Source organism: Janthinobacterium sp. BJB401 (assembly GCF_013372745.1).
GTDB lineage: Bacteria > Pseudomonadota > Gammaproteobacteria > Burkholderiales > Burkholderiaceae_D > Janthinobacterium > Janthinobacterium rivuli.
In genome coordinates, this window is record NZ_JABXFH010000036.1 from 1 (window position 1) to 57671 (window position 57671).

A 57671-nucleotide genomic window follows, 5' to 3' on the forward strand; every position below is an offset into this window, starting at 1 on the left:
AACCTATGTCGCCCACCTTCCTCTTCTTGGCGAAGGCTTTGACCAGGCAAACCGTTTAGTCTGCCTTGGCATCCTGTTTGGCTGGGGGCATTTGTTGCCTCGTCTGCCAGCCCTTCTCGACTATCACAACCCGCGACGCGACGGTATGCTGGAACGCTTGCTCGCTTTCTACCTATCTGAGCGCGGCACGCCGCCGGACGAATGCACCCGCCACCGGCCTTACTTCAAGACGCTGAAGATTTTCGCGGCACCCAAGGAAAAGCGCAGCGAATTGATGGCCGGATATCTGGACGACTGGTACCACGCCAGCCGTCGCGAACCCTATTACGACAGCCATACCCGAGGCACAAGCTTCATGGGATACTGGTCCTGGGAGGCAGCCGCCATCACTTACCTGCTCGATATCGACGACCGCAGCTACCGCGACGCGCAATTCTATCCAGGGGATCTGGTGGATTTCGCCAGAACTCAGCGGAGCAATCCAAACGGCTCAAGCGCACCGGCGCAGGCAGACGGGTAACTGCGCAGCGGCATCGAGCAAGTCAACCAGGCCATCGTCCAGATGGACCAGGTGACCCAGCAGAACGCGGCCCTGGTGGAAGAAGCGGCCGCGGCCGACGACGCCCTGCAGGAGCAGGCGCAGGAGCTGAACCAGGTGGTGGGCGTGTTCAAGCTGTAAGTGCAGTCCGGGTGCTAAGATGGGGCAGAATCCACCGCCCAGGAGAAACCATGCACGACGACTATGTTTTGATTGCCCGGCTGATGATCCCCACAGATGCGCACGTCATCCGCGGCTGCCTGGCAGCGGCCGGCATCGACGTGCTGCTGACGGACGACCAGCACATGCAGGCCGACATGCTGCTGGCAGCCGCCATCGGCGGCGCTCGCGTGATGGTGCGCGAACACGACGTGGCGCGCGCGAATGAAATCCTCGCCGCCTTCGAGCGGGGCGACCTGGCGCTGGCGGACGATGCCGACGTGGGCGCGCCCGTCGCCGATTAATTTACGAGTAGATTTACGAGTAAAAACAGCGCCCGCACGCCTGGCGGTAACTCTCATTGCCGCCAATACTGATCTGCTCGCCTTCCTTGATGCGACGGCCCTGCTCGTCCACGCGGATGTTCATCGTGGCTTTCTTGCCGCAAGTGCAAATATTCTTCAATTCTTCGATATCGTCGGCCAGCGCCAGCAGATAGGCCGAGCCGGGGAACGGTTCGCCCTTGAAATCCGTGCGCAAGCCGTAGCAGATGACGGGCACGCCCTTCACTTGCGCCAGCTGGTGCAGCTGCTGCACCTGGGCCGTGCTTAGAAATTGCGCTTCGTCCACCAGCAAACAGGCCACTTGCGGAATGTCATTGAGGAAATTCGTGTCGGCATGGAAGATATCGACCTGGCGCTGCGGCCCCAGGCGCGACGTTACTCTGCCCACGCCGTAGCGGCTGTCGATGGCGGCCGTGTACAGGCGTACCTGCTGGCCCTGCTCTTCATAGTTGTGCGCGACCTGCAACAAGGCCGTCGACTTGCCCGCGTTCATCGCGGAATACCGGAAATAAAGTTTTGCCACTGCCGCCTGCCCTGTTCGTCTGGTTTTTCAGGATACTGTTCAGTACCTTTTCGAGGCGTGATTATAAATCGCAATGGCGGGCTTGCGGCAGCTTAATAGTCGTGCCATTGGCGCGGCAAGCGGGCTAAAAACGGCGCATACTCGCATCGCGAACCTTGCAGCCGATATGCGAACGGCGCATATGCAAGCATATAAACATTCGTTCGCCGCACTCGTCCACCCGCCTACACTGCGCGGCACGGAAGGCGGCTCGGGACACAATCCGGAGCCGTTGTTTCTCTGACAGGAGCCACCATGAATGATCGAATGCCATCCCCACCCCAGCCGCCAGCGCTATACAAGCTGATCGGCAATACCCCGCTGGTCGAAGTGACCAGGCTCGACACGGGCCTATGCCAGCTGTTCCTGAAACTGGAATCACAAAATCCCGGCGGTTCCATCAAGGACCGCATCGGCCTGTCCATCATCGAAGCGGCCGAAGCCGACGGCAGCTTGCAGCCGGGCGGCACCATCGTCGAGGCGACGGCCGGCAATACCGGCATCGGCCTGGCCCTGGTCGGCCGCATCAAGGGCTACCGCGTCATTTTAGTGGTGCCCGACAAGATGTCGACGGAAAAAGTGCTGCACCTGAAAGCCCTGGGCGCCGAAGTGCACACCACGCGCTCGGACGTGGGCAAGGGCCATCCCGAGTACTACCAGGATTACGCGGCGCGCCTGGCGCGCGAACTGCCGGGTGCCTTCTTTGCCGACCAGTTCAACAATCCCGCCAACCCGCTGGCCCACGAAACGACGACGGCGCCCGAAATCTGGGAGCAGAGCGGCCATGACGTGGACGCCATCGTCGTCGGCGTCGGCTCGTCCGGCACCCTGACGGGCCTGACGCGCTACTTCCGCAAGGCGCAGCCGAAGCTGGAATTCGTGCTGGCCGACCCGCAAGGCTCCATCCTCACCGAATATATCGAGTCCGGCAAAGTGTCGGACACGAGCGGCTCGTGGGCCGTCGAAGGCATCGGCGAAGATTTTATCCCGTCGATCGCCGACATGGAAAGCGTCACGAAAGCCTACACCATCACGGACCAGGAAAGTTTTGATTCCGCGCGCGCCCTCTTGCTTGCCGAAGGCATTTTAGGTGGCTCGTCCACCGGCACCCTGCTGGCGGCCGCCCTCAAATACTGCCGCGCACAGACGACGCCAAAGCGCGTCGTCACGTTTGTCTGCGACACGGGCACGCGCTATCTATCCAAAGTCTACAACGACGGCTGGATGCGCGACCAGGGCCTGTTGCAACGGGCCGTGTCGGGCGACTTGCGCGACCTGATCGGACGCCGCTATGACGAGGGCGACGTCGTCAGCGTGGCGCCTGGCGACACCCTGCTCACGGCCTTCAACCGCATGCGCTCGAGCGACCTGGCCCAGTTGCCCGTCATCGACGGCGGCCAGCTGGTCGGCATTCTTGACGAATCGGACTTGCTGCTGCATGTCTCGGGCGACGCCGCGCATTTCGCCGGTCTGGTGGGCGCCACCATGACGACGCAGATCGAAACCCTGGCGCCGTCCAGCGGCTTGTCCGCCCTGCGCGCCACCCTGGACCGGGGCTTGACGGCCGTCGTCGCCGACGATGCCGCCTTCTACGGCCTGATCACCCGCTTCGACCTTCTCAACCACTTACGCAGGACACTATCTTGAGCCAGGAAACCACCCGCAAGAGCCATCTCGCCACGCGTGTCATCCACGCCGGCCAGTCGCCCGACCCGTCGACGGGCGCCATCATGCCGCCCATTTACGCCACCTCCACCTTCGTGCAGGACAGCCCCGGCGTGCACAAGGGCCTCGACTATGGCCGCTCGCACAATCCCACGCGCTGGGCGCTCGAACGCTGCGTGGCCGACCTGGAAGGCGGTAGCGCGGCGTTCGCGTTTGCCTCGGGCCTGGCCGCCATCTCGTCCGTGCTGGAATTGCTCGATGCGGGCAGCCACATCGTCGCCGGCGACGACATGTACGGCGGCACCTACCGCTTATTCGAGCGCGTGCGCCGCCGCTCGTCCGGCCACGCATTCACGTATGTGGATTTGACCAATCCCGAGAATCTGCTGGCCGCGCTGCGCCCCGAAACGAAAATGGTGTGGGTGGAAACGCCCACCAACCCCATGCTGAAACTGGCGGACTTGCGCGCGATCGCCGACATCTGCCGCGCACGGGGCATCATCGCCGTGGCCGACAATACCTTCGCCAGCCCGCTGGTGCAGCGCCCACTCGAACATGGTTTCGACATCGTCGTGCACTCGACCACCAAGTATCTGAACGGCCACTCGGACATCATCGGCGGCATCGCCATCGTGGGTGCGGAAGAACGCCAGGCCGAATGGCGCGAGCAGCTGGGCTTTTTGCAAAACTCGGTGGGCGCGATTGCCGGGCCGTTCGACAGCTTTTTAGCCTTGCGCGGCGTGAAAACCCTGGCCATCCGCATGCAGCGCCATTGCGAAAGCGCCCTGGCGCTGGCGCAGTGGCTGGAGCAGCAAAAGGAAGTAAAAAAAGTCTTCTATCCTGGCCTGGCCTCGCACCCGCAGCACGCACTGGCACGGCGCCAGATGGATGGTTTCGGCGGCATCATCTCGATCGACCTCGATACGGATCTGGCAGGTGCGCGCCGCTTCCTGGAACGCTGCGAAGTATTCGCCCTGGCCGAAAGCCTGGGCGGCGTGGAAAGCCTGATCGAGCATCCGGCCCTGATGACGCATGCCAGTATTCCCGCCGAGCAGCGGGCAAAGCTGGGGATCGGCGATGGCTTGATCCGGCTGTCCGTGGGGATCGAGGATGTCGAAGACCTGCGGCATGACTTGCGCACGGCGCTTGATGCGATTTGAGGAGGTGATTTGTCGGATTACGCTGCGCTAATCCGACCTACGGTATGCCGAGGGCGGTAGGTCGGATTAGCCCGCAAGGGCGTAATCCGACACACCACAAACCTCACTCCCCCGGCCGGTACCTGCGCTCCAGGTGCTTTGCCACATCCTCGGGATAAAACAGCACGTCCTTGAATTCACCGCGCGCATACATGGCCGCCTGGTCCTTGAAGTGGGGCGACTTCGGGTCGCCGCTTTGGCCGCCGGCGAGGATGCTTTTGGCTTTGATGCGCGGACCGAATTCCACGGCTGCGACAAAGCTGTTGCCACGCTCACCGTAAATCCTGCGCGTCGTGCTCTTGCTGCTCTGTCCATACGCGGCCAGCGCGCCCCAGTTGCCCGACGCGTAAGGCACGGGCAAGCTGGCTTGCGCATCGTCAAACGGCTGCACCACGTCGCCCGTCAGGCGCTGGAAGCGGTTGATCTCGCCCCACGGCGTTTGCCAGTTGCCGAAATCGCGCTGCAATTTGTCCGCCGCCGTCGCCAGGGCAGCCAGCCGTTGGTCCGCCGTGACCTTGTCTGTTGCCATGAAGTCCACCACGGGTACGCCCTGTTCGCGCGCCTGTTTCCCTGTCAGTTCGGCCAGCTCCTGGCCCCAGAACACGGCCAGCGAGGTGGCGGTGGACGTCAGCGCATAGCGCCAGTCCCAGGTTCGCAGCAAGGCCACCTTGTCGGCCAGCGCCAGCTTTTGCGCAGCGTTCTCCGGCAGTGCATCGTATGCGGAAAACAGCGGCGGCAACAGCGCTTCGAACGCCGTCAATTCGCTGTCATACGAGGCGGCGATCAGGCTGTCGAGAGTAAAGCCTGTTTTATTTTGAAAGACCTTGACGGCATGCAGGCCGCGCGCGTTTTCGCCGTACACGGACATGTAGGCGGGGTAATCGCCCTGGCGCGGGCTGTCGGCGCCGGCCGCCGAATACGGCCAGTTGTTGGTGTTCTGTATCCAGCCATTCTTCGGATTGAACAGGGTGATGGTCTGCGCCACCGTGTGCAGCCCTTTCCATTCCGTGGCCGGGTCGCTGCCGTCGACGGGCTGCTTCCAGTTGAAACGCGGGTCGCGCACGGGGATGAAATTGCCGTGAAAGTAGGCGATATTGCCGTCCGCATCCGCGTACACGGTATTGTTCGACGAATTCGTGCGCAGTTCCATGGTCTTGTAAAACGCCGCGTAATCGCGCGCCTTGGTGCGCGTGTACGATTGCGTCAACGCCTTCAACGGTTCGTTCATCAGGCGCACAGCCACCCATTTACCATCCAGCGCGCGCACGACGGGGCCGTGATGGCTGTAATAGACGGTGATGGTTTTCGAGCCCATGCCGCCATCGGCCAGTTTGTAGGGCAAGATCATCGGCACGGCTTTCAAGGGGCGCAGGCCGCCGTCATAGCGGTAGAACCAGGCGCCGTCCTTGTCGACGATGCTTTCCAGGTATTCGTCGATGACGTCGCCGCCGCCAGAAGTATGCATCCAGCCCAGGCGCTCGTTGAAACCTTGGTAGACGAAAAACTGGCCCCAGGTGACGGCGCCATACGCGTTCAAGCCTTCGCCGCTGGTCATCTGTACTTCGGGACGGAAGTAAAAGGACGTGTGCGGATTGATCATCAAGAGCGCATGGCCGTTTTTCGTGATGGCGGGCGCGATGGCAAAGCCGTTCGAGCCACTCGGTTCAGGTTCCAATCCAGTCTCCACGCTGGCCAGCGCCACGGCGGCCGGCCTGGCCTGCTGGCCATAAAACGCTTCGAGCTGCGCCAGGTTGATCGATTCGATATCGCCACCGATGCTGCCCTCGCTGAAGCTCAGGGCCATCCACGGCTCGAAATGCGCGATCAGTTTTGGTTTGACGTGCGGATGCGTGGCCAGGTAAAAATTGAGGCCATCGGCAAACGCATCCATCAACTTGCGCAGCCACGGCGAGCTGGCGCGGTACTGCGCCTGCAGCGCAAGCGGGTCGATGAAGAGCTTCATGCGCAGGTCGCGGTACAGCTCCCGTTCGCCCTCCACCTCCGCCAGCCGCCCCATGGCGTTGATGTAATTGAGTTCCACGCGCGGGAAATCGTCTTCGGCCTGCGCATACATCAGGCCAAAGACGGCATCGGCATCCGTCTTGCCCGTCACGTGGGGCACGCCCCAGGTATCGCGCGCGATGCTGACATTAGTCGCCTGCGCCTGCCAGCGGGCCATGTCCGTGACAGAAACGGCGGGCGCGGCCAGCACCGGGGGAACGGCAACGGCGCCGCAGGCGATGGCGGCGAACAGGGCACGGCGAGCTGGCATGCACTACTCCACTAATCAGGATGCGTCGATGAGGGTTGCAATCCGCTGGTTGAGTTCCACGTTTTCCGCCTGCAACTGCGCCACCCGCTGTTTCAGGCTGGCGATCTCGCCGCGCAGGCGCTCCGCTTCGGATGGCGCCTGGGCCGCGTTGTCCGCCCACGGCTCGTTGCCCGTTTCCGGCGTGTCCTGCGACACGTGGGGTGCCTTCGGCTCGCGCGGCGTGCGCGTGGCGGCGCGCTGTTCGCGGATTTCCTTGGCCGCCTGGCGCAGCAATTTTTTGCCACCGGCGACGGCCGCCACCTGCTCTTCCGGCGGCAAGGACGCCACGGTGGCCGCCGCGCTGATGGAGATCGTGCCCGAACGGACGGCTTGCACCAGTTCCGGCGACGCCGCTTTCTGGATTTTCTCGATCTGGCTGATCTGGTTGCTGCTCAAGCGCGCCGCCTTGGCCACTTCTTCGCGCGTGCTCATGGCCGGCTTGGGCGCGTTTTCGCCTTCCGGCGCATCCTGGGCACTGACGGGTGCCGGGCTGCGCGCGGCGACGATTTCCTTCTTGCGCAGTGCCAGCACGCCGCGCTGGAAGTCCGACACGCTGCGGCGCGCCAGGTGATTGTCGATCATCCACAGCATGACGTCGTCGAGCGAGGTAAAGCTGGTGTTCTGGATGGTCTTGAATTCGATGCCGTGCTGGCGGCAGATGGCGTAACGGTTATGCCCGTCGATCAGCACGTCGTTCCACAGCACCAGCGCGTCGCGGCAGCCTTCGGCCAGCAGGCTGCGCTCGAGCGCCGCGTACTCGCTGGCGGTGAGCGGGTCGATATACGACTGCAGCACCTGATTGATAGTGATATTCATGGTTGTCCTCAATATTGCGGCGCGATGGTCCGCGCCGGCACGAATGCTACACCATCCGGCACCGCTGGCCGGGTAAAATCACGGCGGCACAGCTCATACAAAAACACGGACCATGAAAAGAAAGTACGCCACCGCGATCATTTTTGGCGTTGCCGCCATCGGCTTCACCTGGGTCAGCCCCTACATCGCCATGTACCGCATCAGCATCGCGGCGAAATCCGTGCGCCTGGAAACCCTGGGGCAGCAGGCCGACCTGCCGGCCGTGCGTGCCAGCGTGGCGCGCCAGTTGCGGGCGGCCGGCGAAACGGCCAGCGAAGACGATTTCAAGGAAATGCTCGATACCATCGTCTCGCCGCCCGGCATCACGGTATTGATATTGCACGGAAAGCAGGGGACGGACGGCAAGCGCCACGACTTTGGCATGGCGTACCGCTCCTGGAATGAAGTGGTGCTGCGGCGCAGCGGCGCCGGCCCCGCCGCCAGCCAGTTTTTGCTGCGCCGCCATGGCATCTGGGACTGGAAACTGACGGACATTACCTTGCCGCCAGAATTACTCTGACGAAACTTGATCTAAAACAACACTTACCTAAACCACTATGTTGACTTTTGGAAATATTATGTAGAATGCCAACACTTCAGGCGCACGGATCGCCAGGCATCCGAGAGATTGCACGATGAAAAGAATGATGCTTCTCGCTGTAGTGGCACTGGTCGCGCTGGCCGGCGCCTTCTATGGCAGCCCGTATTTCACCATGAACGAGATCCGCGCGGCGACCATGGACGAGGATAGCCAGGCCCTGGCTGCGCATATCGACCTGCCCCAGCTGCGCGGCAGCCTGGGGCAACAACTGCACACCCTGTTCTCGGCGCCCGAAGTGGCCGACGACATCAGCCCCGACGTCATCGACCCCTTGCTCGATACCATGCTGATGCCCGAAGGCATCGTCGCCTTGATGAAGCTCAATGACCGCTACGAAAAGCCGATCGCCAAGGTCAGCGACATCAGCGGCCGCAAGCGCAACACCAAACCCGACTACAAACTGCGCTACACCTCCTGGGACAGCGTCGTGGTGCAACGCGCCCACAGCAAAAGCCATATCGGCGAACTGACCCTGACGCGCGACGGCCTGTGGCGCTGGAAACTGGTATCGGTGGCCCTGCCGAAGAACTTGCTGGCCGACGCGTAAGGCGCCGGCGCAGCCTTCTTCCGCGGCGATCAGCGACGGTCCGTCACCCTGCCCGTCGTATCGGCAAACCAGCGACTATGCGACACCACTTGCAGCGCCCCGGCAGCCACTTGCCCCGCCAGCCATGCCAGCAATTCATCGATGACAGCATACGAAGTCTGGTAGTCGGACGCTGGCGTCCTGACGATATCGTGGCCGTTGACAAACACAAAGCTGCCGTCGTCCACCGCCGCCTGGATCGCCGCCTGGACTTGCGCAAAGCTGGCGTCGTTTGTCAGGTTGACCATGGACGTATTGAGGATGTACGCATCCTTGTCATTGCCGGAGAAAAACACCTGGTCAAAGCCGCGCTCTGCCGTATAGCCGGCGCCGCGCGCCGACAGGAAACCGGCGGCGCGCATGGCGTCGATGGCCGTATTGGTCCACAACGATTCGACCCACGCATGGTGCGATGGCCCATCGCCGCCGATACCGGCCGCGCGCATCTGGTCGCGCCCCACCTGCAGCGCCGTGACGTACTGGGCCGAACCCTGTACCGCCACATTGTCGTGCACGCTCTGGTGCAGGGTAAAGTCGAACAGGCGCGACGGATCGTCGAAACGCGCCTTCATGCGCTCGACCGACATGTAATCAGATTTCCCCAGCAGCGACGTGACGATGGCAAACGAAGCGGGCAAGTCATAATATTTCAGCCGCTCCATCAGATACGTATCCCAGGAGGCATAACCATCATCAAAGGACAAGATGACGGTGGGCAATTTACGCTTCGGCAATGCCGCAAGCATGCCCAGCCAGATCGTTTCCGGCTGCGTGGTGGCGGCGGTCAGCTGCACGGTAAATTTCCCGCGCGACAGGTTTTGTGCCGTGGGCGTGCCCTCGCAATCGAGCGGCGTGGCCAGCTTGGGCACCCACCACGCATTGTCGACGAACATCACTGTGTCAGCGGCGGCGGAACCGCCGTAATGCAAGGCATTCAGGAAGCCGGACCAGAAACTGCTGTAATCGCTGTTCCCGAGGTAAATCATGCCACCCGTCTGCATGATGGCGGCATTCGTCGAGCGCAGGGCGAAGGAAAAGCGTTGCAAATCCCAGTTGAACGGGATGCGCGGCTGGCCCTTGCCGGCAGCGCCTGTCGTTCCCACTTTCACGACGGTACCGGCAGGCAATCCGGCAGGCAGGTCGATGCGCAAGGAGGGGTAGCCATCCTTGAACGACATGGCGGCATCGAGCGACACCGTGCAGCCCGGCGTCACATCGCTGTCCCAGAACGACAGATCGTGCGTGGGCATGAATTCCAGCGGCGTATTGGTAACCGGCGGCGGGGGCAGGGAAAAGCGGGGCGGTGCGTCATGGTGCTGGCTGGACATGGTGCGGCTTTCAGGGAGACTGTGCCTGGCGGCCGATGAAATGCACCCCCTGCAACAGAAAAGATATAAGAAATATATTATTTCTCGCAGGATTTCTTTCCTCGAGTAATTATCAACTATACCAAATCATTGCAATTATGGACATAATAATTGCAAATATTTTATGACGCCCACAGCTGCCTCGGTTGTACCCGCGCTACAGGGCCGTGCACACAAGGATAGGCTGCTTCAGCCCTGCTATCATCAAGCTTTGATTTCCATCGGAGGCAGCATGTCGGACCTGGTACAATACGCATTGACCCACGCGGGCAAACCGGCCACCACGCCCTGGGTCGTGACCCTGGTCAGCGGTGAAAAACTCACCGGCCCCATTTCTCCGCTCAGCGACGGCTGCTACGCCATCGGCCTGGGACAAATCAAGTATTTCTCCAGCGACAAGGTCGCCTGCCTGAATGTGTCGGGCGCGGGTGCATTTCCCATCTGAAAGCCCTGGCGGCGCAGTTGCAGGTTCCGGACGCTCTCCCGCGCCCGGTCCGGCGGCACTGGGACAAACCTTGCCCGTCAAAAAGTTGTTTTTTAGCACGCAAAATCTGATTGATCTGCTGAATTTTTTGTGAAACAATGAATTTAATAAATAAAACAAATAAATTATTGAAATCGGTTTTTAAGTAACGCCATCCTCACACCACGAATCCGTGTTCTGGATAGAGAAGCACTGCGTAGGGCACCACCCGCTGCCAGGCAAGCGCCTGCACCCGTCCCACGCACGCCCCCTTTCTAATCTTCAACACGTATTTTTGGGAGAGACATCATGGATAAATTCACCGTACGCACCCAGCTCACTCTGGCTTTCGGCCTGCTGGTCTTTTTCCTCATCGGCATCTCGATCCTGTCCGTACGGAGTTTTTCCACCTTCAACGCCGGCTTTGACCAGTATGTCAACGGCATCATGGCGCGCGCCAATACGGCGCACCGCGTGCGTGACGCGATCGACATGCGCGCCGTGGCGGCCAGGAACCTGGTGCTCGTCACCAAGCCGGAAGACCTGGAAATCGAACGCAAACAAGTCTTGCAGGCACACGCCGATGTCGTCAAGAACATGCAGCATTTGCTGCAGCTGGCACAGCAGCCGGAGGTATCGGACGAGGTGCGCGCCATCATCAGCAAGATCGACAGCATCGAAAAGCGCTATGCTCCCGTGGCGCTGGGCATCGTCGACCTGGCCCTGCAAAAGAAAACCGAACAAGCCATCGTCAAGATGAACGAGGAGTGCCGCCCGCTGCTGGCCGCCCTGGTCGCCGCCAGCGATGAGTATTTCGCCCTGACGGACAAGCACTCCGCCGTCATCTTGCAGGAAGACAAAGAGCACTACATTCTCAACAGGAATATCCTCATCGGCGCCAGCCTGCTGTCCATCGTGCTGGCGGCCCTGGCGGGCTGGCTCATCACGCGCAGCCTGCTCAAGGCGCTGGGCGCGGAACCGAAGCAGTTGTGCGACGCCGTCAGCCTGCTTGCCGCCGGCGACCTGACCGGCCAACTCAGCGTCGCACCGCACGATAGCGTCAGCGTGCTGTCGGCGCTGCAGCGCATGCAGGCGTCGCTGACCACGGTAGTGTCCTCCGTGCGCCAGGATTCCAACACGGTGGCCCTTGCCGCCGAGGAAATTTCCACCGGCAATAGCGATCTGTCGCTGCGCACGGAACAGCAAGCCAGTTCGCTGGAAGAAACCGCTTCTTCGATGGAAGAACTCACCAGCACCGTGCGCAAGAATGCGGAAAATGCCCGTGAAGCCAATGTGCTGGCCACCACCGCATCGGACGTCGCCAGCAAGGGCGGCGCCGTGGTGGGACAAGTGATGGGCACCATGGACCTGATCAGCGAATCGTCGCGCAAGATTGTCGACATCATCAGCGTCATCGACGGCATCGCCTTCCAGACCAATATCCTGGCCCTGAATGCCGCAGTGGAAGCGGCGCGTGCCGGCGAACAGGGACGCGGCTTTGCCGTCGTCGCCACCGAAGTGCGCGGCCTGGCCCAGCGCAGCGCCAGCGCGGCCAAGGAAATCAAGACGCTGATCGACGATTCCGTGAGCCGCGTCGATGCCGGATCCAGGCTGGCGGCGCAAGCGGGCACGACGATGTCCGAGGTGGTCGCCAGCGTCGCCCGCGTCAGCAACATCATCGCTGAAATCACGGTGGCCAGCCAGGAACAGTCCACCGGGATCGAACAGATCAATCAGGCGGTGACGCAGATGGATAGCGTCACGCAACAAAACGCGTCGCTGGTGGAAGAAGCGGCGGCGGCGGCCGAATCCCTGCGCGACCAGGCCAGCCACCTGGTGCAAACCGTGAGCATCTTCAAGACACACGACGCCCATTTGGCGGCACCAGCGCCAGCGCGTGCCATTCGCAAGCCGCTGCGCCTGGTACCGGCGGCGGCCAGCAGCACCGTCAAGCGCCAGGCCACGCCCGCAAAACACCGCACGGCGCAAGCGGAAGCCGTGACGGCCGGCGATTGGGAAGAGTTTTAAGCTGATCGGGCATGCGGCCCCGCACGCCCCGCTTTACGCGCACAGGGGGTCGCCGCAAACGGCGCCGTCCCCTGTAGCGCTGCAACAACACGCCCGTTTCGAAAAAAAACGCGGCAGCTGTTGTATTTTCAATGTCCAGCCACGCGCAGCACGGCAAAAACCATCCCGCTTTTTGCGTTCCCGCAGGACAAACTGCCGCAATGCCTGGCCGCTGTTGCGCTCGCACGAGCCTGCCGGCACTCCACTATGCACCCACCAGATATTGACGACAAATACGATTTTATTCGTGTATTCAGTCGAAACGGATATGAATAGTCGTCAATGGGAAATGGCATGAATAGCAAAACTTTCCGTGCTAGCATAATTTCTCATCCAGCTGGCCAGCGCCAGCTGGCAGTGCCCCAACAACCTCGACCGACAGGAGCCGTTTCATGATGACACCGCATTCCAGCACCCTACGCCACACCTTGCTTGCCCTGGCAATCACGGCCGCCTTTCCCCTGCAGGCGATGGCGCAGGACGGCGGCCCGGCGCCTGCCGCCCCGGCGGTGCAGGCCGGCCCTGGCCAGCTGGAAACGGTGATCGTGACGGCGCAGCGGCGCGCGGAAAACATCAAGGACGTGCCGATGTCCATCGCCACCCTGAAAGGCGACAAGCTCGACACCCTGACGGCCGGCGGCGCCGACGTCCGCTTCCTCAACAGCCGCTCGCCCAGCGTCTCCGTCGAATCGGATTACGGCCGCACCTTCCCCCGCTTCTACATTCGCGGCCTGGGCAATACCGACTTCGACTTGAACGCCTCGCAGCCGGTGGGCCTGGTGATGGATGACGTGGTGCAGGAAAATGCCATGCTGAAAGGTTTTCCCGTGTTTGACGTGGATCAGGTCGAGGTGCTGCGCGGCCCGCAAGGCACCTTGTTCGGCCGCAATTCGCCAGCCGGCGTGATCAAGTTCGATTCCGCCAAGCCCGTCTTCAAGACGGAAGGCTACCTGAGCGGCGGCTTTGGCAAGGATGGCATGAAGAACCTGGAAGGCGCTTTCAACGTGCCCGTCAGCGACACGGTCGCCCTGCGCTTTTCCGGCCAGACGCAGCGCCGCGACGACCGCGTGCACAACCCGCGCCCCACCGGCACGCGCGACTTCGAAGGCTATGAAGACAGCGCCGCCCGCCTGCAGGTGCTGGTCAAGCCCACGCGTGATTTCACGGCCCTGTTCAATGTGCATGCGCGCAACCTCGACGGCACGGCCACCTTGTTCCGCGCGAATATCCTGAAACAAGGCACGAACGACCTGGTCGACGGCTTTGATTACGATAACTATCCGACCGACGGCATCAACCGCCAGCACCTGAAAACCAAGGGTGGCAGCATGCGCCTGAAATGGGACTTGCCCGGCGTCACTTTGCATTCGATCACCGGCTACGAAAAACTCGATTTCTTCAGCCGCGCCGACGTCGACGGCGGCTATGGCGCCGTGTATGCGCCACCGATGGGGCCCGGCTTCATCCCCTTCGTCGTGGAAACGGCCGACGTGATTCCCAACCACAAGCAGATTTCACAGGAATTCCGCGCCGAATCGTCTGCCCGCGGCCCGCTGCAATGGATAGCCGGCCTGTTCTACTTCAAGGAAGATATCCAGATCGACAGCATCGGCTTCAACAGCCTGGCGCCCGGCAACCCGCAAAGCCCGTTCTATGCCACACAAAACCAGAGCTCGAAGTCGTACGCGGCCTTCGGCTCGCTCAACTACACGGTCTCGGACGCCCTGAAACTGCGCGCCGGCCTGCGCTACACGACCGACAAGAAGGATTTCTCCGCCAAGCGGGTAGAGGCGACCACGGCCGGCCCCTTCAAGCTGAACGACACGTCGCACAACATCAGCTGGGACTTGAGCGGCACCTATGTGCTGACGCCGGAAACGAATGCCTACGCGCGCATCGCCACCGGCTACCGCGCACCCTCGATGCAGGGACGCCTGAACGGCCTGGCCGACCGTCCTTCGTTCGCGGGCGCAGAGAAAGCCCTGTCCGTCGAGGCGGGCATCAAGCAAGACCTGTTCGACAAGCGCGCGCGCCTGAGCCTGGCCGTGTTCCAGTACCGGGTCAAGGACAAGCAACTGACGGCCGGCAGCGGCGCCGTCAACATGAACCAGCTGATCAACGCCGACAAGGCCACGGGCCGTGGCGTGGAACTCGATTTTCAGGCGAACCTCAGCGATTCGCTCAGCATGACCCTGGGCGGCAGCTATAACCACACGGAAATCCAGGACAAGAAGCTGTTCGTGCAAAGCTGCGGCAATGCGCTGAACAATCCGGCCAGCGGCTGCACCGTCACCGACCCTGTCGGCCCTTTCCGCGGCACCGCCTACATCGACGGCAACCCGCTGCCGCGCGCGCCGGAATGGCAAACCAACTTCACCCTGAAATACAGCATTCCCCTCGCCAATGGCGAGTTCTACGCCTACACGGACTGGGCCTACCGCACCAGCTACAACTTCTTCCTGTATGAAGCGAAGGAATACAAGGCCAAGGAACTGCTCGAAGGCGGCTTGCGCGTCGGCTACAAATGGGACCGCTATGAACTCTCCGCGTACGGGCGCAACATCACCAACCAGATCCAGTCGCTGGGCGCGATCGATTTCGACAACCTGACGGGCATCATCAACGAACCGCGCACGTATGGGGTGCAGTTCAAGGCGACGTTCTGATGGCTTTGAGCGTGTAGCGCCGTCCGTCCTGGCATGACACAGCCGCCCGGCATTCACCGGACGGCTTTCTTGCGCGGCGACGCCATTACCTGGAACCTGTCGCGACGGATGAATGCCTCCGCCGCCACAGGCTCTTAGCCAGGAATCATCTCGACATTCGGATTCTTGGGCACGGTGACGGTACCGCCGGGATTGGGGCCGCCGCCGCCGCTGCCACCTCCGCTACCACCACCGCCGCCACCGCCACCGGTGCCACCGGTACCACCTTCGCCATATGCACCGGGAATCTGATAAGGCGGCGGAGCGCCCAGCTGAGTTTTCGCAAGCGCTTTGCAGTATTCGCTGTACTTCGGATCTTTGGCAAACTCGCGTCCCGCCGCCGCAATCATCGCGGCGAGATACTGGTTGGACTTGGGATCAAAAATACTCAGGCTGTAATGTATCGCCAGCATGATGGCATACAGGTCAGGATTGGAATTCGTGCCTGCCACGCTGAGTGAAATACCTTGCTGATGCGCTTCCATGGCAACCTGAAAACCAAATACCGCCGCTTCCCCTTCGCGCTGATAGCACCAGTTTTCCTTCGCCTCGGGAGCGACGGGTACGGCGTCATCGCGGCGATACACGTAATGCCCCAATTCATGGATATACACTTCCGTCAGGATCTGATCGACCGGCACGCCGCGCTTGGCGGCAGCGGCGGCAATGCCGCTTTCATCGATGTAGATCGTACCCGACTGTATCAAGCCATTCACCGTGCTGCCGCGCTGGTACATATTGTAGCCAGTGCCATATACGAAATTGCCACCACCGTCGAGGTAGGACTGCAAAGTCTTGTTCGCCTGTGCCGAACGCGTATTTTCAATCAATTCTTTTACTGAACGTGCCATGGTGTTCCTCTTTTAAGTTAACGACAGATTGCCAAGCAAAAAACGACTTCGAATGAACAACAACCGCGCGCGCCTGACTACGCACGCATCGACGCACCTCCTTTCAGTGGACAACGCCAAATAGCCCCAGGCGCTGCAAGCAGCGGGAGCCAAAGGCGAAATGGAAAACAATGAATCAGGCCAGACAGGCTTGCGGCCCATGTCCATCAAGGCGGCGGTGGCATACGGCAATGACCAGGCACGGCCTGGATCGCCGGTTCGGGCAGCGGGAGTTCAAGATGGTGCAATGGGCATCACTTGTGCTAGAATCTCGCCGCGCTGCCCGGATGGTGAAACTGGTAGACACTGGAGACTTAAAATCTCCCGCCTGTAAGGGCGTGCCGGTTCGATTCCGGCTCCGGGCACCAGCGCACAGAATTCAGAAACATCAAAAAAGCCATTAAACTCAACGAGTTAGTGGCTTTTTTTACGTCCCGAGATTCCTATTAATCCATATTAAGTCTGACAAAAACCAGTAGGGATTACGCCAAATTTACGCCATGATTACGCCGCAATGAGAGGGATGCATGGCTTCATTCAGGAAACGGGTTGGCGGTTGGCGGACAGAGATCGCCATCCTCGGCACACGGGAATCTAAAACATTCAGCACCAAGGCCGAGGCTACGGCCTGGGCGTCAGAACGCGAAACCGAAATCCGGCGCGGCGCCAACAGTGGCATCGTCGTCGGGAAAAGGTGCGGCGACGCATTCGACAGGTATCTGGAAGAAGTCTCCGTCCACAAGCGCGACGAGCGCTGGGAAAGGCTGCGCCTCAATGCTATAGGCGAAGTGCTCATTGGCGGCGTGAAAATTAAAGACATCAAACTGGCCAACGTAACCCCGGAACTGATCGGTGCCTGGCGCGATCAGCGCATGACCGGGGAAAGCAAAGTCAGTGGAGCACATCCAGGGTCACACATCCAGGGTCAGGTCTGACATTTGGACACAGCCTCAGCTTTTATAGAACTGGCGTCGCAGAATTCACCCTGCTTTGAAGCGCAAAGCTGTTAGGTTTTTGTCCGATTGTCGGACCTGATCCTCGCCCTCTGCTCGATGGCCTTGGCGATGCCAACCGTGGCGGCACTGTCCGGCAGCATACCGATTGCCGTTTTTGCCAGTATTACTTGAACATACAGGCGCCTTGTTGCACAATCAGCCATTTTCCTGGTGGGAGTTGCACGATGAGTGAGCTGAAAGCGGTCGGCGCCCTGGCGATGGCAGGTGTGGCGGCCAGCGAGGTTGAGGACGATAAAGCGCCGCAGCCGGCCGGTGCCGCGCACGTTGCGAACTGCGCCAACTGCCAGGCGCCGCTGGGCGGCGCGTTTTGCCAGGCCTGCGGCCAGTCGGCCCACGTCCACCATTCGTTGCTGCACCTGGCCGAAGAAGTCGTGCACGGCATCCTGCACTTCGACGCCAAGGGCTGGAAGACGATCCCGCTGCTGGTGGCCTTTCCTGGCCGTCTGACGCGCCGCTACATCGACGGTCAGCGCAAGAACTATGTTTCGCCGCTCGCGCTGTTCCTGTTCATGGTGTTCCTGACCTTCTTCGCCACCTCGTTCGGCGGCGGCAAGCTGCTGACCCGCGACGCCAATATCGCCTCGCTGACCAAACACGTCGCGTCTGCCAAGCTCAAGGTCGAGCGCAATGAGCTGGCGCTGGAGGAGGCCCGCAAGGCCGATATCGGCGTCGCTGGTGTCGAGAAGGCGCTGGCCGTTTCGCGCAAGCTGCACCACGAAGCCGAGCAACGCCTGCTGCACGTCGTGTCGCCCGAAAAAGCGACCGGTGAAGAAGCACTTGAGCTGACAGAGCCCGGTTGGTTCGACAAGACTGCCGCCAGGATCGCGTCCAGCCCGCCCAATCCCAACGCCATGTTTCCGGAGCTGGAAAAAAGCTTTCATCACGCCGCAGAGAATCCCGAGCTGGCGTTTTACAAGTTCAAGAACACGGCCTACAAGTTCTCGTTCCTGCTGATCCCGATCTCGCTGCCCTTCGTGTGGCTGATGTTTTTCTGGAAGCCAGGCGTGGCCATGTACGACCATGCGGTCTTCGTGCTGTACTCGCTGTGCTTCATGTCCTTGCTGTTTACCGTGCTGATACCGCTAGCGATGCTCAACCAGGGCTGGCTGATCGCATTGCTGGTGTGCCTGGCGCCGCCCCTGCACATGTTTCTGCAGCTACGCGGCACCTACAGCCTGGGCAAATGGGGCGCGCTGTGGCGCACTTGCATGCTGCTGCTGGCGGCCAACCTCGTGCTTGGCGTGTTCCTCGTGCTGGTGTTGATGAAGAGCATGCACTAACGTCACAAGGTCGGGCCATGTTCTGAGGTCGCAAATCCGATGATCGTCACCGACTACGCGGACGGTGCCGACGCCATCATGGTGGACCTGCCCGAAAGGGACAGTGAACGCGAGCGAGGACGTGCTGGCTGGCACAATCAGCCTGGCCAAGCACCCGCACGGCGGCGTCCAGTCGGGCGGGCTGCAATTAGGCGCGGAGCATGACCAGGGCATCACGCTGGCCATGTTTCCCCGCTATCGCTACAGTTGTTACAGTCATCGTGCTCCATTCCCGCCCCGCACTCGCCTGCTTCCACTGGCATTTTTACAACAAACCCCATCACCCTTCCCCCTCCCCCACGGCCCCCTGCTGATATAATACTTACAACCAAGTAAGATTCCGAAATGTGCGCCTCCAGGGCTCCCGCAACCGTCTGTGTACCGCCAAGCCCAGCCCATGCGCTCCGTTTTCGACCACGAAATCATCAAGCAGCTGCACAGCGGCGTCCGTTCGCGCGTTTACCGCGCCAGGGCGGCCGATGGCACGGCGCTGATCGTCAAGATGCCGAATCAGCAGTTCCCCTCCTTCCAGCAACTGGCGCAGTTCAAGCGCGAGTACGCGATCGCGCGCCGCTGCCGCCACCCTGGCGTGGCGCGTCCGCTGGCGCTGCAGCTGCATGGCGGGCACTGGACCATGCTGCAGGAAGATACCGGCGGCCTGGCGCTCGACCAGCTATTGCGCGCACAGGTGGCGGCGCGCAGCACGCCGTCGCAACCCGCGTTGGCGCTGGACGATTTTTTCGACATCGCGCTGCAACTGTGCGCCGCGCTGGACGAGGTCCATCGCCAGGGCGTGATCCACAAGGACATCAATCCCTCCAATCTGGTGTGGAATGGCGAGCGGCGCCTGCTGCAGCTGATCGATTTCGGCATCGCCTGTGAACTGCCCTACGAAAGCCATGGCATCGTCAGCCTCCAGACCCTCGAAGGCACGCTGCGCTACATGGCGCCGGAACAGACCGGGCGCATGAACCGCAGGGTCGACTGGCGCGCCGATTTCTATGCGCTGGGCGCCACCTTGTACGAATTGCTGACCGGCCAGGCGCCGTTCGAGGCGGACGACGAGATGGAACTCGTGCATTGCCACATTGCGCGCAATCCCGACTGGTCGCACCCTGCGCTGGCAAGCTTGCCCGGCCAGCTGCTGCCGATCCTCCAGCGCCTGCTGGAAAAAAATGCCGATCAGCGTTACCAGAGCCTGCAAGGCCTGCGCAGCGACCTCGCAGCGTGCCGCGCGAAAAAGCCCACGCAGGCGCTCAAGCTGTCCGACCACAACGGCCGCTTCCTGGTGCCGCAAACGCTGCATGGGCGCGAAGATGCCATCGCCGCGCTGCTGGCGGCGTTTGAGCGCAGTAGCGCGGGCAGGTGCGAGATGCTGCTGGTGGCCGGCCATTCGGGCATCGGCAAGTCGGCGGTCATCAACGAAGTGCAAAAGCCCATCATCGCCCGGCGCGGCTGCTTCCTGTCCGGGAAATTCGACCAGCTCCAGCGCGACGTGCCGTATGCCTCGCTGATCCAGGCCTTCCAGGGACTGGTGCGCCAGTTGCTCGGCCAGCCCGAGGAAACGCTGCGGCAGTGGTCCGCAAAACTGCACCAGGCCCTGGGCAGCGGCGTGGGCGTGATCGTCGAGCTGATTCCCCAACTGGCCCTGATCGTCGGCGCCACCGACGCGATGCCCGCATCGGCGCCGGCACAGGTCCAGTGGCGCCTGGACCGCCTCTTCCCCCGCTTCGTCGAAGTCTTCGCCTGCGCCGGGCATCCGCTGGTGCTGTTCCTCGACGACCTGCAATGGGCCGATGCGGCCACCTTGCGGATGATCGAGCTGCTGATGGTCTCCTGCGACAAGAGCTGCCTGCTGTTCATCGGCGCGTACCGCGACAACGAGGTGGGCGCCGCGCATCCGCTCATCGCGCTGCGCGACAAGCTGCTCGCCCGTGAGGTACGTCTGTCGACGCTGTTACTGAGCGCGCTGACCGAACCGCAGGTGGCGCAAATGGTCTCGGCCAGCGTGCGCGTGGCAGCCCACGCCTGCGCGCCGCTGACCAGCATTTGCTACCGCAAGACGGCCGGCAATCCGTTTTTCCTCAACCAGTTCCTCGCCGCGCTCAACGAATCGGGCCACCTGCGCTACCGGCCCGCCGACGATTGCTGGGACTGGGACTTGCCCGCGATCGAACAGGCCAGGTACACCGACAACGTGGTCGAGGTGCTGCTGGAAAAAATCCGCCGCCTGCCCGCAATCACGCAGCACCTGCTGCAACTGGCCGCCTCCAGCGGCAACCGCTTCACGCTCGACACGCTCACCCTGGCGGTGGACCGCACAGCGCGGCAAACGCAGCAAGACCTGTGGCCGGCGCTCAGGGCAGGATTGATCCAGCCGCTCGACGAACGCTATAAATACGTCAATGGCGACACCGCTGCTGGCAACAGCGGCGTCAGCTACCGCTTCCTGCACGACCGGGTGCAGCAGGCAGCCTATGTGGTCGCCGATGCCGGTACGCGCGTGGCCAACCATCTTCTGATCGGCCGCTTGCTGCTGCGGCATACGCCGCCGGAGCGCCAGGACGAGACGCTGTTTGACATCGTCGAGCAGCTCAACGCCGGTCGCGCGCTGATTGACGATGCGGACGAGCGCGCGCAGCTGGCGATGCTCAATCTCCAGGCAGGCGTCAAGGCAAGGCGCTCCGCCGCGTTCCAGTCCACCCTCGAGCACATGCGAATCGGTCTCGACCTGCTGCCGGCGGACGCATGGAGCATCCACGCCGGGCTCTGGCTCGATCTGCAGCTGGGCGCGGCCGAAGCGGCCTACCTGTGTGGCCAGTTCGACACCGCCGAGGCGATCTATCCAGTGGTGCGCGCCCGCGCCCTGAACCCCTTGCTGCAAGCGCGCTGCATTGCCATCCAGGCGCACCAGTATCAATTACAGGGCCGCCTGCTCGACGCCATCGCCGTGCAGCGCGACGGCCTGGCGCAGCTGGACATCGACATTCCGCACGATGTGGCGCACATGAAGGCGCGCTTCGCCGATATCCTCGCCGACATCGGGCGCCAGCCTGGCGCGCAGGCGCCCGAGACCTTGCTGGCCGCGGCCGACATGTGCGAACCGGAGGCGGTGGCCGCGATGCAGATGATGCAGGGCCTATGGATGGCCAGCTACTACGCCGGCCAGCAGGATCTCAGCGCGCTGATGGTGGTGTCGATGACGCGCCTGTCCATGCAGCGGGGGAACAGCGATTTCAGCGCCGTCGCCTATGTTGGCTACGCGATGATGCTGGCGCTGTACAGCGGCGACATCGCACGCGGCTACGACTTTGGCGCGATGGCAATGGCGCTGGCCAGGCGCCGTGCCAATCTGCAGACGCGCACGCTCACTGGCCTGATGTTCGGCGCGCTCAGCAACCACTGGACGCAGCCGCTGCGCAGCTCCGACGCCCTGTACGAAGAGGCGTTTGGCTGGGCGCTGGAAATCGCCGATTTCGTGCAGGTCGGCGTGGTGACGGCCGTGCGCGCCACCGACCGCATCATCCTTGGCGACTACCTGCCGCACCTGATGCACGACATCGGGCACGACCTGGCGCTGATGCGCGCCAACGGCCAGCAGTCGATGGCCGATTGCTGCGTCGCCGCCGCGGTCCAGCCGATCAAATGCCTGATGGGACTCCTGCCCCGCCACGACAGCTACGACGACGCCACCTTCAGCGAGGCGCGCTTCCTCGCACAATATGGCGACTCGCAGCTGTACCGCGCCTACTTCCTGCAAGGGAAGATCCGCAACGCCTACCTGTTCGACGGCGCCGACGCCGAACTGCTGGCCGGCCAGCTCGGCATGGTCACGCAGATCATGCGCGGCCAGGCCAAGGTTGCCGAATGCAGCTTCTACGCCGCGCTGATCCTGATCCGCGCGTTGCGGCGCGCTCCCGCACGCACCGATGCGGACGCCATGCTGGCCATGATCGGCACGCTGCAGGAGAACCTTGCCGCGTGGGCCAGGCAAGGCTCGGACAATAGCGCCGCCAAACACCTGCTGGTGATGGCAGAAATGGCGCGCTACCGGGACGACCTGCAACTGGCCACGCGCCTTTACCAGCAGGCGATCGACGCCGCGGCGCTCGCGGGCTACGTCAACATGCAAGCGCTGGGCAACGAACTATGCGGCGTATGCTGGTGCGAGCAGGGACAGCCGCGCGTGGCCGCCGTCTTCATCCGCGATGCCATCGCGCATTATGGCCAGTGGGGCGCGGAGGGCAAGGTGGCGCAGCTGCGCGAGGCCCATACCGCGCTGCTGTCAAGGATGGAGGGCCGCGGCACGCAGCGGTATTCCGTCTCCCACACGCACGGCAGTTCCGCGCTCGACCTGGTGTCGCTGCTGAAGGCGGCCCAAATCCTGTCGAACGAAGTCGGCCTGCGCAACGTGCTGACACGCCTCATTGCCATCGTGTGCGAAAACGCCGGCGGGCAGGTGGCGCGCCTGCTGCTGCTGTCCGAAGGCAGCTATCGGCTGGAAGCCAATATCGATGGCGATGGCGTCACCGTCCTGCAAGCGCGCCAGCTCGACCTGAACGCCGCCAGCGACCCGCAATTCCCGCTGTCGCTGCTGCGCTACGTCATCCGCACTGGCGCGGAGGTGATCGAAGACTGCATCACGGGCGCCTCGCGCTTTGCCGCCGACCCGTACGTGCAGTCGCACCTGCCGCGCGCCGTCATGTGCCTGCCGATCCGGCATGGCGGGCAGATCGACGGCATCCTGTACTTCGAAAACCGGCTGGCCGACGCCTCGTTTACGGAAGAACGCGTCGCGTTCCTGCGCATGCTCGGCGCGCAGGCGATGATCTCGATCTCTAGCGCCAGGCTGCATGACAGCCTCGAACGGCGCGTTGCCGAGCGCACGGAACAGCTGGAAGACGCCAACCGCAAGCTGGCGACCCTGTCCATCACCGACGGCTTGACGGGACTGTCGAACCGGCGCCATTTCGACGACGTGCTGCGCGCCGAATGCGCGCGCACCACGCGCCTTGGCCAGCCGCTTGCCGTCGTCATGCTCGACGTCGACTACTTCAAGCTGTTCAACGACCGGCATGGCCACCAGGCCGGCGACGCCTGCCTGATCCGGGTCGCGCAGGCGCTGGCGGCCGGCATGCGGCGCGCGGGCGACCTGACGGCGCGCTACGGCGGAGAGGAATTTTCGATCGTGCTGCCAAACACGGGCGCGGGCGAAGCGCGCCAGATCGGCGAAGCGCTGCGGCGCGCCATCGAAGATCTGGACATCGTCCACGCGAGCACGGACGCGCAACAGGTGACGATCAGCGTCGGCATCGCGGTGCAGTCGGCGCCGGGCGCCGCCGATCCGGACGCGCTGCTGCGCCTGGCCGATGCCGCCCTGTACCAGGCCAAGGATGCGGGACGCAATTGCGTGGTACTGAGGATTCTGCCGCCCGGCTAACCCGCATTCATGGCAACGGGCGGCGCCTTACTCGCTGCCATGGCTGTTCTCGCGCGCCTGCTCCCGCGCCCTTTCCTGCGACGCCAGGCCATTGAAGAACAGGTTAAGCAGCACGGCGACGATGGCGGCCAGCAGGATGCCGCTGTGCAGCAATGGCGACAGGGCCTTGGGCATGTGTTGCGCGTACTGCTCCGCCACCAGCGGCAGCATGCCGAAGCCGATCGACAGGGCCACGATAAACAGGTTGTTGCGGTTGCTCTTGTAGTCGACGCCGGCCAGGATGCGGATCCCGGTGGCGGCGACCATGCCGAACATCACCAGCCCTGCCCCGCCCAGCACGAACGCCGGCACGGCTTCAGCCGTCTGCGCGATCTTCGGGATCACGCCCATGACGAGCAATATAAGGCCGGCCGCCACGCAGACCCAGCGGCTGCGCACGCCCGTCACGCCCACCAGGCCCACGTTTTGCGAAAACGAGGTGTACGGAAAAGTGTTGAAGATGCCGCCAATCAGGGTGCCCAGGCCATCGACGCGCAGACCGCGGCTGATGTCGGCCTGTGTGATGCGCTTGTCCGTCATCTCGCCCAGCGCCAAAAACATGCCCAGCGATTCGATCATGACGACGATCATCACCAGGCTCATGGTGATGATGGCAACCATGTCGAAGGTCGGCATGCCGAACTGAAAGGGCGTGACGATGGCAAAGGCCTTGGCGCTGGCCACCTTGGCGAAATCGGCCTTGCCCAGCGCAAACGACAGTGCCGTGCCGGCGATGATGCCGATCAATACCGCGATATTCGACAGAAAACCACGGCCATACTTCGCCACCAGCAAGATAACGGCCAGCACGAAGAAGGCGATGCCCATGTTGTCCAGCGCGCCATAGCCGGGATTGGCAATCAGCGGCACGGGGCCAAGCGGCCCAGGCAAGCCGGCCGCCGTGGCGGCAGCGGCCATCTTGAGGAAGGCCGGATCGGCAATCTGCGCCATGGCAGGCGGCCCGCCCATGGCCCAGTTCACGCCCACGCGCATCAGCGATACGCCGATCACGGCGATGATGCTGCCCGTAACCACGGGCGGAAACAGGGCCAGCAGGCGGCTGATGAAGGGAGCGATCAGCATGGAAACGACGCCGGCGCCGATCACGGCGCCAAAGATGCCCGTGATGCCCAGGGCCGGATTGTTCGCCATGGCCAACATGGGACTGACGGCGGCAAAGGTGACGCCCATCATGACGGGCAGGCGGATGCCGAAGTACTTGCCTATCCCAAGGGACTGGATCAGGGTCACGAGGCCGCAGCAGAACAGGTCGGCACTGATCAATGCCGCCACCTGCTCGGGCGGCAACTTGAGGGCGCGGCCGACGATCAGCGGCACGGCGATGGCGCCCGCATACATGACGAGCACGTGCTGCAAGCCCAAGGTAAACAGTTTTCCGGCAGGCAGGATTTCATCGACAGGCGATGGCGCGGCAGGCGTGGCGCCCGGCACGCTGCGGTGGATCGATTTCAATCGGGGAGTGGCCATTTACGCTCCATTTCCTGGGTTGCCGCGGCCCAGATGGGCGCAGGTGAAAGGGAAAAGCAAGAGAGAAACGGGACGACAGGAACACAGTGGCGGCGGATGAGGCATGCGAAGCTCCTTGGATGGGACGACCAAGGTATGCCATGCACGCATCGTGCCAGGTGGATTGTATACAGAAATTGTGCCGAAATTCACCAGAGATCAAGCAATTGGGCGGTGAATGCACCGTTTTCTCGCATGCCGCCCCGCGCCTGCACCAGAAGGCGGCAAATGGCGGCAGCGCTGACAGGCCATTGGTGACTGGTGACTGGTGATTGAATCCAGGAACGCCTGTCAAAACCTGCCGCGCGTCGTCATGCGCGGCCCGCGACGCTCACCGCTTCAACGCCACATACTTCGTGCAATGGCCCTTCCTGAGCAAACGGGGGCCGTGCCCTCCCTCTACCCGACACGTTGTTATCAGGCGTAGTCAAGCGTTGTCAGTAGTTATTAGCCCCGGAGCAGGCATCGATCAGCGCTTCCAGTTGCCGCACATGGGCGGCACGCAATTGCTCGCGCGCCAGCAAGGCTTGCACTTGCTCGAAGATGCCGTGGGATGGCACCGCCGGCAAGGCGGGCGCGACTGGGCGCGTGACCAGGCAAGGCGCGCTCACCGGCCAAACTTCCACCTGTGATGCCGGCGCCCACGCCGCACAGCCGGTCAATAAACTCACCAGCAATAGCTCGGCGGCACACTTGATACTGCGCCTCCTTGCCCGCCACCGCACACTCCTCCCACTTTCACTCTCACTTTCACTCAGCGGCCTCATGGCATTTCACTGGCGATCAGCGCCTCGGCGGCACGGCAGGCGTCGCCTTCGGGCTGCAGCGCCAGGATGCGCGCCGCTGCCGCTTGCGCCTCTGCCTGCCCGGCCTGCGCACTGGCCAATGCCTGCCCTACCCGCGCCGACCGGCGCGCGCCCTCCTCTCGCATCACATTAAGCGCCTGCTTCTGGCGCCGCAACAGCCCCTGCACCTCCTGTACTTGCGCCGCGCACGCGGCAAGGCCCGCCTCATGTCCCCAGCGTTGCGCGCAAAACACGGCTGCGCCCAGCAGCACCAGCATGGCCAGCACCAACAACGACGGCTTCATGCCAGCACCTTGCGCGCTGCCGCATACAAGGCCAGGCGCTCGGCCAGGCCGTTCACGCCACCGTTGATGTGGCGCGTCACCCGTTCCTGATCACCCGCGTCGGCCAGACCGTTCAAGCCGCGCGTTTGCCAGAACCAGCCCGCCGAGCGGCACGCGAAAGTCGTCGCCTCCAGCAACTGCGGCGCCGCCAGCAAGTCCTGGCCCAGCGCCACACCGCACGCCGCATAGTTGGCGCGCCCCGTCACCTGCAGCAAGCCGCGTCCCTTGAAGCGCACGCCATCGCCAGCGATCACATTACCCAGATCCGCCCTCCCCTCATAAGCCGCGCCGCTGGCCAATTCGCGCACATAGCGCAACTGTCCCGATTCGTGGCCCACCTGCGCCAGGAACGACGCCCGGCGCAGCGGCGTATCAATATCGAACTCGGACATCGCCGCATTCAAGGGCGCCAGGAACAGCGTAGCGCGGCGGCCGGCCAACGGCATGATCTGCATCAATTGGGCGCCTGTCACAGCATGCCCCGCACATCCTTGACGGCAGCGGCCGCATCGGCCGCCAGTTCGCCGATATCCTTGCCGCGCCGTTTGTCGAACCAGCGCACGCAAGCGCCCAGCACCCACCAGGCAGGCAAGCCGGCCGCCACCATCACGGGCGCGGCGATGAACAAGAAACCCGTGGCCGGGTCGCCGCCATACAGGCCCGCCACGGTCTTCGCACTGTCGAACAGGCTGGGCCACCACGACAGCACGGCAGCCACCAGCACGGGGCCGAGAAAGGTGGAAATGATGATGCTGGAACAAAAACGAATAAATGCCTCCTTGGTGGATCGGGGCCACATGAACATGAAGCCCAGCGACGTGGCGGCGGCGCCAGCCAGCACGGGCACGCCAAACAGTTTGATCAATGCGCCGCCGGCGGCGGTGGTTTCGAGGGCCATGGTTGCCTTTCAGGTGGTGGAAATGAAAAAACCCGCCGAGGCGGGTTCAAAGTGGAAGACTGATTTGCTACACGGCCTTGACCATCACATAAGCCCTGCCATCCGGCTCGATCGAAATCACGCGGCCGACCGCGCGCAGGTATTGCTTCATGCTGAGGTCGTCCTCGTGCACGGGAATACCCTTGATGCGGGCGCCGTCCTGCACCGGCACGATGTAGTCGCCCGGCTGGGCGCCCAGCACGTTCACCGGTACGCGGCCGGCAATGGCGATACGGTCGACTTTTTGGCGCGCAACTTCCAGTGCGGCGTCGAAGGCGGCCATGGCCTCGGCGTCCTGCTGCACGGCAAGTTCATGCGCTTCCAGCGCGGCAGCGAAGGCCACCTGCTTTTCTGTCCACTCATCGTCGCTGTCGCCGGGTTCGGTAACCACCTCCTCAAATTCCGGCGGGTCGGAGTCGGGAATCGCCTGCTGCGCAACTACGTCTTCGCGCCGAACGGGCTGGACTGGGGCCGCGCCTGCCTGTGGGGATGGGCGTGGCCCCACATCGTCAGCCCAGGAATCACCACCCACAAACGACGGCGCGGTCGATTTGATCGAAAATATGACGGCGTCGGTCCATTGGTCGGTAACCTTATTGTCAGCAGTGATGCCTACAATTTGTCCCGCCAGCACAGACGCACAGGTTGCGGATTTATGGATGTACTCTGCATAATCGTTGCCGCCAGTATTTACTGTGCCCGCCGCAGAAAGGCTGCGTCCAGATACAGAATGCTTGCCGACGTACAACACGTTATTGGCGTTGTTCCACCCGCCAAGCCCGTCTGCCGCGAGAATGGCAACGCTGGGATTGGTCGCACCGTCTCTACCCACATACAGGATCTCATCGCCCTGGGCCGAGCCTCGGCTAATATTATGTCGCGCGTTGATATCCGTACTGCCTGCTTTCAGAAACGGCATATAAACCAAGCCACTCCCGCCAAGCCTCATTAAATCTGCGGAAGTTGTGTTGGAATTTTTGTCGTATGATCTGAGAATCAGGCGAAACCCCTCCTTTCCAGCCAATGCGTTGTTACCGCCCGAGACATACCAGACAAACTGTCCGGCCGAGTAGCTTCCAGCGAGCCCTCCTATGCCGAGCGAAAGTACGTCATTTACGGCGCCCACCGCAGCTCCCACCGCGCTTGGTCGGATATATCCGCCCCCTGTGGTCCAATCCCCGATAAACAACCCATTATTGACCTGCACCGCACCGTGCAGGCCTGCGTACGTGCCGGAATTGGATATACCGCGCATACGTGGCGGATATACAGCAGCATTGCCTGAGTCATAAACCATTGTTCCAGCAGGAGTTACTGTTACTGATACAGGCTGTGCGTATGTTGTCGTGGTAAAGCCCAGCAGGTTAAATGACGCCGAACCATACGTGCCAGGGCGGAAGTGCAGGTACACTTCAAACGTTCCATTCACCTGTTGGTAGACCGCTATTCTAGCGTTGATCGGAACTGATCCATTAAAGGTCGAATCGTAGTAAAAGCCGCCCCGGACGCCCATCATGAGGACGAAAGGGGAACTGGCGTTTGCTGCCCAGCTATCATTCAATACCCCGTCAATACGCAGATGCTGCGCATTGCTGCCGCCGTCAGCTGCAAATGTGGCAATCCGATACCAGAGGCCCGTAGGAGGATTTTGGCCAATGTAGCTGTAGCCAGATTTATTGGTTATGCCCACCCCTACAGGAAATGTCGTTGTAATTGGGATACTCGGGTCCAGCCACGCGGGCGTCATGTAGCCATTCGCCCCGCCAAGTGGCGACATCCCCACGGCTGGCGCGTACGATGCCACCACGGCGCCGCGCCCGGCCAATTCATTCAGGCGCCGGATCGTATCCTTCTGGCCATAGTAAAAAAAGTCGCCCATTACAGTTCCTCGATTTCGATGTTGGTGGCATATGCCTGGTAATACGGTGTGGTGATGGCGGAATTGCTGGAGATACGGCCATATACCTGATGCGCCTGCTCCAGCTCGCCGTCTTCGCTCTCTGGATACAGGCTGACCAGCAGCGGACGCGACAAGCCGTTGCCACGCACGATGCGCCACACCTCGGCCCTGTCCAACGGCGTCATATGGTCGAGCGCAAGCGACAGCTTGCGGTACAGCGCGCCGCGCGTCACGGTCTGGCCGCCAGCACCGTCCCTGTTCTGCGTACTGGTGTCGACAGAAGTGACGCCAGCACCATACGAAGCGTTCTGCTCCGGACTCCAGTAGGGGCCAGCCACCAGGCGCGCAGCCTCGATGTATCCGGCCGGGTTGTCCGGGTCGGCCAGGTCGATCACCAGTTTTTTGACGCTGCGCATCTGGAACCAGCTGCGGCCATACGTGCCGCCGCCATAGCTGAAAGCGTTCACGCCCAGCGGCAGCGCCCCCCAGTTCCACATGCCCAGCCTGGCGTACTCGCATGCAGGCACAATGCCCGTGTCAAAATCGGACACGGCGTCACCAGGCTCGACGTAGCCGCGCACGCGGATCGTCGCCGTCGGCGTCAGGTTGCAAAATGGCAGGGCCGCGCAGCCGATAATCTCGGGAGTGGGCCAGGTGGCCGTAATGGTCAGGGTCAGGCCGAGCGAACGCAGCACGTCATACTTGCCTTCGCGCTGCAAATTGGCCGGGCCCAACACGCCGGCCTGGCTGGATGCGGTCAGCACTGCACGGTCGGCAGCGTTGTCGTAGATGATGCGAAGATTGTTCATACAACTCCTAATCGTAGAGTGAGGCATCAATTACTGGCAGTACCAGGCCGCTGATGTTGCCGTAGGTCTGATCCTCAAAATAGGAGAGCGACTGGTACGACACACGCTGGTCATTGGTAACCTCAACCATCCGCGATGTAATGCCGGCACCGGTCCTGCGGTAGCAACCCAGCCACTCCGTAAAGTCCGAACGCTTAGCGAGACGGCTGTAGCTCTCCATATGTCGATAGATAGACGGGACCAGAAATGCCGGTTTGGCCGGCAGGGATGATAGCGCCAAGGTTGAAGCCGTTTCACCCATGTTGATTCCTGCGACGATCTGCTGCAACGCCAGATGGAGTTTTCCGCTGTCGAATAACAGCTTGCCAGCGGTATTCCACAGGCGGACAGCAATCGGCGCATTAGAAATTTCGATCTCCGCTAGCGAGAACACGTAGGCTTCCGGCAACACCGCAGGCGCAGGCGTGGACGCCGCAAAAAATGCATCGATACCTGTGTAGATCAGGCCCGATCCGGGAAATCCGAACTGATCCTGCGGCCACCACCACATATCCGCCATCGATACCGGCAGTGTCCAGAAAACCATGTACGGTCGGCCATTCGTGGGCGGCAGAACGCCACTATATCGATACGCCAAGTACGAATTTTCGGCACCATCATTCGAAATGATGGGCGTCGGATTAAGTGTCACCTTGCCGATAAACTCGGGCACCAGATTAACGTTGTCGATCAGGCGATGCCCAGCATCCGTGTTGAAAAAGAGGCTCATATGGCAAATACCAGTAAAAGAATCGGGCCGCCGTTAAAAGTTGCGGGCTGAGCAGTAAAAATAAGCTGAGGGTTGCCAGCCCCGTCCTGTCCTACAACCCAGGTAAAGCTGCCGCCGTGTACTTGGTAGACACGCAGCGCCAAGCCCACAGCGCCATGGAAGGTCCGTACCAGCGGATCGCCGACCTTTTGCTGGTGCATGCCCAGGAAGACACCGCCAGCAACGGTAGGTGTGATGACCGGCCTGCCATCGGTTGTGAAAGTCCAAAGGCCAATCATCGCGGCCACTTCCCGCAAGCCATGGCGATGCTGCCATCGGCATTATAAAAATACAGGCCTGCGCCGGTCAGGTCGTATCCCTCATTACCGCCAGCCAGCCGATTCGGGCTTTGCATCAGATCGAAAGATCCCCGCGCTCCAGAAAGAATGCCGGAAAACCTCGCAACCGGGGCAACTCCCGCTACGCCAGGTGTCACAGTAAGTCCTGGCATCTCAAAATAGCCCGTGCTCGACAGCTGAAAAAAGCCACCTGGCACATTGATATTTCCAATAAGCAACCCTTGGGCGCTCAAATGGAAGCCGCTGCCTCCATTACTGGGCCAGCTGTAGTTGTTGGTCGGATACCCCGTGCCCCCATGCAGCGTCGCGCTGTAGATATCGCCCGCCGTGACCTTGCCAAGATCGGCACTGATCGCGCTCAGTTGCCCCACCTTGAGCGCATTCAAATACGGCGCCGACCACTTGGTGGTGCCGCTGGCCGGATTGAAAATTCCGTCCGAACGGTACAGCGATTCGCCGGCGCCAAACAGCGGCGGCGAACCTTCCCACACCGTGCCGGCGCCCCAGGTATCAATCGGCGGATAGGACGTTGCTCCCTGCGTGCTGAGCGTCGCCGGCGCGCTGGCAAGTGACAGCAAACTGGTCTTGCTATAGCAGATCCGTGCCGAGTTTCCCGTCAGGCCGTCGAAAATCTTGCTGACCGTCTGGCTGGCCGTGTAGGTCAGGCCGTCGGCCACGATGCTGGCCGTGATCGTCACGCTGTCGCCCACCATGCCAGCATATGCGAGAGTGGCCACGTTGCCGACGCGCGTCAGCACGCTGGCGTTGCTGGCGGTGAATGTCACCTGGCCCTGCATGTTCACCAGGCCTGCCGTGAAATCGATGCTGGCAGGAGCGGCAATTGTCGTGGCCGCCACCTTGAACGCCTGTGCCGTGGCAGCCAGCAGCAGCACGCGGTCGTTGGCCGGCGCGAAGCGCGGCACGGTATTCATGATTAGCTTGTCGCGTTCCCCCACTATCGCGCTCATGCCAGCACCCCCACCGTCACTCTGCCAGTCAGCCAGAAGCGCGACAGCAGCACCACCACGCCCGGCACGCCGTCCTGCAAGGCAAAACGTTCAGCGCGCAGTTGTACGGGCTGCCCCAGTTCCAGCATCATCATCTCGGGTTCTCCGTCAAATTCGTAAATGGTGCGCGGCACCTTGTTCAAGGCCAGGCGCCGCTGCGCTTCAGCGCGGGCATCGGCCCGCGTCTTCAGGCACGTATCGATCTGCACCGGATCATCAGACAGGCGGTAGCGCGCGCGCACCGCCGTGTCGACCACCGTCTCCGTCAACCATTCGCTGGCGTACAAATCCGCATGCGCGGGCGGAATGCTGGTCGTCAGGCCCGCCTGCAGCGTGTAGTTCCGGTCGAAACCGATCTTCACGGCAGCCGTCACCGGCAGACGCTGCGCGGGACGCAGCGAGCGTTCGCGCATATGCTCCGGACCGATCGCCACAGGCACGCCGGCGGCCGGCAGCGCGATCTGCACCAGGCGCAGCTGGCCCGTACGCGACATGATCGCTTGGGCACCCACGCTGGCCGCCAGTTGCTGGATGGCCTGCGCCTGGTTCGTGCGGTCCGCTACATACAGCCCCACCGGCTGCGGGTGGGCCGCATCGAAGGCGGTCAGGTTGACCATATCCAGGTCGGCCGCGGTAAAACGGTCGGCTGCCTTGCCATAGGCCGTCGCGATGCGCTGCACCAGCGGCGCGATACGCGGCGCATAGCCGCCGCCCTTGTCGCCCTGCACGCTGGCCGTGATCGTGGTGGAAAACGGATCGGAGGTCAGGTTGAAGCGGCCCGCCTGGTCATTCAAGGCCACGGCAATCGGCTTGCCGTTGGTGCGCACTTCGAACGTCGATTCGACCGCGCCCAAAAAACCGTACTCCAGGGTGGCCGGATTGGTCAGCAAGGGCACCACGTTGTGGCATTCGCCGAAGGGAATCGGCAGGATGGCGTCCTTGTTCGGCGTCGTGCCACCCAGCTTCGCTTCGGAAATCGGCGTATTCAGGCGCTGCAGCTTGTCGCGCAGCACCAGGTTGACCGACTCGCGCCCCGCACTGGCCACGTCGGCAATGATGCCGTCGAAGACCAGCTGGAAGTCGCTGCGCGGCCAGGACGGATCGCCGGCCCAGGCCTTGAGCGGCCGGTTCATCCAGACGTCGTCCAGCCAGCCATCGAGCGCGCCATCGGCGTTATCGAGTTCGATATCGCCGCCCGACAACCCCGCCTCGCCGGACAGGCTGACCTGTTCCGTGAAGGCCAGGCCGCCCTTGGCCAGCGGCTGGTACGCGGTATTCGCCGGCACCTCCACCGGCCCGGTGACGTAGGGCCGCGAAGCGATATACCGCATCACCTCGCTGCCAGCCACATTCACCTGCGCCTCGATCAGCACCATGCGGATGGCCGACGGGCTTTGCAGCCATTCCTGAAATTGCGCATCGGTCATGCGTATTCTCCTTTCACTGCATTGGCCCAGGCGGATGCCCGGGACGATTTGTCCACGCCATCGACCACCGTCCTGGCGGCGTTGGCGTTCGATTCAAAGGTGGCCTGGATGGTGGCGCCCGTTTGCGCCCGCTGGTCGGCGCGCAAGCCTTCCAACTCCACGCGCATGGCCTGGTTGTCTTCGCGCAGGCCGCGGATTTCGGCCACCAGAACCTCGGAGCCGACGTTCGCCGCCGACGAGTAGCGCACGGGGTCGAAGACCGCCGCTGTCACGGGGGAAGTGATCGCGGCAAGCGCGGCGACCACGGGAGGATGATTCAGTTTCACGCCCAGGTCCGCCGCACCGCCCATCGCCGCCCGCAGACCGGCGATGGCCTGCGCCACCGTCAGCACGCTGTCGTTAATGGTGATCAAGCCCGATACCTGGGCATTGAGCGCATCCAGGCTGGCCTGCTGCACGTCGACCTGCGCGGCCGCCCACTTCAACGCTTCCTTGTTCGCTTCCACCACGCGGGCATAATCGGCCGCATAGCGGGCGTCGGAAGCGTTGACCACTTGCGACGCCGTCAGAAACGCCTGTTCGGCGGCCGACAGCCCCGATTGCGCCGTCGTGTCGCCCGCATTCGCAGCCGCCAGGGTTTTCTCGAACTGCGCCCGCGCTTCAGCGTACTTCTGCTCCGGCGTCAGCGTCGACTGGGCGCCCAGCGCCATGCTGGCATTGAGCCCGTTCAAGGTCGTCACCCACGATTTCGACTTCTCCAGCGCCGACTTGGCCGCCGCAGATTCGGTTTCATAAGCCTTGGCCAGCGCATCCTTTGCACTGGTCACCGCCTTGACGGCCTGGATCTGGTCGAACAACCCGCGATTGGCATCAGCGACGCTGGCTCGCTGCGCGGCCAGCAACTGCGCTTCAGTTTTCGTCAGTTCGTTCAACTGCTGCTGCAGATCCTTGCGTTCGCTGGCGATGTCGCTGGCCGTCTTGTTCACTTCGGCCAGTTCACCGGTGGCGGCGGTGAGGTCGGCCGCATAATCGGCCGCCTTCTTGAACGGTTCGGCGATGGCAAGCAGCTGCACGTACATGTTCTGGCCGGCAGCCGTGTTCAAGTCCTGCGCCAGCACCAGCGCCTTGAATTGCTCGCTCGTCGTCACGCCGGACTGTCCCATCGCCGCCATGGCACTACGCACCGACTTGGTGACCGGATCCATCTGCTCGGCCTCGGTCAGGAAATTCTGCACGAAAAAGCTGGTACCACTGGTCAGGGTATCGAGGTCGCCCGCCGCTTGAATCAGGCTTTCGCTCAGCGCCACGGCGGAAAGGCCGGAGGTGTTGAAGGACTTGCCCAGCACGGCCAGCACGTCCGACACCTGCATGTAGTTGTTGGCCACACGCGCCAGGGTTTCCAGGTAGCCCTCGCCCACTGCCTGGTATTTTTCCAGACCGCCCACGCCGAACTTCGCCATGTCGTCGCCCAACTTGGAAAAAGCCGCTTCCAGGGCCTTTTGCATTTCCTCGCCCTTCAAGTCCTTCAGGCTGATCTTGCCCAGGCTGACGACGAAGGAATTCAAGCGCGCCGTGAAGGCATCGCCGCCCATACCCAGGGAATCGGCTGCAGCCACGACGCTTGTGCGCAGGCCAAGCACGATTTTCGTAAACTGGTCATTCGTTTCCAGTCCCATGGCCGTAAGATTCGTGGACTTCTTGTCGCTGGAAAACCAGCCACCGGACTTCTTGATATCGACATAGGAATTCACGTCGAAGCGCTTAGTATCAAGGTCGCCCAGGCGCGACGAGTTGGTGACTATCCCGACATCCTGCACCGTGGTCTTGCCGCCAAAGATGCTGCTGACGACATTACCTATGAAGCCGCCGCTGGAACTGCCTTTGGTTCCCAGCGCGGACGTCAGGATGTCCGAACGCACGAGCAAGCTGCCCAGGCCACCGATGCCCGAGACGATCTGCTTGAGCGAGACCACCATCGACGACGAATACGCCAGGCCCAGGCCGGAGTTTTTCTCCATGATTTCCAGGCTCTTGGTGATCGACGCCGACTTCGCGGATGAATCGCCGAGCACCGTGCCAGTGCCATTGGCGGCTTGGCGATCCTTCGCCGTCGTGTCGACGCCGCCACCGCCGCCGCTGAAGGCGCCGCCCAGCACGGCGGCAATCGCCGCTGCCGCTGCCGCATAGCCCCATGGTCCCATGGAGCTCATGAAGGACATGAACACGCCGGGTACCTTGGCCGCATTCTGCGCCGTCTGGCCGGCCATCACTGCCCCCGTCTCTGTGGCCTGCCCGACCACCACGCCCGCGGCCGACGAGCCCGAGACAAACAGGCTGGTGGCCAGTTTTTGCAATTGGCCCGCCATTTCCACAGCGCGGAAAGCTTTTTCGGCCCCTTCCATCAACTTGTAGCCCGTACTGTTTTCCTTGAAGAAGCCCTTGGCGGCGCCAGCCATGTCGCGGTAACCCTTGACCTGTGCCTTCGCGCCATCCTCGCGTGCCTTCGATTCCGCAGCCTCTTTTTTGGGTTTGTCCTCTCCGGCGTCCGCGAGTCCTTCGCTCAGGGTGCGTTGAATGTCACGCTGCGCCTTCTGGTAATCGGCAAAGGCCGTACCCAGCTTGCCGACCGCCGCTCCCGCCTTGCCGAACGCCTTTTCCAGCGCATCGCCCATGGCCTTGGCGCCATCGATCATGTCTTTCCACGTTTTTTCGTCCGCCGCCTTGGCGTCGGCGCGACTCTTGGTCTCCTTTGCCTTGGCCTCCTCGTCGCGTTTCTTCGCCGCCGCCTCCTTCTCCTGGCGTGCCGTTTCCTCCAGTTGCGCCAGGTCGGCGTTGACCTGCTGCTGCACGCGCAGCTGTGCGGCGCCTGCTTCGGCGATCTTGTTGTCCCTTTCCTGCTGGCCCTGCGCCGTCTTCGCCTGAAAACCTGTCAAGACCTCGGCCTGTTGCTGGTAGGCTGCCACCTCTGCATCTCCGCGCGCGCGGATCGCCACGCGGCGGCTCGCAAAAAACTCATCCTCGCTCAAGGCGCCGCCCTTGCGGCGCGCTTCGTCGAGCTTGGCCTGCTGGTCATAACCTTCAGTCTTGATGCGCAATGCGCTTTGAATCGCATGCAACTGACCTGCCAGCACTGCGTCGCGAGGGTCGGAACCTGCCGCTGGAGGTGCGGCAGTCCTGGCAGGTGCGGCAGTCCGGGAAGGTGCCGCAAACGAGGCTCGCATATTCTGCCGCAGCTCTTTCTCCTTGTCGGCAGAGAAGGGAACACCGGCGGCTCTGGCATTGGCCAGGGTTTCCTCAAGCTGCTTGATTTCCGCGACCTCTCGCTCCGCCTTGGTGACATAGCGCTTCTGCAGCTCGCCCAGCTCCTTGACGGCCTGCTTGGAGTCGGCATTGCGTTTCGATTCCGCCTGGTCGGCCTTCGCCTTTGCTTCCAGCTGCGTCTGCTTGTTCATCGCCACTGCCAACGCCTTGGCCTGCTCCTGCTCAAACTGTTCCATCTGGGCGCCGGTCAATCGCGCCGCCGGGTGCGTGCCGGGAACCAGCTGGCCAGTGCGGCGCACGTCGGCCGTGCGTTTCTTGATTTTTTCGATCTCGTCTTCCGGCGTCTCTTCGCGTCCGATAGAACGCATGCCATCCATGAAACTGGACCAGAGATTCTTGCTGCCTTGCAGCAAGGTACCGATCATGCTGAGCTTTTCAGCGCGTTTTTGCAGACCTGCATTGATCAAGTCACTCGCCATGACCATGGCCTCTTGCGTCTTGCCTTCCTTTTCCAGCGCCGCGATATGCGCGTACTGGGCACCCGTGAGGATGTTGTAATTCTTGTCGTGCGTATCGACCCAATTGGTGACGCCATCGGCCATCGTCGCAAAGTCGGCCGCCACAGCGCCAGCCGATTGGCCATTCATTTGCGCCATGGTGACGGCGGCAGCGCCCACGGAATTGAGCGCTTCACTGGTGAACTGGCCCGTTTCCACCAGAGTTTGCAAGACCACGCGGGTATCGCCCAGGCCACCCTGGCTGGCATCAGAAACCGACGCCACCATGGTGTTGAACTGGCCTTCCGTGATGCCGGCGGCATTCCCGGTCAGCTCCAGGGCACGGGAGAACTTGTCCGATTCCAGCTGGCCCTGCACGAAGGCCTCGGCCACGAACGCAGCCACGTCGGCCGCCATCTGCAGCGCCAGCAACGGCCCCGCACCAAGGCGCTTCAAGGCCAATTCCGTCAAGCCGGTGGCGTTGGCCATCTCCCCAAGGCCGTCCTTGATCTGCCCGATGTCGGCGTTCAAGCTGCCTTCGCCAATCTTGGCCGAGGCTTTGGCAAAGCCATCGACCGCGGCCATACCCTTGAACATGGCATCCGCAGCGGCGCTGCTTTCGTCACCGAGCACTTTGGACGCGTCTGCCGCCGCGCGTGCCGCTTCGGCCTGCGCGCGTACCCGTGGTTCGAAGTTGCCAAACTTGGTACTGGCTTCCTCAACTTGATCGCCTGTCTGTTTACTGGCGGTAGCCAGGTCATTCACCGCCTGCGTCCCCGCCTTGATCTCCGCCGCATTCACGGCAATTTTTAACTCTGTTATCTCTGGCATGTTTGGCCCATAAAAAAGGCCGCGCATGGCGGCCGGGTTGGAAAATGCGGGTCAGCCCGCCGCATGCTGGTGCGACAGGAACAGCGCGTCGAGCTGGTCGAGCAACTGGTGCTCGAACGGCTCGATGGCGATGGCGTGGCGCGCCTGCCAGGCGAGGATTTCCGTGCTGGCGATGGGATTGACGGCCATGCCGTTCTGCCGCTTGCGGTTCAATTGCGCGAACCATTCCCACACGTGGGCCAGCTCGAACGGCATGGCCGGCGCCTCCCGCTCGGGCGGCGCGCGGTACAGCGGATGGCGCCGGGCGGCATCGATATGCTCGCCCTTGGCATGGCCATCGGCCGCCCGCGCGCCGCGCTCGAACTGGTGCCCGGCATAGCGCAGCAGGCTGGCCGTCAGAGTTTCAAAAAATTCGACTCGTTTTCCAGCGCCGTCGTGACCTTTTCTTGCCAGGTCGGGTATTTTTCAAAGGCCGCTTCCAGCAGCGCCGGATCGAGCGGCACGGGTGCGCCATTGCTGGTGAAGCCGTACCAGCCCGTCACCACGGCCAGCGCCAGGCGTTTCTGGTTGCCGTCGATGGCTTGCACCAGCAATTCCGCGCCTTCGTCGGTGGAGGCGTCGATGGCCGTCTTGCGGCGCGCCGATTTCTTGTAGCCTTCGGCGCGCACGGCGTTGTTGGCGACGCGGTATTGTTCGCTGTTCTTGCCGACGATGGTCAGGCCGGCCACCGCTTCGCCATCCGCATCGAAGATAACGGGCACGTCGAACGTGACGGGCGTGGCTGCCGCGTGGATGTTACCGATGTCGAAACCTGCCTGGATTTTTTGCGCGTTGTTCATGTGTGATGCTTTCTGGATGAAGTAAAAGTAAAAAGGCCGCCATCGCGGCGGCCCCGGTGCAGGCGCTAGCCGCTTACAGCGCGCTATCCTGAATGGTCAGGGTGGTCGCTTCGTGCTGCGCGTCGGCGCCCTTGTAGCGCAGGACGTCGAAGGCGCAGGTGACGATCTTGTTTTTCTCGCCGTCGTCGATCTTGGCCGAGGTGATCTTGATGCGGCCCATGGCCAGCGCCAGCACGTCGGCTGCCGGCGCCGTGCCCGACGCCATGGCGTAGGCCAGCGGGATTTCCGTCTCGGACTTGAAGTAGTCGAGGTAGGTGGCATCCTGCAGCAGCACCGTGAACTGGCCAGAGCCCATCACCTTGCCGCGCGAGGCAGCCGTGGCGTACTTCGAGCCGATCACCGGGTCGACCTTGACCTGGCCGTCGAGCGAGACGGACATGCCGGTGCAGATCTGCGACGGGATGCCGTTCACCGACAGCATCGCCGTGGCGCCCGAGAATTTGCCGGTGCCCGGTGCAGCCAGGGGAGTGGCGAAATGCGGCACGGCCGTGGTCGGACCTTCCGACTTGCCCATCAGGGTGAAGTCCAGGCTGGTGATGCCGTTCGGCTGCACGGCGATATCCATCTTGCTGACCAATTGATCGACGAAGCTGCGGTGCACGCCGATCTTCGGGTCCTGCACTTCGGCCGTGAACCAGTCGGTGGTATGACCGGTCAACGGGGTGAAACTGCGCTTGCCGACCGCCGCCACACCGACCGAATCGCCGGCCGCCTTGACGATCATGGCCGAACCGTCCATGAACTGGCCATTCAGGTTGGTGGCCGTGACCGACGTGACGAAGAAGTTCTTCGCGTTGTTGGCGGCGGCCGGCGCCGTCATGCCGGTGATGCGCACGACGCTGCCGGCACGGAAACCTTCCGCCAGCCAGGAACCGGCGCTGCGCGTCAGGCCGGAGGCGGCAGCGGCGATGGTGGTTTGCGCGGCAGCCACGCCGCCCGCCGTGAAGTCGCGGCGCAGCAGCGCAGCCATCAGCGGTGCATACGTGCCGCACGCCGCTTCGGCCTTGATGGCGCCCGTGGTGCGGAAGTTGCCCAGGCGGGTATCGCCCTGCTGCTGGCTGGCGTCGATTTCGGCGCTCGCGTATTTGTCCGCTTCCGTATCGAAGGTAGCCGTGACGCGGGGATAAATCTGGCCGCCACCGGCGGCGGCCTTGCTGCCTTCGGCGCTTTGTTTGCTGATGACGATCACGCTGTCGATGCCGTTTGCTGTCGATGCCATAGTTGTAAAACCTTTCGTGGGATAAAAAAAGACCGCCAGCGGCGGTCTTGGGGAAGGAACTGCGAATAATCGGGAAGACAAAAACCCGCACGCGGCGAGGCGGCGGGCTGGCGTCCGGATGGCGCGAGGCCATGCCGGATGGATAGTGGGCGAAGGGGCCATGAAGGCCGTTCGCTGCGCTGATTTCCCCTATCGGTGTCGCGCCGAAAGCGCGTCGATTACGAGTGGAGAAGCATGTGGTGTACTGCGGTATTGGCTGTGTTGCTGTTGCTGCGTGATCGAGACTCTATTGTAGGGGCGTTTTTTTCAGTGCCGGGCATATTGCAAAAAAAATTTCAGTGACCGAGGCGGCGCATGGCGCGGGCGCTGTGCGACTGGAAGATGCCTTCCAGTTCGCTGACCATGTCCTTGATGCGTTCGAGCTCGAAGCCGCCGGAACAGCTGATGGCCGCTTCGCCCCCACCGTGGCACGCCTTGCAAACGACAGGCGCGCCAGCCTGCATGGCGGCGACGACGCCCGTGCCGTGGCAGACCTTGCATTTGCTGTCGAGCCAATGCGCGAGCGACGCTTCGGCCACGCGGCGGTACAAGGTATTGGCCGCCTGCGCATCCCAGGCCGTCTGCGCCTTGACCCAGCGCCGCGCGCGGCCCTTGTGCGTCACGGCCGCCGTCCAGGCGCGCAGCAACTGCGCGAGATTGCCGGCATTGCCTTCAAACAGGCGGCTGACGGTGCCGTCCGCATACTTGACGCGGCACAGCAAGGCGCCCATGTCGCCGGCCAGCGCGGCGGCGGCGATGACATCCAGGTCGTGGTGGACGGCATCGTCGCGCAGGTTCTGCGACGACAGCGATGCGATGAATTTTTCTGCGAATCCCATGATATCTCCTCGTTGATACTAATCGTTATTCTGGGCCGGGCCAAACAGGGCCGCCACCAGCGGATCGCGGCTGGCCGTGCCGCGTGCCCAGCTGGCCGTGCGGCGCACTTGCGGCGGCAGCTCGGCCCAGCCATCGACCTCGTCGTCCTGCTCGCCCAGCGCATACAGGGCGGGCCGCTGGCGTCCCGGCTCCGTGCAATGCCGCTGCGCCAGATGAATCTGCCCCATGCCGCACATGTGGCGCAAATAGCGGCTCATGGTGCCCGCATCGAGTCCCAGCAAGGCGGACAACTGCGCCGCGCTGGCCTGGCCCTGCTCGCGGATGTACTGCGCGATGCGGGCGATGTGCAGCTGTGACTTCTTGCTGCGTCCCTGTAACTGGCGCCCCTGCCGTGGCGCCGCCCTGCTTTCAACCAATTGACTGCTGTTCAACATCTGCCTGACCTCCCGTGGTGCCGCCAACCGGCAGACGCTGTAGTGCGTTTGCGACAGGCAACGAGTGGACTTTATCAATCGCTAATGTTAAAGTCAAGCATTTGGTAATTTATCAAACGGTAAATTTCAGGTTTAATGTGGAGATGAATATGTATCAATACAGACGCGACCGCCTGCTGGCCCTGATCCGCGAACACTACGACAACACGCGCAAGAAAATTTCCGACGTCAGCGGCTGGAGCGAGGCGCGCATCTCGCAAATCCTCTCGCCCAGCTACCGCGAGGGACGCGCCTTCAGCGAAAAAATCGCGCGCAAGCTGGAAGCGGATCTGCAGTTGGACAGCATGTACTTCGACCAGGGCGCGGCGCCCGACCAGGCGGCCATGGCCGCGCGCGCGCTGGCCGGCGCGCAGCCCGTGGTCGTGGAAGATGGCGAGGACGAACGTTTTTACCCGATCCGCAAGGTCAAATTGCGCCTGTCGGCGGGCATCACGGGCTTTGCCATCGAACCGGAAACGCACGACGGCAGCACCATCAGCGTGCCGCGCAGCTGGGTCGAGCGCAATGGCTACCACCCTGAAAAACTGGTGGCGATCAAGGTCAAGGGCGAGAGCATGGAGCCGGCCCTGTACGAGGACGACGTGGTGATCATCAATACGGCCGACAGCCGGCCGGCCGATGGCGTGGTATTCGCGATCAACTATGAAGGCGAACCGGTGGTCAAGCGCATGGCGCGCGATATCGGCGAATGGTGGCTGACGTCGGACAACCCGGACCAGCGCAAATACCACCGCAAGCTGTGCCGCGGCAATGAATGCCTGATCGTGGGCAGGGTCGTGCGCAAGGAAAGCGACCGCATTTGAAAGCGAAATTTATCGATTGATAAACTTCGCTTTCAATTGGGCGTTTACGCCAGCGCTGCCTGGATTTGCTGCAGCGCGGCCGGATCATCCATCGACGTCAGGTCGCCCGGGCTGCGCCCTTCGCAGATGGCCTGGATCGAACGGCGCAGCAGCTTGCCCGAACGCGTTTTCGGCAGCTGCGCCACGAACAGCACGCGCGCTGGCCGCGCCACGGCGCCCAGCTGGCGGTCGACGACGGCCATCACTTCGCGCTCCAGCACCGCTTTCGCGTCAACGCTGTCGAAACCCTGCGGATCCTTCAGGATCACGAACGCCATCGCCACCTGGCCTTTGAGCTTGTCCTCCACGCCCACCACCGCCACTTCCGATACGTTCGGATGGCTGGTGATGCTTTCCTCGATTTCGCGCGTGCCCAGGCGGTGGCCGGCCACGTTGATCACATCGTCCGTGCGGCCCAGAATAAAGTAATAGCCATCCGCATCGCGCACGCCCCAGTCGAAGGTGGAATACACTTGCCGGCCGCTGAAGGTGGACCAATAGGTGTCGACGAAACGCGCATCGTCGCCGTACACCGTCTGCATGCAGCCGGGCGGCAGCGGGCCTTCCAGCACCAGCACACCCTTCTCGTTCGCGCCGCACTCCTCGCCCGTCGCTTCGTTGAGCAGCCTGACCTGGTAGCCGTACATGGCCAGGCCGGGGCTGCCCAGGCGCGTCGGCGTGTCGGCCACGCCTTTCGCCACCGAGAGAATCGGCCAGCCCGTCTCCGTCTGCCAGTAGTTGTCGATGATGTCCACTTTCAGTTCATCGGCGATCCACTGCGAGGTGGTTTCATCGAGCGGCTCGCCCGCCAGGTACAGCGCCTTCAATGACGACAGGTCGTATTTGCGCATCAGTTCCACCGGGTGCTTGCGCAGCACGCGGATGGCAGTCGGCGCCGAGAACATGCGCGTGACCTTGTATTTCTCGACGATGCTCCACCAGATGCCCGCATCGGGGCAGATGGGTAAGCCCTCGTACAGGATGGTGGCCATGCCGGCGATCAGCGGGCCGTACACGATGTAGGAATGGCCCACCACCCAGCCGATATCCGAGGTGGCAAAGAAGGTTTCTCCGGGCTTGCCGCAGAAGTTGTACTGCATCGACGACGCCAGCGCCACCGCGTAGCCGCCCACGTCGCGCTGCACGCCCTTCGGTTTGCCCGTCGTGCCCGAGGTGTACAGCACGTAAGACGGCTCATTCGATTCGAGCCAGGTGACGGGCACCCGCGCATCCAGATGCCGCTCGCGCAGTGTCGCGTAATCGACGTCGCGGCCCGGCATCAGTTCCATCGGCACCAGGTGGCGGTCGACCAGCAGCACCTGCCGCGGCTTGTGCACGGCGATGCGGATGGCTTCGTCGAGCAACGGCTTGTAGGCAATCGCCTTGCCATTGCGCGAACCGGCATCGGCGGAAAACACCAGCTTGGGTTGCGCATCGTCGATGCGGCTGGCCAGGCTGTTGGCGGCAAAGCCGCCGAACACCACGGAATGCACGGCGCCGATGCGGGCGCAAGCGAGCATGGCGAACGCCGCCTCGGCGATCATCGGCATGTAGATCAGGACGCGGTCGCCCTTGACCACGCCCAGCGACAGCAACATGGCGGCACAGCGCTCCACTTCTCGCTGCAGTTCGCGAAAGCTGTAGATGCGCTCCGTGTTCGTTTCGGTGGAAATGGCGATCAGCGCGGCGGCATCGCCCTGGCTGTCCACCCAGCGGTCAACGGCGTTGTGGCACAAATTCGTGGTGCCGCCGACGAACCATTTGGCGAACGGTGGGCGCGAATAATCGAGCACTTGCGAAAACGGGGCGTTCCAGTCGATCTTGTCCGCTTCCTCGCGCCAGAAAGCCTCTGGCGTGTCGATCGAGCGTTGATAAAATGCTGCGAAATTCATGTCTCCTCCGGTATGCGTGCAATCTGGTATCGGGCTTGGGCGAACTGGCCTGGCCTCCTTATGTTTACTTTATGTTTACTATTTGTGTAGCATCTACCTGGGTCTTTCTTCCTTTATCTGCGTATGGATGCCCTCTCCAAAGATTTTTCAAACAGTTTTTTCGAGAGCGCGAACATCGCTGGCTGCGCCGCCTCGCAGGCGCGGCGCTCGGCGGCAATCCTGTCGCGATTCGCCGCCAAGGTGGCGCTGGTCAGCGGCATGCCGAACTGGCCATCGTCCGGCGCACCACCCTTCTGCGTCATGATGCGCTGCATGACGATGTCGCCCAGTGCCTTCTTGAAGTGCCCCGCTTCCCAGTACCAGCGCGTGCTGGCGTGGCGCTGTTGTTGCGTGGGGATCGGCTCGCAGTTGTAAGGCCCAAAGCCGCTGAAATCGGTCACGCTGATGCTGGCGGAAGGGTTCTTTTCCTTTACCGCCGCCACTTCCTGCACCACCTGCTGTTTCCACTCCTCGAACAGGGGCCACAGACCTGCTCCTTCGAACAGGGTGAGCATCTGCGCGTGGTAGGGATAGATCACCAGCTTGATATCGGCCTGCGTGGCCGACATCGCCAGCAAGAAGTCGTGCAGCGATTGAAAATCGCCGTCAGCAAAATCGGTTTTCGACATGGTGACAAATCGGGCGGCGCTTTTCTGCGCCCGATGCCTGAATACCTTGTCATAGCCATCGCGGACCGCATGTGCGCCATAGTCCAGCGCAGGATTGAGGCCGCTTGGCTCGATGGTGAACGCCGCCTTGTCATGCTGGATAAGCGGGGTTTTCACGGCGTCCTTGACCGAAGCCAGAGAAAACAAGGTATCGAAACGCCAAAATCCAGGAAGATGGCTGGACGGCGCCTCTGCGCGCGCCGGCGGCGCGATGGCCGGCGTCAGAAAATCAATGAATTCAAGGCCCACGATCACCGTCCCCGGTTTGATGCCAGCCTGGGTCAGCTGCCCGAACTGGCTGATGGCCGTCGCCATCCCCGTGCCGGGAATCCCCATGTTGTAGCCAGCGCCCTGCATTGCGCCAAATGCAGCGGCACGCGGATCGAAGCCGATCTCGGCGCGCGAGTTGCCCAGGATGATGAAGCGCGGCCGCAAGCGCAGCGCGTGTTCGTGCTTGATCTGGCTCTGGTAGCGTTCCAGCCCAGGTTTGACGGCGTTGAAGTTTTCGCGCCTTGCCACGCCATATAAATTGTAGGGGTCGACGATGTACACGAAGACGCATACCAGGCAGGCGCAGGACAGCAACACCAGCGTGAGGATGGACAGATAACGGGCATAAGAAGGTCTGCTCATTTTCAGCGCTCCCCGTCAAAACTGGAAATACAGAAAATCGGCGGGCTGGTTCAGGGCCAGGATGCTGGCCAGCGCCAGCAGCGCGATGGCCGCCGCCCACGCCGGCGAAGCACGCCACGTCAGCAGGCGCGCCATGTGGGGACCTGCCGCTCCTGTCGTGCTGGCACGCTGAAAATCCAGCGCCGGGGTACAGCGGCGCATGATCTGCTGCGTGTTCGGAAAGGCGAAGGCGAGCAGCGCCGCAATGCCTATCCACACCCAGGTTTTGACGAACTGGAAGCCTTCGCCCAGGTAAAACGTCACGCCCACCGTTTCCAGCAAGCGCTGCAGCGCAGGCACGCGGCTGGCCAGCGCGTCGGGTATGGCAATGCCGTTGCCACCCGCCATGCCCTGCAGGATAGCCCATGACGTCGCCATGTCCGGTGCGCGGAAAAAGACCCAGGCAACGCAGACGGCGGCAAAGGTGATGACGGTGGCGACGATCTTCCACGTCCGGCTATCGAGCGGCAGATGCAGGCGCCGCGCAACCTCGCTCCAGCCCTTGTGAATAGCCAGATAAGCGCCGTGCAGGAATCCCCAGACGATGAAATTCCACCCGGCGCCATGCCACAGGCCGCCCAGCACCATGGTGATCATCAGGTTCAGGTAGCGACGCACGGGCCCGCAGCGCTTGCCGCCCAGCGGGATGTACAGGTAATCGCGCAGGAAGCGCGACAGGGTCATGTGCCAGCGGCGCCAGAATTGCGCGATATTGCGCGCTTTGTAGGGCGAGTCGAAGTTCAAGGGCAGGCGCACGCCAAATAATCTCGACAAGCCGATGGCCATGTCGGAATAGCCGGAGAAATCGAAGTACAGCTGAAACGCGTACGCCAATACCCCGCCCCAGGCGGTCAGCAGCGTAGGCGCTGCGGGATCGCTGAATAGCGGCGCCGCGTACGGCCCGATGTTATCGGCCACCAGTACTTTTTTCGCCAGCCCGATGATGAAAATCGTCGAGCCGATGGCCACATTCCTGCCCGAAAGGCGGAAGATGCGCCGGTCCGCAAACTGCGGCATCATCTCCTTGTGGTGCAGCACCGGGCCGGCAATCAGGTGGGGGAAATACGTGACGAACAGCAGATAGTGGACAAAACGGCTTTCCTGCGCCTTGCCCTGGTAGGTATCGACCAGGAAGGCGATCTGGGTAAACGTAAAAAACGAAATCCCGATCGGCAGCACCACGTGCAGGATGGGCATGGGTTGCGCCAGCAATTGCGCCAGGCTGGCAACGAAGAAACCCGCATATTTGTAATAGGCGAGCAAGCCCAGGTTGGCGGCGATGGCCGCGATCAACAGGCCCTTGCGGTGGCGGATGCGTCCCGGCCCAAGCACGGTGGCGCAGCCGTAATTGAAGACGATGGAGCCGAGCAGCAGCGGCAGGTAGCGGTAATCCCACCAGCCATAGAAAAACAGCGAGGCGCCGGCCAGCCAGGCGGCAGCCCATAAGCGGCTGCGCCGTCCCAGGATGAAAAAACCGGCCAGCGTGACGGGCAGATATGCAAACAGGAAGACGTAGGAGTTAAATAGCATCTGTTCACCAGTCAGGAAGCATGGGAGGCCGCCAGCGCCTGCACTACGCTCACGTACATCGAGGCTGACGCTCCCCCATTTTCCTTGTCGCTCAGTTTCTTTGCTAGCAGAAATATCAACTGATCTGCATGCGCATTCGCCTGTTTGGCTTTAAAAGGCGTCGCCGGGTATGCGCACCACGCCTTCCATCAGCACGCGCGCGCTGCGGCTCATGATGGCCTTGGTGACGCTCCACACACCATCGGCCAGCGCCGCTTCCGCGCCCACCATCAGGGTGCCGGACGGGTGGCCGAAGCGCACGCTGGTTTTTTCGCCGCCGCCCGCCGCCAGGTTGACCAGGGTGCCGGGGATGGCCGCCGCCGTGCCGATGGCAACTGCGGCCGTGCCCATCATGGCGTGATGCAGCTTGCCCATGGACAGCGCGCGCACCAGCAGGTCGATCTCGCCCGCTGCCACCTGCTTGCCGCTCGATGACACATAGCCGGCCGGCTTGGCGACAAAGGCCACTTTCGGCGTGTGCTGGCGCTTCGCCGCTTCATCGAGGTGGGATATCAAACCCATGCGCAGGGCGCCATGCGCGCGGATGGTCTCGAAGCGGGCCAGTGCGGCCAGATCGCCATTGATGGCGTCCTGCAGCTCCGTGCCCGTGTAGCCGATGGCGTCCGCGTCGACAAAAATCGTCGGGATGCCGGCGTTGATCATCGTGACTTTCAACACGCCGATGCCGGGCACGTCGAGGTCGTCGACCAGGTTGCCGGTGGGGAACATGGCAGAGGTGCTACCGTCGCCGCCCTCTTCGTCCGCGGCCGGATCAAGGAATTCCAGTTTTACTTCGGCGGCCGGGAAGGTCACGCCATCGAGTTCGAAGTCGCCCGTTTCCTGTACTTCGCCGTTGGTCATGGGGACGTGGGCGATGATGGTTTTGCCGATATTGGCTTGCCAGATGCGCACCGTGGCGATGCCGTTTGCCGGCACGCGGGCGACGTCCACCAGCCCGCTGGCGATGGCGAACGAGCCAACGGCGGCCGACAGGTTGCCGCAATTGCCGCTCCAGTCGACAAACGGCTTGTCGATGGAGACCTGGCCGAACAGGTAGTCGACGTCGTGCTCAAGCTTGCTGCTTTTCGCCAGGATCACCGTCTTGCTGGTGCTCGAGGTGGCGCCGCCCATGCCGTCGATCTGCTTGCCGTACGGGTCAGGGCTGCCGATCACGCGCAGCAGCAGCGCATCGCGCGCGGCGCCCGGCACTTGCGCGCTGGCGGGCAAATCCTGCAGGCGGAAGAACACGCCCTTGCTGGTGCCGCCGCGCATGTAGGTGGCGGGGATTTTGATTTGGGGGGTGTGGGTCATTAGAGTTCCTGCGTTGAATTGCTGATTAAACCCAGAGGCAAAGAGCTGGGGTCAGACGGGGACGCCGAGTTCCGTCGGGTCTGACCCCTGATTTACGTTGCATCAATCGTGAATTACGCGGCTTTCGAAGACTCGAGGAAGTCCTGCGCAAACCGCTGCAGCACGCCGCCGGCCTCATAGATCGACACCTCTTCCGCCGTATCGAGGCGGCAGGTGACGGGCACTTGCACCGTTTCGCCGTTCTTGCGGTGGATGACGAGGGTCAAAGTGGAGCGCGGCGTGCGCTCGCCGACGACGTCGTAGGTTTCACTGCCGTCCAGGCCCAGGGTCTTGCGGTTCACGCCAGACAGGAACTCCAGCGGCAAGACGCCCATGCCCACCAGGTTGGTGCGGTGGATGCGTTCAAAACCTTCGGCCACGATGGCTTCCACGCCGGCCAGGCGCACGCCCTTGGCGGCCCAGTCGCGCGAGGAACCCTGGCCATAGTCGGCGCCGGCGATGATGATCAATGGCTGCTTGCGCTCCATGTACACCTCGATGGCTTCCCACATGCGCGAGATCGTGCCTTCCGGCTCGATGCGCGTGAGCGAACCGGCTTTGACTTTGCCGTCCTCGATGACCATCTCGTTCTTCAGGGTCGGGTTGGCAAACGTGGCGCGTTGCGCCGTCAAATGGTCGCCCCGATGCGTGGCGTAGGAATTGAAGTCTTCCTCCGGCAAACCCATTTTCGCCAGGTACTCGCCGGCCGCGCTATCGAGCATAATGGCGTTCGATGGCGACAAGTGGTCGGTGGTGATGTTGTCGCCCAAAACGGCCAGCGGACGCATGCCCTTCAATGGCCGCGCGCCAGCCAGCGCGCCTTCCCAGTACGGCGGACGGCGGATATACGTCGTCTGCGGACGCCAGTCGTACAGGGGGCTGACCTTGATGCCGTCGTCCGCCTGCGCGGCGAACATCGGAATGTACACCTTGCGGAACTGCTCCGGCTTGACGCTGGAGGCGACGATGGCGTCGATTTCCTCGTCGGATGGCCAGATATCCTTCAGCAAAATCGGCTTGCCGTCCGCGTCAATCCCCAGCACATCCTTCTCGATATCGAAGCGGATGGTGCCGGCGATCGCGTAGGCCACCACCAGCGGCGGCGAGGCGAGGAAAGCCTGCTTCGCGTACGGGTGGATGCGGCCGTCGAAGTTGCGGTTGCCCGACAAAACGGCCGTGGCGTACAGGTCGCGCGACACCACTTCATCCTGGATCACGGGGTCGAGCGCGCCCGACATGCCGTTGCACGAGGTGCAGGCAAACGCCACGACGCCGAAGCCCAATGTTTCAAGTTCCGGCATCAGGCCCGCTTCCTGCAGATACAGTTCCACGGTTTTCGAGCCGGGTGCCAATGAGGATTTCACCCAAGGTTTACGCGTGAGGCCCAGGCGGTTCGCATTGCGCGCGATCAGGCCGGCGGCGATCATGTTGCGCGGGTTGTTCGTGTTGGTGCAGCTGGTAATGGCCGCGATGATGACGGCGCCGTCCGGCATCTTGCCCGGCTCGTTTTCCACCACGCCGGAAATGCCGCGCGCAGCCAGTTCCGACGTCGGCACTCTGTTGTGCGGATTCGACGGCCCGGCGATATTGCGCACGACGGATGACAGGTCAAACGTCAATACGCGCTCGTACTGCGCGTCGACCAGGCTGTCGGCCCACAGGCCCGTCTCTTTGGCGTACAGCTCCACCAGTTTCACCAGTTCGTCGTCGCGGCCCGTCAGTTTCAGATACTTGATGGTTTGCGCGTCGATGTAGAACATGGCGGCCGTGGCGCCAAATTCCGGCGCCATGTTGGAAATCGTGGCACGGTCGCCCAGGGTCAGGTGCGATGCGCCTTCGCCAAAGAATTCCAGGTAGGACGAGACGACCTTCTGCTTGCGCAGGAACTCCGTCAGCGCCAGCACGGTATCGGTAGCCGTGATGCCCGGCTGCGGTTTGCCCGTCAGCTTGACGCCGATGATGTCGGGCAAACGCATCCACGAGGCGCGGCCCAGCATCACGCTTTCCGCTTCCAGACCGCCCACGCCGATGGCGATCACGCCCAGCGCGTCAACCATCGGCGTATGCGAATCCGTGCCCACCAGGGTGTCGGGATAGGCCACGCCATCCTGCACCTGGATCACGGGCGACATGCGCTCGAGGTTAATCTGGTGCAGGATGCCATTGCCCGGCGGGATCACGTCGACGTTTTTAAACGCTTTCTTGGTCCAGTCGATGAAATCGAAACGGTCTTCGTTGCGGCGGTCTTCGATGGCGCGGTTCTTGGCGAAGGCGTCGGGGTCGAAACCGCCGCATTCGACGGCCAGCGAATGGTCGACCACCAGCTGCGTGGGCACCACCGGGTTGACCAGGGCCGGGTCGCCGCCCTGGGCCGCGATGGCGTCGCGCAAGCCGGCCAGGTCGACCAGGGCCGTCTGGCCCAGGATGTCATGGCAGACGACGCGCGCGGGGAACCACGGGAAATCGAGGTCGCGCCGGCGTTCGATGAACTGGCTCAGCGAAGCATTCAATGTCGCCGGGTCGCAGCGGCGCACGAGGTTTTCGGCCAGCACGCGCGAGGTGTAGGGCAAGGTGGCGTAGGCGCCTGGCTGGATCGCATCGACGGCGGCGCGCGTGTCGAAATAGTCTAGCTGGGTGCCCGGCAAGGGCTTGCGGTGCAAGGTATTCATCGGGGTAGTCAATGCAGTACTCATTATTTGCGGTCCTTGATCGGCACGAATTCCAGATCTTCCGGGCCCACGTAGTTGGCGCTCGGGCGGATGATCTTGTTGTCGATGCGCTGCTCGATGATGTGGGCGGCCCAGCCCGAGGTGCGCGAGATGACGAACAGCGGCGTAAACATCGCCGTCGGCACGCCCATCATGTGGTAGGACACGGCCGAGAACCAGTCCAGGTTCGGAAACATGTTCTTGATTTCCCACATGACCGATTCCAGGCGCTCGGCGATGTCGAACATTTTCGTGGAACCGGCTTCCTGCGACAGCGAACGGGCCACTTCCTTGATGACGACGTTGCGCGGGTCGGAAATCGTGTAGACGGGGTGGCCGAAACCGATCACCACTTCCTTGTTGGCCACGCGCTCGCGGATATCGGCTTCCGCTTCGTCCGGGTTGTCGTAGCGCTTCTGGATCTCCAGCGCCACTTCATTCGCGCCGCCGTGTTTCGGACCGCGCAGCGCGCCGATGGCGCCCGTGATGGCCGAGTGGATGTCCGACCCCGTGCCCGCGATCACGCGGCTGGTGAAGGTCGAGGCATTGAATTCATGTTCCGCGTACAGGATCAAGGACGTGTGCATGGCTTTTTCCCACGATGCCGACGGTTTTTCGCCATGCAGCAGGTGCAGGAAGTGGCCGCCGATCGAGTCGTCGTCCGTTTCCACTTCGATGCGCTTGCCGTTATGGCTGTAGTGGTACCAGTACAGCAGCATGGAGCCGAACGACGCCATCAGGCGGTCGGCGATGTCGCGCGCCCCCGGCGCGTTATGGTCGTCTTTTTCCGGCAAGGTGCAGCCCAGCACGGACACGCCCGTGCGCATCACGTCCATCGGGTGGGCGGCGGCCGGCAGCGCTTCCAGCGCCAGCTTCACTGCCGACGGCAAGCCGCGCAGGGATTTCAGCTTGGCCTTGTAGCCTTTCAATTCAGCGGACGTCGGCAGCTTGCCGTGCACCAGCAGGTAGGCGATTTCCTCGAACTCGCAGCTGTCGGCCACGTCCAGGATGTCATAGCCGCGGTAATGCAAATCGTTGCCGGTCTTGCCGACCGAGCACAGCGCCGTGTTGCCGGCGGTGACGCCGGACAGGGCGACGGATTTTTTAGGCTTGAAAGTGGCGGCTTGCGGTGCGTTCATTGATTTCTCCAAAAATTGACTAGTCTCGGTTGCATCACTGCGGGGCCGGCATGCGGCCCCTGCTTCTTGCTTATTTCTGCTTATTTCTTTTGCGCGGCGAACAGCGCGTCGAGCTTTTGTTCGAAGTCATGGTAATTGATCGATTCATACAGCTCCATGCGCGTCTGCATGGTGTCGACGACGTTCTTTTGCGTGCCGTCGCGGCGCAGCGCCTGGTACACGTTTTCCGCCGCCTTGTTCATGGCGCGGAAAGCGGACAGCGGATACAGGGCCAGGCCCACGTGCGCGCTGCGCAATTCGTCCAAGGTGAACAGCGGCGTGGAACCGAATTCCGTGATGTTGGCCAGGATAGGCACGTTGACGGCCTTGGCGAAGGTGGCGTACATGTCCAGATCCGTGATGGCTTCCGGGAAGATCATGTCGGCGCCCGCTTCGACGCAGGCGACGGCGCGTTCCAAAGCCGATTCCAGGCCATCGACGGCCAGCGCATCGGTGCGCGCCATGATGACGAAGTTCGGGTCCGTGCGCGCATCGACGGCCGCCTTGATGCGGTCGACCATTTCTTCCTTGCTCACGATTTCCTTGCCAGGACGGTGGCCGCAGCGCTTGGCGCCCACCTGGTCTTCGATGTGCAGGCCAGCCGCGCCGAACTTGATCATCGATTTCACGGTGCGCGCCACATTGAATGCGGACGAACCGAAACCCGTGTCGGCGTCGACCAGCAGCGGCAGGTCGCACACGTCGGTGATGCGGCGGATGTCGGTCAGCACATCGTCCAGGCTGGAAATGCCCAGGTCAGGCAAGCCCAGCGAGCCGGCCGCGACGCCGCCGCCGGACAGGTAGATGGCCTTGTAACCGGCGCGCTTGGCCAGCAAGGCGTGGTTGGCGTTGATGGCGCCGACGACTTGCAACGGGGATTCTTCCTGGACGGCCTTGCGGAATGCGGCACCTGCGGAGTATTGAGTCATGTGTTCACCTTATGGGTTTCGGATGGTCCCGAATGTTTCACGGAGTGGCTATGAGCATAAGTATTGCAAATGCCGTGCCAGGCCCCTTCGACCAGTGGAAAAACCCATTGTCGCAGAGCGAAAAGGTGGGCAAACGGCTGTGGGGGCCGCGCAGCGTGGCTGTCACGCGAGGGAACAGCGATGTCACGTTTGGCGTCAACAACGTTTCACATTTGTTTCAATCAATTCATTTTGAAACATTGAATGAAACATGCAACAGACAGGAAAACAGCGCGTATGAAAAAAAGCCGGCGGGCGCCGGCTGAGAGTGATATTAGGAGCTAAAACTAGGCCAGCCGCACCAGCGGATTGGCGATGATGTTGTCGATCTGGCGCACGGCTTCTTCGCAGGCGGCGGCAATGGCGCCCTCCTCGTCGTCGCGCACGAATTGCATGGTCGAGCCTTCGAATACTTCCAGGCCTTCCACGGTGGCGCGTTCGATATCGCAACTGGCCGACCATCTGCCGTCGGTGGTGGGCACGGCCAGGGGAACGATTTCCCAGCCTTTATAGTGAATTTTAGAACTGCTATCCATGGGGTGCCTCCTTGGTGACTGACTCAATAGTGGAAATCGTAGCATGAAGCGCGACTGGCAGCGACGTGTTTCACGCGCCAGCCGTAGTCAGGCGCAGTTTCGGGCTAAACGATTTACGCTCGCTCAAGGGCGCAGCAGATTATCCACTTCCGTCCTGGCCACTTCCAGGCCAGCCGTGCAAGCCGTCTCGGGCGCCGCATAGCCGCCCAGGGTGCGGCTGCGCGTGATCGCCTGCGCCTCGGGTTCACCTTCGCGCTGCAAGCGGTAGGTAAAATCCCATAAATCGTCGTTATCCTTTTGCGGGGTCACGGAAATCGTAAAACCGCGGTACTGTTCGCTGCGTGCAGTGATATCGTTCATGAATTCCTCCTTGGAAGAATGAGGTTACCATGCTGCAAGCGTCAGGGTGCGCACGACTGTGACGGACGCTTATCTGTTTTTCGCATGTTAAATGTCGATTTGCAGCATTTTTTTAGCGAACTCTGACGATATAATGCCCTTCCCTTGCCCGTCCCTTGCCGCCGTGATGACTCCACAAATCCAAGCTTTCTTCGACCCCGCCACCGCCACCGTCACCTATGTTGTCTACGAAGCCGATGGCCGCGACTGCGCCATCATCGATTCCGTGCTCGACTACGACCCCAAGGCGGGCCGCACCTCGACCGCCTCGGCCGACAAGGTGATCGCTTTCGTGCGCGAACACGGCTTGCAGTGCCGCTGGCTGCTGGAAACCCATGCGCATGCCGACCACTTGTCCGCCGCGCCCTACCTGCAGCAGCAGCTGGGCGGCGACGTGGCCATCGGCGCCGCCATCCAGACGGTGCAGCAGGCGTTCGCGGCCGTCTACCACCAGGACGGCGCCAGGGCCGACGGCTCGCAGTTCGACCAGCTGTTCGCGCCCGACCAGGTTTTCCATATCGGCAAGCTGGAAGTACGCGCCCTGCACGTGCCCGGCCACACGCCGGCCGACCTGGCGTACCAGATCGGCGACGCCGTCTTCGTCGGCGACACCCTGTTCATGCCGGACGTAGGCTCGGCCCGCTGCGATTTTCCCGGCGGCTCGGCCTCCCTCTTGTACCGCTCCGCGCAACGCCTGCTGTCGCTGCCGCCGCAAACACGGCTGTTCATGTGCCACGACTACCCGCCCAACGGCCGCGAGGCGCGCTGGGAAGTGACGGTGGCCGAACAACGGGCCGGCAACATCCACCTGCGCGACGGCATCACGGAAGAACAATTCGTGGCCATGCGCACCAGCCGCGACGCCACCCTCGACATGCCGACCTTGATCCTGCCCGCCATCCAGGTCAACATCAATGCAGGCAAGCTGCCCGAGCCGGAAGACAACGGCGTGCGCTACCTCAAAATACCGCTGAACGCGATCTGATTGGCCATGTAGTCCTTCCCGCTCACATGGCGTCAAACGCAATAACACAATGCAAATGATGCGTCTTCCGCCATATCAAATCCCTCAGTACCATGTGGTGACCCTATTCGAGGATCCACCACGCCATGCAAGCACCTTCAAAACCCAGTCCACCCGACCAGCAGGCCACAGAAGCCGGTAGCGCCATGCGCCCCGTGCGCGGCGCGCTTGCCAGCCTGTCCCTGGCCATGCTGCTGCCCGCGCTGGGTACCAGTATCGCCAACGTGGGCTTGCCCGACATGGCCAGGGCCCTGCACGCGCCGTTCCAGGATGTGCAATGGATCGTGCTGGCCTATCTGCTGGCCATCACCGCGCTGATCGTCAGCGTGGGCCGCCTTGGCGACATGGTCGGCCGGCGCCGCCTGCTGCTGGCCGGCATTGCGCTGTTTGCCGTCGCTTCCATCCTGTGCGCCCTGGCGCCCACCTTGTGGCTGCTGGTTGCCGCGCGCGCCCTGCAGGGCCTGGGCGCGTCCGTCATGATGGCGCTGACCATGGCCTTTGTCGGCAGCACCGTGCCCAAGGCCAGAACGGGCAGCGCCATGGGCCTGCTCGGCACCATGTCGGCCGTCGGCACCACGCTTGGCCCCGCGCTGGGCGGCCTGCTGATCGCGCACTTCGGCTGGCAAGCCATTTTCCTCGTCAACGTGCCGCTGGCCGGCGTGGCGCTGCTGATGGCCTGGCGCTTCCTGCCGGCCGACCAGCGCGGCGCCAACGCCAAGCGTCCCGTCTTCGACCACCGCGGCACCGTGCTGCTGGCCCTGACCTTGTGCGCCTATGCGCTGGCGATGACCGTGGGCCGCGGCCATTTCGGCGCGCGCAACGTGGCGCTGCTGCTGGCCGCCTGCGTTGGCGCCATCCTGTTTGTCCGGGTCGAACTGAAGGCGCCGGCGCCGCTGATCCGCCTGGCCATGCTGCGCGCGCCCGTGCTCAGCGCCGGCCTGGCGACCAGCATGCTGGTCTCGACGGTGATGATGTCCACCCTGGTGGTCGGCCCCTTCTACCTGGCGCGCGGCCTGGGCCTGGGCACGGCCGTCACCGGCATGGTGCTGGCGGCCGGGCCGCTGGTGGCGGCGTTCTGCGGCGTGCCGTCCGGCTGGCTGGTGGACCGCTACGGCGCGCAGCGCATGGGCGGCGCGGGCCTGTGCGGCGCGGCCTTCGCCTGCCTGGCGCTGGCCCTGCTGCCCGCCAGCCTGGGCATTGCCGGCTACGTCGTCCCGATCATGCTGCTGACGGCCAGCTATGCGCTGTTCCAGGCAGCCAACAATACGGCCGTGATGGTCGATATCGTTCCCGAGCAGCGCGGCGTCATCTCCGGCATGCTCAATCTGTCGCGCAATCTGGGCCTCGTCACGGGCGCCTCCGTGATGGGCGCCGTCTTCGCTGCCGGCACCAGCGATATCGCCAGTGCTCCGCCAGCCGCCATGATCGGCGGCATGCACGCCACCTTTGCCGTCGCCAGCGCGCTGGTGCTCGCCGCGCTGGCCATTTTCGCGCTCGGCCGCGCCCTGGCCAAGCCACCCACGCCTTCTGGAGACCCCGCATGATGCGCCCCCGTCCGATCCCGTCCCTGCCCGTCCCGCTGTTACTGCTGCTGGCCCTGGCCTGCGGCGCCACGTTATCCGGCTGCGGCCGTTCCCAGGCCGCGCCTGGCGGCCCGCCACCCAAGGCCACCGTGTCCGTGGCCCTGCCCGAAACGTCGATGGTGCAGGCGACCCTCGACTACACGGGCCGCATCGAACCGTCGCAGCGCGTGGAAGTGCGCTCGCGCGTTTCCGGC

Annotated in this window: 48 protein-coding genes and 1 tRNA gene (1 of these 49 running past the window's edge); 18 read left to right on the plus strand and 31 right to left on the minus strand. The window is 62.7% G+C overall.

What is annotated here, in order from left to right:
- The coding region (locus HWE17_RS20420; RefSeq protein WP_176390030.1) for a PoNe immunity protein domain-containing protein at positions 1-520 on the plus strand (520 nt) is incomplete at its 5' end.
- A 209-nt stretch (positions 521-729) separates the two neighbouring features.
- On the plus strand, positions 730-1002 hold the full coding sequence (locus tag HWE17_RS20425; protein WP_100873454.1) for a DUF2007 domain-containing protein: 273 nt from the start codon (positions 730-732) through the stop codon (positions 1000-1002).
- Between the two features lie 13 nt (positions 1003-1015).
- On the opposite strand, the gene HWE17_RS20430 is transcribed toward HWE17_RS20425, so the two are convergent.
- Positions 1016-1564 (minus strand): thymidine kinase, encoded by a 549-nt coding sequence (locus HWE17_RS20430; protein WP_034778598.1) that lies wholly within the window; start codon positions 1562-1564, stop codon positions 1016-1018.
- 306 nt (positions 1565-1870) lie between these two features.
- On the opposite strand from HWE17_RS20430, the gene HWE17_RS20435 reads away from it, so the two are divergent.
- A complete protein-coding gene (locus tag HWE17_RS20435) occupies positions 1871-3250 on the plus strand; it encodes a cystathionine beta-synthase (protein ID WP_176390065.1) in 1380 nt (459 codons plus the stop codon).
- A complete protein-coding gene (locus HWE17_RS20440; protein WP_217916836.1) occupies positions 3247-4428 on the plus strand; it encodes a PLP-dependent aspartate aminotransferase family protein in 1182 nt (393 codons plus the stop codon). The genes HWE17_RS20435 and HWE17_RS20440 overlap by 4 nt, the downstream gene beginning before the upstream one ends.
- A gap of 103 nt (positions 4429-4531) precedes the next feature.
- Here the strand turns inward: HWE17_RS20440 and HWE17_RS20445 are convergent, their stop codons facing one another.
- Together HWE17_RS20445 and HWE17_RS20450 are read right to left on the minus strand one after the other, a co-directional pair.
- Positions 4532-6739, minus strand: a complete 2208-nt coding sequence (locus HWE17_RS20445; protein ID WP_176390031.1) for an acylase — start codon at positions 6737-6739, stop codon at positions 4532-4534.
- Positions 6740-6754: 15 nt separating this feature from the next.
- The gene (locus tag HWE17_RS20450; RefSeq protein ID WP_176390032.1) at positions 6755-7594 is read right to left on the minus strand and encodes a hypothetical protein; all 840 of its coding nucleotides are present in this window, start codon (positions 7592-7594) and stop codon (positions 6755-6757) included.
- Between the two features lie 112 nt (positions 7595-7706).
- On the opposite strand from HWE17_RS20450, the gene HWE17_RS20455 reads away from it, so the two are divergent.
- A complete protein-coding gene (locus HWE17_RS20455; RefSeq protein WP_176390033.1) occupies positions 7707-8153 on the plus strand; it encodes a DUF2939 domain-containing protein in 447 nt (148 codons plus the stop codon).
- 124 nt (positions 8154-8277) lie between these two features.
- A complete protein-coding gene (locus HWE17_RS20460) occupies positions 8278-8781 on the plus strand; it encodes a DUF2939 domain-containing protein (protein ID WP_161784157.1) in 504 nt (167 codons plus the stop codon).
- Positions 8782-8810: 29 nt separating this feature from the next.
- On the opposite strand, the gene HWE17_RS20465 is transcribed toward HWE17_RS20460, so the two are convergent.
- Complete coding sequence (locus tag HWE17_RS20465; protein WP_176390034.1) at positions 8811-10148, minus strand: polysaccharide deacetylase family protein; 1338 nt, start codon at positions 10146-10148, stop codon at positions 8811-8813.
- A 271-nt stretch (positions 10149-10419) separates the two neighbouring features.
- On the opposite strand from HWE17_RS20465, the gene HWE17_RS20470 reads away from it, so the two are divergent.
- From HWE17_RS20470 to HWE17_RS20480, 3 genes are all read left to right on the plus strand, one after another.
- Positions 10420-10632 carry a hypothetical protein gene (locus HWE17_RS20470; protein ID WP_176390035.1) on the plus strand — a complete coding sequence of 71 codons (213 nt, stop codon included), beginning with the start codon at positions 10420-10422 and terminating at the stop codon, positions 10630-10632.
- 327 nt (positions 10633-10959) lie between these two features.
- Positions 10960-12678: a methyl-accepting chemotaxis protein gene (locus HWE17_RS28905; RefSeq protein ID WP_176390036.1), complete on the plus strand. Its 1719-nt coding sequence runs from the start codon at positions 10960-10962 to the stop codon at positions 12676-12678.
- A gap of 434 nt (positions 12679-13112) precedes the next feature.
- Positions 13113-15383, plus strand: coding sequence for a TonB-dependent receptor (locus HWE17_RS20480; RefSeq protein ID WP_176390067.1), 2271 nt, complete (start codon positions 13113-13115; stop codon positions 15381-15383).
- 134 nt (positions 15384-15517) lie between these two features.
- Here HWE17_RS20480 and HWE17_RS20485 read toward each other — a convergent pair whose 3' ends face one another.
- The gene (locus HWE17_RS20485) at positions 15518-16273 is read right to left on the minus strand and encodes a hypothetical protein (RefSeq protein WP_176390037.1); all 756 of its coding nucleotides are present in this window, start codon (positions 16271-16273) and stop codon (positions 15518-15520) included.
- 320 nt (positions 16274-16593) lie between these two features.
- Between HWE17_RS20485 and HWE17_RS20490 the strand changes: the two genes are divergently transcribed.
- The 4 genes from HWE17_RS20490 (at position 16594) to HWE17_RS20505 (ending at position 24087) form a co-directional block, all read left to right on the plus strand.
- Positions 16594-16680: transfer RNA gene (locus tag HWE17_RS20490), tRNA-Leu, on the plus strand.
- A gap of 159 nt (positions 16681-16839) precedes the next feature.
- Positions 16840-17247 carry a hypothetical protein gene (locus tag HWE17_RS20495; RefSeq protein ID WP_176390038.1) on the plus strand — a complete coding sequence of 136 codons (408 nt, stop codon included), beginning with the start codon at positions 16840-16842 and terminating at the stop codon, positions 17245-17247.
- 245 nt (positions 17248-17492) lie between these two features.
- Positions 17493-18608 carry a DUF3667 domain-containing protein gene (locus tag HWE17_RS20500; protein WP_176390039.1) on the plus strand — a complete coding sequence of 372 codons (1116 nt, stop codon included), beginning with the start codon at positions 17493-17495 and terminating at the stop codon, positions 18606-18608.
- 436 nt (positions 18609-19044) lie between these two features.
- Positions 19045-24087, plus strand: coding sequence for a diguanylate cyclase (locus HWE17_RS20505; RefSeq protein WP_176390040.1), 5043 nt, complete (start codon positions 19045-19047; stop codon positions 24085-24087).
- A 27-nt stretch (positions 24088-24114) separates the two neighbouring features.
- Here the strand turns inward: HWE17_RS20505 and HWE17_RS20510 are convergent, their stop codons facing one another.
- The 17 genes from HWE17_RS20510 to HWE17_RS20590 form a co-directional block, all read right to left on the minus strand.
- Complete coding sequence (locus HWE17_RS20510) at positions 24115-25614, minus strand: nucleobase:cation symporter-2 family protein (protein WP_255206333.1); 1500 nt, start codon at positions 25612-25614, stop codon at positions 24115-24117.
- Between the two features lie 476 nt (positions 25615-26090).
- Entirely contained in the window at positions 26091-26264 is a 174-nt protein-coding gene (locus HWE17_RS20515; RefSeq protein ID WP_176390041.1) for a hypothetical protein, read from the minus strand.
- A gap of 152 nt (positions 26265-26416) precedes the next feature.
- Positions 26417-26743, minus strand: coding sequence for a hypothetical protein (locus tag HWE17_RS20520; RefSeq protein WP_176390042.1), 327 nt, complete (start codon positions 26741-26743; stop codon positions 26417-26419).
- On the minus strand, positions 26740-27237 hold the full coding sequence (locus HWE17_RS20525) for a glycoside hydrolase family 19 protein (protein WP_176390043.1): 498 nt from the start codon (positions 27235-27237) through the stop codon (positions 26740-26742). The genes HWE17_RS20520 and HWE17_RS20525 overlap by 4 nt, the downstream gene beginning before the upstream one ends.
- A gap of 14 nt (positions 27238-27251) precedes the next feature.
- Complete coding sequence (locus HWE17_RS20530) at positions 27252-27680, minus strand: hypothetical protein (RefSeq protein WP_176390044.1); 429 nt, start codon at positions 27678-27680, stop codon at positions 27252-27254.
- A 67-nt stretch (positions 27681-27747) separates the two neighbouring features.
- Positions 27748-29598, minus strand: a complete 1851-nt coding sequence (locus HWE17_RS20535) for a hypothetical protein (RefSeq protein WP_176390045.1) — start codon at positions 29596-29598, stop codon at positions 27748-27750.
- Complete coding sequence (locus HWE17_RS20540) at positions 29598-30428, minus strand: hypothetical protein (protein WP_176390046.1); 831 nt, start codon at positions 30426-30428, stop codon at positions 29598-29600. Before HWE17_RS20540 ends, HWE17_RS20535 begins: the two co-directional genes overlap by 1 nt.
- A gap of 7 nt (positions 30429-30435) precedes the next feature.
- Positions 30436-31197 carry a hypothetical protein gene (locus tag HWE17_RS20545; RefSeq protein WP_176390047.1) on the minus strand — a complete coding sequence of 254 codons (762 nt, stop codon included), beginning with the start codon at positions 31195-31197 and terminating at the stop codon, positions 30436-30438.
- A complete protein-coding gene (locus tag HWE17_RS20550) occupies positions 31194-31475 on the minus strand; it encodes a hypothetical protein (protein ID WP_176390048.1) in 282 nt (93 codons plus the stop codon). Before HWE17_RS20550 ends, HWE17_RS20545 begins: the two co-directional genes overlap by 4 nt.
- Positions 31472-32467 carry a hypothetical protein gene (locus HWE17_RS20555; RefSeq protein ID WP_176390049.1) on the minus strand — a complete coding sequence of 332 codons (996 nt, stop codon included), beginning with the start codon at positions 32465-32467 and terminating at the stop codon, positions 31472-31474. The genes HWE17_RS20550 and HWE17_RS20555 overlap by 4 nt, the downstream gene beginning before the upstream one ends.
- Positions 32468-32499: 32 nt before the next feature.
- Positions 32500-33969 (minus strand): hypothetical protein, encoded by a 1470-nt coding sequence (locus HWE17_RS20560; protein ID WP_176390050.1) that lies wholly within the window; start codon positions 33967-33969, stop codon positions 32500-32502.
- Entirely contained in the window at positions 33966-38558 is a 4593-nt protein-coding gene (locus HWE17_RS20565; RefSeq protein WP_176390051.1) for a phage tail length tape measure family protein, read from the minus strand. The genes HWE17_RS20560 and HWE17_RS20565 overlap by 4 nt, the downstream gene beginning before the upstream one ends.
- A gap of 51 nt (positions 38559-38609) precedes the next feature.
- The gene (locus HWE17_RS20570) at positions 38610-38813 is read right to left on the minus strand and encodes a hypothetical protein (protein WP_051991236.1); all 204 of its coding nucleotides are present in this window, start codon (positions 38811-38813) and stop codon (positions 38610-38612) included.
- Positions 38814-38953: 140 nt separating this feature from the next.
- Positions 38954-39397, minus strand: a complete 444-nt coding sequence (locus tag HWE17_RS20575) for a hypothetical protein (RefSeq protein ID WP_034751875.1) — start codon at positions 39395-39397, stop codon at positions 38954-38956.
- Positions 39398-39470: 73 nt separating this feature from the next.
- Complete coding sequence (locus HWE17_RS20580) at positions 39471-40676, minus strand: phage tail tube protein (RefSeq protein WP_176390052.1); 1206 nt, start codon at positions 40674-40676, stop codon at positions 39471-39473.
- Positions 40677-41011: 335 nt separating this feature from the next.
- Positions 41012-41554, minus strand: coding sequence for a hypothetical protein (locus HWE17_RS20585; RefSeq protein ID WP_176390053.1), 543 nt, complete (start codon positions 41552-41554; stop codon positions 41012-41014).
- Positions 41555-41572: 18 nt separating this feature from the next.
- The gene (locus HWE17_RS20590) at positions 41573-41989 is read right to left on the minus strand and encodes a FeoC-like transcriptional regulator (RefSeq protein WP_176390054.1); all 417 of its coding nucleotides are present in this window, start codon (positions 41987-41989) and stop codon (positions 41573-41575) included.
- Between the two features lie 149 nt (positions 41990-42138).
- Between HWE17_RS20590 and HWE17_RS20595 the strand changes: the two genes are divergently transcribed.
- Entirely contained in the window at positions 42139-42852 is a 714-nt protein-coding gene (locus tag HWE17_RS20595; protein WP_035819889.1) for a S24 family peptidase, read from the plus strand.
- Between the two features lie 44 nt (positions 42853-42896).
- Here HWE17_RS20595 and HWE17_RS20600 read toward each other — a convergent pair whose 3' ends face one another.
- The 7 genes from HWE17_RS20600 to prpB all read right to left on the minus strand — a co-directional run bounded on the left by HWE17_RS20600 (position 42897) and on the right by prpB (position 53896).
- A complete protein-coding gene (locus tag HWE17_RS20600) occupies positions 42897-44783 on the minus strand; it encodes a propionate--CoA ligase (protein WP_176390055.1) in 1887 nt (628 codons plus the stop codon).
- 113 nt (positions 44784-44896) lie between these two features.
- Complete coding sequence (locus HWE17_RS20605) at positions 44897-46123, minus strand: hypothetical protein (RefSeq protein ID WP_176390056.1); 1227 nt, start codon at positions 46121-46123, stop codon at positions 44897-44899.
- 15 nt (positions 46124-46138) lie between these two features.
- Positions 46139-47692, minus strand: a complete 1554-nt coding sequence (locus tag HWE17_RS20610) for an MBOAT family protein (RefSeq protein WP_176390057.1) — start codon at positions 47690-47692, stop codon at positions 46139-46141.
- A 150-nt stretch (positions 47693-47842) separates the two neighbouring features.
- The gene (gene prpF, locus HWE17_RS20615) at positions 47843-49042 is read right to left on the minus strand and encodes a 2-methylaconitate cis-trans isomerase PrpF (RefSeq protein WP_176390058.1); all 1200 of its coding nucleotides are present in this window, start codon (positions 49040-49042) and stop codon (positions 47843-47845) included.
- Positions 49043-49155: 113 nt separating this feature from the next.
- Positions 49156-51750, minus strand: a complete 2595-nt coding sequence (gene acnD / locus HWE17_RS20620; protein ID WP_176390069.1) for a Fe/S-dependent 2-methylisocitrate dehydratase AcnD — start codon at positions 51748-51750, stop codon at positions 49156-49158.
- A 23-nt stretch (positions 51751-51773) separates the two neighbouring features.
- A complete protein-coding gene (gene prpC, locus HWE17_RS20625) occupies positions 51774-52928 on the minus strand; it encodes a 2-methylcitrate synthase (RefSeq protein WP_035819899.1) in 1155 nt (384 codons plus the stop codon).
- A gap of 80 nt (positions 52929-53008) precedes the next feature.
- Positions 53009-53896: a methylisocitrate lyase gene (gene prpB / locus HWE17_RS20630; RefSeq protein WP_035819901.1), complete on the minus strand. Its 888-nt coding sequence runs from the start codon at positions 53894-53896 to the stop codon at positions 53009-53011.
- Positions 53897-53946: 50 nt separating this feature from the next.
- Here prpB and HWE17_RS20635 point away from each other — a divergent pair, with 50 nt between their 5' ends.
- A complete protein-coding gene (locus HWE17_RS20635) occupies positions 53947-54201 on the plus strand; it encodes a hypothetical protein (protein ID WP_176390059.1) in 255 nt (84 codons plus the stop codon).
- A gap of 21 nt (positions 54202-54222) precedes the next feature.
- Here the strand turns inward: HWE17_RS20635 and HWE17_RS20640 are convergent, their stop codons facing one another.
- Both HWE17_RS20640 and HWE17_RS20645 read right to left on the minus strand, forming a co-directional pair.
- The gene (locus tag HWE17_RS20640) at positions 54223-54471 is read right to left on the minus strand and encodes a hypothetical protein (protein ID WP_176375974.1); all 249 of its coding nucleotides are present in this window, start codon (positions 54469-54471) and stop codon (positions 54223-54225) included.
- Between the two features lie 123 nt (positions 54472-54594).
- Positions 54595-54831, minus strand: coding sequence for a hypothetical protein (locus HWE17_RS20645; protein WP_070257673.1), 237 nt, complete (start codon positions 54829-54831; stop codon positions 54595-54597).
- Positions 54832-54997: 166 nt separating this feature from the next.
- On the opposite strand from HWE17_RS20645, the gene HWE17_RS20650 reads away from it, so the two are divergent.
- The 3 genes from HWE17_RS20650 to HWE17_RS20660 all read left to right on the plus strand — a co-directional run.
- Complete coding sequence (locus HWE17_RS20650) at positions 54998-55855, plus strand: MBL fold metallo-hydrolase (protein ID WP_176390060.1); 858 nt, start codon at positions 54998-55000, stop codon at positions 55853-55855.
- A gap of 125 nt (positions 55856-55980) precedes the next feature.
- Positions 55981-57438: an MFS transporter gene (locus HWE17_RS20655; RefSeq protein ID WP_176390061.1), complete on the plus strand. Its 1458-nt coding sequence runs from the start codon at positions 55981-55983 to the stop codon at positions 57436-57438.
- Positions 57435-57671: the beginning of an efflux RND transporter periplasmic adaptor subunit gene (locus tag HWE17_RS20660; protein ID WP_176390062.1), read on the plus strand. 906 nt of this gene lie beyond the right edge of the window; the window shows 237 of its 1143 coding nt (coding positions 1-237); its start codon is at positions 57435-57437; its stop codon lies off the right edge, out of view. Before HWE17_RS20655 ends, HWE17_RS20660 begins: the two co-directional genes overlap by 4 nt.

What these genes read in the sequence shown, in the direction of transcription:
- HWE17_RS20640 (WP_176375974.1), bottom strand. Translation starts at nt 54,471, where the DNA reads ATGGATAGCAGTTCTAAAATTCACTATAAAGGCTGGGAAATCGTTCCC.
- HWE17_RS20465 (WP_176390034.1), bottom strand. Translation starts at nt 10,148, where the DNA reads ATGTCCAGCCAGCACCATGACGCACCGCCCCGCTTTTCCCTGCCCCCG.
- prpB (WP_035819901.1), bottom strand. Translation starts at nt 53,896, where the DNA reads ATGACTCAATACTCCGCAGGTGCCGCATTCCGCAAGGCCGTCCAGGAA.
- prpC (WP_035819899.1), bottom strand. Translation starts at nt 52,928, where the DNA reads ATGAACGCACCGCAAGCCGCCACTTTCAAGCCTAAAAAATCCGTCGCC.
- HWE17_RS20550 (WP_176390048.1), bottom strand. Translation starts at nt 31,475, where the DNA reads ATGATTGGCCTTTGGACTTTCACAACCGATGGCAGGCCGGTCATCACA.
- HWE17_RS20555 (WP_176390049.1), bottom strand. Translation starts at nt 32,467, where the DNA reads ATGAATACCGTGCCGCGCTTCGCGCCGGCCAACGACCGCGTGCTGCTG.
- HWE17_RS20470 (WP_176390035.1), top strand. Translation starts at nt 10,420, where the DNA reads ATGTCGGACCTGGTACAATACGCATTGACCCACGCGGGCAAACCGGCC.
- HWE17_RS20610 (WP_176390057.1), bottom strand. Translation starts at nt 47,692, where the DNA reads ATGCTATTTAACTCCTACGTCTTCCTGTTTGCATATCTGCCCGTCACG.
- HWE17_RS20645 (WP_070257673.1), bottom strand. Translation starts at nt 54,831, where the DNA reads ATGAACGATATCACTGCACGCAGCGAACAGTACCGCGGTTTTACGATT.
- HWE17_RS20480 (WP_176390067.1), top strand. Translation starts at nt 13,113, where the DNA reads ATGACACCGCATTCCAGCACCCTACGCCACACCTTGCTTGCCCTGGCA.
- HWE17_RS20585 (WP_176390053.1), bottom strand. Translation starts at nt 41,554, where the DNA reads ATGGGATTCGCAGAAAAATTCATCGCATCGCTGTCGTCGCAGAACCTG.
- HWE17_RS20635 (WP_176390059.1), top strand. Translation starts at nt 53,947, where the DNA reads ATGAGCATAAGTATTGCAAATGCCGTGCCAGGCCCCTTCGACCAGTGG.
- HWE17_RS20460 (WP_161784157.1), top strand. Translation starts at nt 8,278, where the DNA reads ATGATGCTTCTCGCTGTAGTGGCACTGGTCGCGCTGGCCGGCGCCTTC.
- HWE17_RS20425 (WP_100873454.1), top strand. Translation starts at nt 730, where the DNA reads ATGCACGACGACTATGTTTTGATTGCCCGGCTGATGATCCCCACAGAT.
- HWE17_RS28905 (WP_176390036.1), top strand. Translation starts at nt 10,960, where the DNA reads ATGGATAAATTCACCGTACGCACCCAGCTCACTCTGGCTTTCGGCCTG.
- HWE17_RS20525 (WP_176390043.1), bottom strand. Translation starts at nt 27,237, where the DNA reads ATGCAGATCATGCCGTTGGCCGGCCGCCGCGCTACGCTGTTCCTGGCG.
- HWE17_RS20500 (WP_176390039.1), top strand. Translation starts at nt 17,493, where the DNA reads ATGAGTGAGCTGAAAGCGGTCGGCGCCCTGGCGATGGCAGGTGTGGCG.
- HWE17_RS20435 (WP_176390065.1), top strand. Translation starts at nt 1,871, where the DNA reads ATGCCATCCCCACCCCAGCCGCCAGCGCTATACAAGCTGATCGGCAAT.
- HWE17_RS20510 (WP_255206333.1), bottom strand. Translation starts at nt 25,614, where the DNA reads ATGGCCACTCCCCGATTGAAATCGATCCACCGCAGCGTGCCGGGCGCC.
- HWE17_RS20505 (WP_176390040.1), top strand. Translation starts at nt 19,045, where the DNA reads ATGCGCTCCGTTTTCGACCACGAAATCATCAAGCAGCTGCACAGCGGC.
- HWE17_RS20495 (WP_176390038.1), top strand. Translation starts at nt 16,840, where the DNA reads ATGGCTTCATTCAGGAAACGGGTTGGCGGTTGGCGGACAGAGATCGCC.
- HWE17_RS20530 (WP_176390044.1), bottom strand. Translation starts at nt 27,680, where the DNA reads ATGGCCCTCGAAACCACCGCCGCCGGCGGCGCATTGATCAAACTGTTT.
- HWE17_RS20590 (WP_176390054.1), bottom strand. Translation starts at nt 41,989, where the DNA reads ATGTTGAACAGCAGTCAATTGGTTGAAAGCAGGGCGGCGCCACGGCAG.
- HWE17_RS20580 (WP_176390052.1), bottom strand. Translation starts at nt 40,676, where the DNA reads ATGGCATCGACAGCAAACGGCATCGACAGCGTGATCGTCATCAGCAAA.
- HWE17_RS20600 (WP_176390055.1), bottom strand. Translation starts at nt 44,783, where the DNA reads ATGAATTTCGCAGCATTTTATCAACGCTCGATCGACACGCCAGAGGCT.
- HWE17_RS20535 (WP_176390045.1), bottom strand. Translation starts at nt 29,598, where the DNA reads ATGGGCGACTTTTTTTACTATGGCCAGAAGGATACGATCCGGCGCCTG.
- acnD (WP_176390069.1), bottom strand. Translation starts at nt 51,750, where the DNA reads ATGAATACCTTGCACCGCAAGCCCTTGCCGGGCACCCAGCTAGACTAT.
- HWE17_RS20540 (WP_176390046.1), bottom strand. Translation starts at nt 30,428, where the DNA reads ATGAACAATCTTCGCATCATCTACGACAACGCTGCCGACCGTGCAGTG.
- HWE17_RS20655 (WP_176390061.1), top strand. Translation starts at nt 55,981, where the DNA reads ATGCAAGCACCTTCAAAACCCAGTCCACCCGACCAGCAGGCCACAGAA.
- HWE17_RS20455 (WP_176390033.1), top strand. Translation starts at nt 7,707, where the DNA reads ATGAAAAGAAAGTACGCCACCGCGATCATTTTTGGCGTTGCCGCCATC.
- HWE17_RS20565 (WP_176390051.1), bottom strand. Translation starts at nt 38,558, where the DNA reads ATGCCAGAGATAACAGAGTTAAAAATTGCCGTGAATGCGGCGGAGATC.
- prpF (WP_176390058.1), bottom strand. Translation starts at nt 49,042, where the DNA reads ATGACCCACACCCCCCAAATCAAAATCCCCGCCACCTACATGCGCGGC.
- HWE17_RS20595 (WP_035819889.1), top strand. Translation starts at nt 42,139, where the DNA reads ATGTATCAATACAGACGCGACCGCCTGCTGGCCCTGATCCGCGAACAC.
- HWE17_RS20575 (WP_034751875.1), bottom strand. Translation starts at nt 39,397, where the DNA reads ATGAACAACGCGCAAAAAATCCAGGCAGGTTTCGACATCGGTAACATC.
- HWE17_RS20520 (WP_176390042.1), bottom strand. Translation starts at nt 26,743, where the DNA reads ATGAAGCCGTCGTTGTTGGTGCTGGCCATGCTGGTGCTGCTGGGCGCA.
- HWE17_RS20450 (WP_176390032.1), bottom strand. Translation starts at nt 7,594, where the DNA reads ATGAATATCACTATCAATCAGGTGCTGCAGTCGTATATCGACCCGCTC.
- HWE17_RS20560 (WP_176390050.1), bottom strand. Translation starts at nt 33,969, where the DNA reads ATGACCGATGCGCAATTTCAGGAATGGCTGCAAAGCCCGTCGGCCATC.
- HWE17_RS20570 (WP_051991236.1), bottom strand. Translation starts at nt 38,813, where the DNA reads ATGCCGTTCGAGCTGGCCCACGTGTGGGAATGGTTCGCGCAATTGAAC.
- HWE17_RS20650 (WP_176390060.1), top strand. Translation starts at nt 54,998, where the DNA reads ATGACTCCACAAATCCAAGCTTTCTTCGACCCCGCCACCGCCACCGTC.
- HWE17_RS20605 (WP_176390056.1), bottom strand. Translation starts at nt 46,123, where the DNA reads ATGAGCAGACCTTCTTATGCCCGTTATCTGTCCATCCTCACGCTGGTG.
- HWE17_RS20445 (WP_176390031.1), bottom strand. Translation starts at nt 6,739, where the DNA reads ATGCCAGCTCGCCGTGCCCTGTTCGCCGCCATCGCCTGCGGCGCCGTT.
- HWE17_RS20545 (WP_176390047.1), bottom strand. Translation starts at nt 31,197, where the DNA reads ATGAGCCTCTTTTTCAACACGGATGCTGGGCATCGCCTGATCGACAAC.
- HWE17_RS20485 (WP_176390037.1), bottom strand. Translation starts at nt 16,273, where the DNA reads ATGGCACGTTCAGTAAAAGAATTGATTGAAAATACGCGTTCGGCACAG.